The sequence below is a fragment of the Achromobacter sp. FW305-C-13 genome, from assembly GCF_058783475.1.
Genome location: NZ_JBYSYN010000001.1, coordinates 1,658,327 through 1,713,754 on the forward strand (window position 1 = coordinate 1,658,327; position 55,428 = coordinate 1,713,754).

Here is a 55,428-nt window from a genome sequence, read left to right on the forward strand (position 1 = left end):
ATTTGCCATAGGCCAGCGCAAACGCCAGGAAAATGTATGAGCCGCCGTTCTCGGCCACGCGCAGGCCCATTGCGGTCAGCACCTGGCGCGGATATCGGCGGAAGACTTCCACGGCCGGCATGCCGCGCTTGGCCGTCTTCTTGGCCTGCACGAACTCTTCGCTTTCGGGGATGTGCTTGCGGATGTACAGGCCCACGCCGAAGATCAGCACGCTCAGCAGGAATGGCAGGCGCCAGCCCCAGCTCATGAACGATTCCTGCGGCAATTGCTGGGCCAGCATGAAGACCGCCGACGACAACACGAAGCCGCCTGCCACGCCCAATTGGCTGAACGACGAGAAGTAGCCGCGCCGCTTGCCGCCGACCGCTTCGCTGATGAGCAGCACGCCGCCGCCCCACTCGCCCCCGGCGGCTGCGCCTTGCAGCATGCGCAGCACCACCATCGCCACGGGGGCCCAGAAGCCGACCTGCTCATAAGTAGGCAGCAAGCCGATCAGGAACGTGGCCGCCCCCATCAGCCCCAGCGTCCATTCCAGCGCGAGCTTGCGGCCGTAGCGGTCGCCGATGTGGCCGAAGATCACGCCGCCCAGTGGGCGCGCCAGGAAGCCCACGGCAAAACCGGCGAACGCGCCCATCGTGCCCAGCAGCGGGTCGGTGCCTTTGGGAAAAAACAGCTCGCCGAAGACCAGCGCCGCGGCCGTGCCATAGATGAAAAAGTCGTACCACTCCATCGCGTTGCCCGCGACGGAGGCCATCACTACGCGCCGGGTCCGCTTTCTTTTTGCCTCGTCGCCGGCGGACAACGCCGCCCCCTTGTATGCCATCGTCATTGCCGCCCCTTGGATTTTTGAATGTTCAATGGCGCGCAAGCGCCGGTTCACGCTATCGCGCCACGCGATAACCCGCGGCGTCCCGGTCCCAGGTGTCGCCGGTGATGCCTTCTTCCCGCAAGCGGAACTTGCGGACCTTGCCGTTTTCGGTGCGCGGCAGATCGTCCAGCACGCGCAGATAACGCGGCACCGCGAAATACGGCATGCGGGGCTGGCAGAAATCCAGCAGGGCCGCGTGCGTCAAGGACTGGCCGGGCTTGTAGACCAAGGCCGCCATCACCTCGTCCTCGGCCAGGTCGGAACGCACCGCGTAGACCGCCACGACCGCCACGGCAGGATGCGCCAGCAGCACCTGCTCCACTTCGTAGGACGAGATGTTCTCGCCGCGGCGGCGGATCGCGTCCTTCATGCGGTCCAGGAAACGAAAGTAGCCATCGGCGTCGCGGACCACGCGGTCGCCCGTGTGGAACCACAGGTTGCGCCAGGCTTCGACCGTCTTGTCGTCCATGCCGAAGTAGCCGGTCGCCACCGCAAAGGGCGGCGTCGCCCGCAGCAGCAATTCCCCGGGTTCGCCATCGGGCACGGGCGCGTCATGTTCGTCGGCCACCATCGCGTCGAATTCCGGCGCGACGCGGCCCATCGTGCCGGCCCGTTGCTCGGCCAGGGTTCCGCCGAGCGCGAAATTGGTTTCGGTCGACCCGTAGCCCTCCAGCAACGCGATGCCGGTGCGTTCGGTAAAGGCGCCGTGAAAGCGTTCAGGTACGCCGGGCGCCAAGGCGATGCGCGTGCGGTGCCGGCGTTCCGATGCGGCGGGCTCATGCGCCAGCAGCATCGGCACCATCGCGCCCAGCAGATAGGTCACGGTGGCGCCGGTGGCCTCCAGGCGGTCGAAATAGCGGCTGGCGGAAAAGCGTTCGTCGCACACGATGGATGCGCCCGTCACCAGCGCCTGGAAGCAGGCGTTCAACGCGTTGGTATGGAACAGCGGCAGGCTGGTGTAGAGCACGTCCGCATCGGTGATCTCCAGATTGCGGGCCGCGATCCTGCCCCACCAGTAGAACTGCGCATGCGGGCAGCACACGCCTTTGGACAGCCCCGAGGTGCCCGAGGTGTACAGGATGGCCAACATGTCGCCGGGCCGGATGTCGGCCGCGGTCGGCAGGGGCGCATCGGGCGGCGGTGGCGGCGCACTGGCCGGCGCATGCAGGCCATTGACCGGAGAGGCCTCGTCCAGCAGCCAGATCGCCCGCAAGCGCAACGCGTCTGCCGGCTCTGTGGCGGGCATGGCGGCCAGCGCCGACAGGGCCGGACAGGACGCCGCATCCGCCACCAGCAGCACGCAGCCGCTATTGGCCAGGATGTGCCGCAACTGCATGCCGCGGGACGCCGTATTGATGGGCACCACCACCGCGCCCAGCCAACCGCAGCCCAGGACGATGGACAGGAATTCGTGCCGGTTGCCGGCCATCAGGCCGACACGGTCGCCACGCCCGACGCCTGCCGAGGCCAGGCGGGCGGCCCAGCTTGCGGCGTGGGCCGGCGCATCGCCGAAGCGCAAGGCCCCACCCGGCGCCTGCACCCACAGGCGATCGCCCAGACGGGCGCCCTGCTCCACCAACAACGACGGCAATGTCAACGCATGCATGGCGACGCTTCCCCAGTTGTGCGGCCGCTGCCTGGCGTGGCGCGGCTCTATGGAATTAGTCTAGGAATCAACTATTTATGTGTCAAATTTATGGGTATTATTTATCTTATAAATCAGACTGATATCAAGGGCATGCGTGGACTTCGACTTGAATCTCATGCGGGTTTTCCTGACCGTGCTGCATGAACGCAGCGTGACGCGCGCGGCGCAGCGGCTGAACCTGACGCAGCCCGCGGTCAGCTATGCGCTGGCCCGGTTGCGCGAGCGTTTCGACGACCCCCTGTTCGTGCGCACCGCCACCGGCATGCAGCCCACGCCCATCGCCTTTGCGCTGGCCGGCCCGATCGAACGCGGCATGAACAGCTTTGCCGAAGCCGTCAGCCTGCGGCAGCGTTTCGACCCCGCCACCAGCACCCGGCGCTTCCGGCTGTCCATGTCGGATATCGGTGAAATGGTCTTCCTGCCGCTCTTGATGGAACGCGTGCATGCGCTGGCCCCACGCCTGCAGGTCGAGGTGCTGGAAATTCCGCTGGAGCAATTGCCCCAGGCGTTGAAGGACGGCGAGGCCGACCTGGCCATCGGCAACCTGGCGGGCCTGGGCCGCCATACTCGCCACGCCGATTTGTTCAGCGAGCGTTACGCCTGCATGGGGCGGCGCGGCCATCCGGTGCTGTCGGCCGGCCTGACCCGCGGACAGTTCAAGCGGCTGGACCATATTCTGGTGGCCTCGCGCGCCAGCGCCCATCGCCTGCTGGACGACGTGCTGGGTGAAGCCGGCCTGCACCGCCAGCCCTACCTGACGCTGCCGCACTTTTCCGCCGCCGCCGAGATCGTGCGCCGTACCGACCTGACCGTTACGCTGCCCTATCGAGCGGCCATCTGGTTCAACCGCGACAACGCGTTCGAGATCCGCCCCCTGCCGCTTACCCTGCCGCCGCTATGCGTGACGGTGCACTGGCACGCACGCTTTGAAAGCGATCCCGGCACGATGTGGCTGCGGCGTCTGGTCGAAGACACACTGGCCGACCGCAGCCCGGCATGATTTGATCGATTCATGCAACAGACCCTGGCAAGCCAGGGCGTAGATACGCGCAGTTCCTGCAACTAGACTGGCTCCATTCTTATTTCCTTCCCGGAGCCCTCCATGTCTATGCTTCCCGCCCTGCGCCGTCTGCTGCAGACCGCCGCCCTTGCCGCGCTGATCGCCCCGGCCCACGCCGCCGGCACCGACCTGACGCTGACCCATTTCAACCCCGGCAACGACGCCATCTTCCCGGTGTCTTCGGTGCTGGTCAGCGGCCAGCACGACGCCATCTTGATCGATGCGCAATTCGGCAAATCGCAAGCCGCAAAAGTGGTCGACATGGTGCGCGCCAGCGGCAAGAAGCTGACCACCATCTACATCAGCCACGGCGACCCCGACTTCTACTTCGGCCTGGACACGGTGCTGGCGGCCTTCCCCGACGCGCGCGTCGTGGCCACCGAACCGACCGTGCGCCACATCAAGGAAACCGTGGACGCCAAGATCGGGTTCTGGGGCCCGAAGCTGGGCGCCGATGCGCCGTCCAAGGCAGTCATCCCGCAAGTGCTGCAAGGCCGCACGCTGACGCTGGAAGGCCAGACGCTGGAAATCACCGGACTGGACGGCCCGCAGCCGGATCGCAGCTTCGTGTGGATCCCGTCGCTCAAGGCCGTCGTAGGTGGTGTGGTGGTGTTCGGCGACCTGCATGTGTGGATGGCCGACACGCAAACGCCGCAGTCCCATCAAGATTGGCTGGCCACGCTGGCGCGCATCGAGCAACTGGCTCCCGTCACGGTCATCCCGGGCCACTACGCGCCGGGCGCTCCGCTCAACCTGGAATCCGTCCGCTACACGCAAGGCTATATCCGCGCCTTCGACATGCAAGCCGCGAAGGCCGGCGACAGCGCCGCACTGATCGCCGCGATGAAGGCGCAGTATCCCAAAGCGGGCGCCGCCGCGTCGCTGGACATCAGCGCCAAAGTCGCCAAGGGCGAAATGAAGTGGTGACAGGCGGTGCGGGCGGCTAAGGGAGGCCTTTGCCGCCTGCGCCTGCTCTGTCAGGCGCTACCCCATTGCCGCCAGCATCAGGTCCAGGTTCTGCACCGCCGCGCCGGAGGCGCCCTTGCCCAGGTTGTCGAACACCGCGGTCAAGAGCACCTGGCCATGCTGCTCGTTGCCATAGACCGCCAGCCGCAGATCATTGGTGCCGTTGAGCGCCTGGGGATCCAGATGCGTGTGCGCCGCGGCTTCCTGGCGGTTCACAACCTGTACATGCGTCGTGCCAGCGTAGTGCCGTTGCAGGCAGTCATGCAATTGCTGGCTGGTCACGCCCGCCGGCAGCAAGCGTAGTTGCAGCGGAATCGTCAGCACGATGCCCTGGCGGAACGCGCCGTACGCGGGCACGAACACGGGACGTTGCGCCAGGCCCGCATGCGCTTCGATTTCCGGCGTGTGCTTGTGCGCCAAACCCAGTCCGTACAGCTGGAACGCCGGACCTTTCGCGCCGTCCGGCCCTTCATAGGCGTCCACGCTGGCGCGGCCACCTCCCGAATAGCCCGACACCGCATGCACCACGGCCGGGTAGTCGGCAGGCACCAGCCCGGCCTGGATCAAGGGGCGCAGCAAGGCGATGGCGCCCGTCGGGTAGCAGCCCGGATTGCTGACGCGCTTGGCATGGGCGATCAGGTCCGCCTGCCCCGCGTCCATCTCGGGAAATCCGTACACCCAGCCGGGTGTGGTGCGATGCGCCGAGCTGGCGTCGATCACCCGCACCTTCGGGTTCACGACGGACGCCGCGGCCTGGCGGGCTGGCTCGTCTGGCAGGCACAGGATGGCCACGTCGCTGGCGTTGATGGCTTCGGCGCGGCGTTGCGGGTCCTTGCGCTCGGCCTCGGGCAGCGTCAGCAGGCGCAGGTCGGTGCGGCCGTTCAGGCGTTCGTGGATCTGCAGGCCGGTCGTGCCTTGGTCGCCGTCGATAAAGACAAGAGGATGGGTCATGACGTGCTCCGTCCCGGTCGGGAGGTGGGGTTGTGGCGGGCGCCGTCGCTGGCAATCCCAGCGGGGCAAGTCCGTATCATCGATCCGCAGGCAACATAAGAAAAGTCGAATATCATGATCATTGGATTCATCTTTTCTGAACGATAAAGCCATGCGCGAAATCAGCCTGGACCGCTTGCGCACCCTGGTGGCGATTGCCGATCTGGGGTCTTTCGCGGATGCCGCCCGCGCCCTGCACCTGGCGCCCCCTACCGTCAGCCTGCACGTGGCCGACCTTGAAGCCCGCATCGGCGCGCCGCTCTTGACCCGCAAGCGCGGCCAGGTGCGGCCCACCACCATCGGCGAGACCCTGCTGGAGCGCGCGCGCCGCCTGCTGGCCGAAGCCGACCAGGCCTTGGACGACGTGCAGCGCCAGGTGCAGGGCCTGTCCGGCCGTGTACGGCTGGGCGCCTCTACCGGCGCCATCGCCCACCTGCTGCCGCAAGCCCTGGAAACACTGGGCCGCCACCACCCCGGCATCGACGTGCAGGTCGCCGTGCTGACCTCTCAGGAAACCTTGCAACGCCTGCATGACGGCACACTCGATGTGGGGCTGGTGGCGTTGCCGCAACCGCCCATCGACGGGCTGGTGCTCAAGCCCTGGCGCCGCGATCCGGTCATGGCGTTCCTGCCCGCCGGCTGGCCGGCACCGGCGCGCGTCACGCCGGCCTGGCTGGCAGACCGCCCGCTGATCCTGAACGACGCCACCACGCGGCTCTCGCGCCAGACCGGCGAATGGTTCGCCGGCGCCGGCCTGAACCCGCGTGCCCGCATCCAGCTGAACTACAACGACGCCATCAAAAGCCTGGTGGCCGCCGGCTACGGCGCCACGCTGCTGCCGCACGAGGCGACCGCGCCGCAACCCGACCCGCGCATCATCATGCGCCCGTTACGCCCCGCACTGTGGCGCCCGCTGGGCATCGCGCACCGCGCGGAAAAGGTGGAACAGGCGACCCGCCACGTACTGGACGTGCTGTGGGAACTACGCGCCGCAAACGGCGGATGAACCCCTCAAGCCGCGCGGCGGAAGTACGCCGTGCGCGCCGTTTCATCGCGCAGCCGGCGCGCACGCGAGCGAAACAGGTCCTTGCGGCCCACGATGCCCAGCAAACGGCCCGTGGCCCGGTCCACGATCGGCACGCGTCCGACGCCTGACAACGCCATGCGGTCCGCGATCCGGCTGGCCAGTTCGTCGGGATAACCGATCACCTGCTCGCGTCCGACCAGCATCTGCGCCAGGGTGCGGGAATCGTCCTGCGCATTCAGCGCCCACGCCAGCGAGTCGGCGCGCGTGACCTCGCCCACCACGACGCCTTGCGCGTCCACCACCGGATAGCTGGTGTGCACGGGTTGCAGCGTCGTGAAGTGTGCGACGGCCTGCGCCACCGTCGCGGTGTCCGGCAGCGTGGCGACGGCCTGCGTCATGATGGCCGACACCCGCACCAGGTCGAACGGGTCCACATGGTATTCGCGGCTGATGTGATGGCCGCGGCGCGCGATCTTCTCCGTCAGGATCGACCGTTTCAACAGCAAGACCGTCACGCCATACGCGAAGACGCAAGCGGCCAGCACCGGCAGCAGCGCCCCCATATCGCCGGTCAGTTCGACCGCGAACAGCGTGGCGGTCAACGGCGCGCGCATGGTGCCGCCCATCATCGCGGCCATGCCCAGCAAGGCCCAGAAACCGGCGTCCGCCTGCGGCAGCCAGGGCGTGGCCAATGCGCCCAGCGCGCCGCCGAAGATGAGCAACGGCGCCAGCACCCCGCCCGACGTGCCCGACCCCAGGGCGATAGACCAGATCGCCACTTTCACCACCAGCAGCAGCAACACCGCCTGGAACGCCAGGTCGCCCGCCAGCAGGTGGCGGATGTTGTCATAGCCCACGCCCAGCGCGGCGGGGTCGATCAAGCCGCCGATGCCGATCGCCAGGCCGCCAATGGCCGGCCACCACATCCAGTGCAGAGGCAGTTTTTCAAACAGGTCTTCGGCCGCATACACCAACGTCGTCAGCACGCCCGAGCCCAACCCCGCCAATACGCCCACCGCCGCGCAGGCCACAAGATGCCACGGGGTGAACGACAAGGCGCCCGCATAGGCGAAGACCGGTCCGGCGTCCAGCGCGAAGGCGCGCGTAGCCGCCGCCACCAAGGCCGCCATTGCCACGGGCAGGAAGCTGCGCGGCTTCCATTCGAACAGCAGCAGCTCGACAGCCAGCAACACAGCAGCCAGCGGCGTCGCGAAGATGGCCGTCATGCCCGCGGCGGCGCCGGCCACCAGCAAGGTCTTGCGTTCGGCGTCGTCCAGGTGGATGGTCTGCGCCAGCAAGGAGCCAATGGCGCCGCCCGTCATGATGATGGGCCCTTCAGCACCGAACGGCCCGCCGGTCCCGATCGACACCGCGGACGACACGGGCTTCAGGATCGCGACCTTGGGCTGGATCCGGCTCTTGCCGATCAGGATGGCCTCCATGGCTTCCGGAATGCCATGCCCGCGGATCTTCTCGGACCCGAAGCGCGCCATCAGCCCGATGATCAAGCAGCCCGCGACCGGAATGAAAACCGAGCCCCAGCCCAACGCCCCGGTCGTGATGGGCAAGTCGGCGAACGAGAAGCGGCCGTGATACGCCAGATTGGTACACAGGGAGATCAGGCGCAGCAAGGCCCAGGCGGCGGCCACGCTGGCCAGGCCGACGGGAATGGCCAACGCCATCAACAGGACGACGCGGCGGTCGGTGGTGAAATCGCCCAGGCGGGTGGACGCTTGGGCGGACGATGGCGCTGATGCGGCCGGGGCTGATGCGGGAGGGGTGTGCATAGGCGAAACGGAAGTTCTGGAAAAAAGCGGGAATACAGCGGGAATACAGGGAGGGATGCGACAAAAAAACGCCGGCGTTTGCGCCAGGTCATTTATATCGTATCACGACATATATTAGAATCGGCTCGTGAAAACGTCTCCGTCCCCCACTCCGCTGTCGCCCGCCGATTACGAATTGCTGGCCGACTTCCGTTACGCATTGCGCACCTTCGCCGCCTTCAGCGAAGGCGCCGCCGCTGAATTGGCGCTGACCCCGCAACAGCACCAGACGCTGCTGGCCATCAAGGGCACCCGCAAGAGCCCGGCCGGGCGGCGCGGCCTGTATGTGGGCGAAATCGCCGACCGCCTGCTGATCCGCCCGCACACGGCGGCCGAACTGGTGGGCCGGCTGGCCCGCCTGGATCTGGTCAGCCGCGAGGCCGATCCCGAGGACGGCCGCCGCGTCGAGGTCGTGCTGACCCCCAAAGCCGAGCGCGTGCTCGAAAGCCTGTCCGCATCGCATCTGGAAGAATTGCGTGCGATGCGGCCCCTGCTCGCCCGCTTGCTGACACGCATCGGCGACGAAGCCGCCTGATCGCGGCACGCGGGCTTGAATCGGGGGCCGTCCGCCGTCGCGTGATAAATTGTCGTCCCGCGACATATTTGAAGCACGCGAGGAGATCGTTTTGGGTGTGGCAATCAAGCGCTGGCTGAGCTCGTTCGCGCCAGCGCCCGTCGGCGTCAACCGGCGCGAGAAGCTGTATGGCGTCCTGGGCGCGCTGGTGGGACTGTTCTGCACGGAATGGGTGGGCCGCCACGCGCTGGGCAGCGCCAACCCCTGGTTCATCGCCCCGATGGGGGCATCGGCCGTGCTGCTGTTCGCCGCGCCTGCCAGCCCGCTGGCCCAACCCTGGTCCATCCTGGCGGGCAATCTGGTGTCGGCCCTGATCGGGGTGTTCTGCGCGCAGATGATTCCCGTGCCTGGCGTGGCGGCCGCCGTGGCGGTGGCCCTGGCCATCGGCGCCATGTTCAGCCTGCGGTGCCTGCATCCCCCCAGCGGCGCGGTGGCGCTGACTGCCGTGCTGGGCGGGCCGTCCGTCGCCAGCCTGGGTTATGGCTTCGCGCTGTGGCCGGTGGGGCTGAACTCCCTGATCCTGCTGTGCATCGCCGTGGCGTTCAATGGCGCGCTCAAGCGCAACTACCCCCGGCGCCACGCCGATCCGGCCCCCGGCCACCACACCCGCGACGCGGCGCCCAGCGCCAGGCTGGGCTTCAGCCGCGCCGACCTGGACGAAGCCCTGTCCCAGCGCGGCGAACTGCTGGACATCAGCAAGGAAGACCTGGAAGACATCGTGCTGGCTGCCGAACTGCGCGCCAGCCTGCGGCGCTTCGGCGACGTGTCCTGTGCGGACGTCATGTCGCGCGATGTCGTCACGGTGCAGGAACAGGATCCGCTGGACTACGCGATCCGCCTGTTCGACAAGCACCGGCTGCAAGCGCTGCCCGTGCTGGATTCCGCCGGCCGCTACGCCGGCATGCTGGCGCAGGCTGACGTGCTGGCGCGCAAGAGCCGGCTCGTGACCGCCACGGTCGACGGCGTTCCCGCCCTGGATCTGCTGGTGGCCGACTGCATGCGCAGCGAAGTCCCCTTCGCCACGCCCGGCCTGCCGGTGATCGAATTGGCGCGCCCAATGTCCGACAGCCTGCACTGCGTGCCGGTGCTGGATGCCTCGCGCACCTTGCACGGCCTGATCACGCAGTCCGACCTGGTGGCCGCGCTATACCAGATGGCGGTATCGGCCAGTTCGCAGGCCGCTGCGGGCGCAGACCCCGGCAAGCGCGTCGCCTGAGCCCTCCGTAGCCCTACGGATTCCTGTCCGCACTGGCCGCAAGGCATAATTTCAGGCGTGAATCCCCTATCGCGCACGCGCGCCCTCTTCTGCTGGCTCATCCTGTTCTGCCTGGGCGCCGCCTGGATCGCCCGCCAGGAATACGTCGACCAATACGACCGCTTCTTCCAGAGCACCAGCATCGCCCAGCGCATGTTGAGCCAGAAGACGGTCCAGCACGAAGCCGTGCTGGCTACGCTGGCGGCGCTGTCGCACCCGCCCGCGCCTGAACGACTGTACCCCAGCCTGCAACCGGCCTTGCCGCAGTTGCTGGGCCTGGGCTATCTGGCCGACGGCGCCTGGGCCGGCAGCCTGGCCGCGCCGCCGGGCCTGTCCGACGCACTGGAGCGCGCACGCCAGTTGGGGCGGCCCGTCGTCTTGCCGGAGGACCCCGCCCGGTATTGGTTGATTTCGCCATCCAGCTGGAGCCTGCTGCTGGATGCCCGCCAGTTGGTACCCGCCGCCGACTTTCCGCCGGGCCTCGCCAACCTGAGCCTGACCGTGGACCAGACGGCGCTGCCGCTGCTGGACAAGCAGCCGGACGACGCGCCGGGCTTGACGATGACGCTGCAAAAGCCGCTGGGCGCGGCCAGCCAGCCCTTCCAGATGCGCAGCACGCGCACGTTGACGCCGGATGCCTGGCCCTGGACGGCCTGGCTGGCGTGGGCCGTGGCCAGTGCCTTGCTGATGGCCGGCGCCGCGGCCTGGCAACGTTCACGCGCCGACGCGCGCCGCCAACAGGAACAGGCACGGCTGGCGGCGATGGCGCGCTTGAGCACGCTGGGCGAAATGGCCGCCGGCATCGCCCATGAATTGAACCAGCCGCTGACCGCCATCCTGGCGCACACCCGCGCCGCCGGACGCCTGCTGGACGACGAAGAAGAGCGCCCCGCTGTGCGTCACGCCTTGCTGGCCAGTTCGGAACAGGCCAAACGCGCCGCGGACATCATCAGCCGCATGCGCGCGCTGGTGCAACCCAGTTCGCCCGCGCGGCGCGAAGCGCTGGACCCGGATGCGCTGGTGGCGTCCTTGCGGTTCCTGCGTGAACCGGATCTGGCCCGCCAAGGCATCCGCATCACCTGGCACAACGCCAGCCCCGGCGCCCGGCCGCTGGGCGACCGCGTGGCGCTGGAGCAGATCCTGCACAACCTGGTCCAGAACGCGGCGGATGCGCTGGCTGACACCGACGGCCCGCGCCACATCCAGATCGAAGGCCGCGCCGAGGGCGAGGAATACCTGTTCACCGTCAGCGACACCGGCCCCGGCATCGCGGCCGATGCGTTGCCGCGGTTGTTCGCGCCGTTCTACACCACACGCCCGCAAGGCATGGGCCTCGGGCTGGCCCTGTGCGATACGCTGGCCGGCTCCATGGACGGCCGCGTCGCCGCCCGCAACCTCGCCCCCGCCGGCGCCTGTTTCACCGTCAGCCTGCCACGCTCGGGAACCCCCGCATGACCACCCCAGACGCCCACACCCACGCGCTTTCCCCCCAGGTCTATCTGGTTGACGACGACGACGCCGTGCGCGATGGGCTGGCGCTGCTGTTGCGCAGCGTCGGCCTGCGCAGCACCGGTTTCGGCGACCCGCTCGCCTTCCTCGCGCAGCTGTCCCCGAGCGCCATCGGCTGCGTGGTGCTGGACATTCGCATGCCCGGCATCAGCGGGCTGGACGTGCTGAGCCGGCTGGCCGAGCAATCGGACTTGCCCGTGGTCATGCTGACGGGTCACGCCAACGTGGACCTGTGCCGCCGCGCCTTCAAGGGCGGCGCCATGGAATTCCTGCAAAAGCCGGTGGATGACGACGTGTTCCTGGATGCGGTGCAGACCGCCGTCCGCACCCACATCGCCAGCCGCGAACGCTTGGCCGTGACCCAGGCCGCCGCCGAACGCCTGGCACGGCTGTCGGGACGCGAGCACGAGGTACTGGAACGCATCGTGCAGGGCATGAGCAACAAGGAAATCGCGCGCGAGTTCGACCTGTCGCCGCGCACCGTGGAAACCTACCGCGCCAACGTCTTCGCCAAGCTGGAAGCCGATTCGCTGGCGCAGCTGATCCGCCAATACGCCACCTTGCTGGACTAGCCGCCGCGTAGCGCCCTCCGTAGCGCTACGGAGAGGCCCGCGTATTCGGGCGTATACCGCCCGGCGCGCGTTTTGGCCACACTGACTGCTCCTACCGAATGTTCCCGAAAAGGACGCAGACCATGAACCGTTTCACGCTTGCCACCTTGATCTCCACCCTGGCTTTTGCCGGCGCCGCCAACGCCGCCGTGCTGAGCGAAAGCAATCTGTCGATGGCCGATGCGCAGAAGCTTGCCACCGCCACCGTCGCCGCCTGCCAGGCCAAGGGCTACAACGTGAGCGCCTCGGTCGTGGACCGCGCCGGCCTGCTCAAGGCCTTTGCCCGCGCCGACAACGCCGGTCCGCACACCATCGAAGCCAGCCGCGCCAAGGCCTTCACCGCCGTGTCCGCCAAGACCCCGACGTTGACCATGATGGAAAACGCGCAGAAGAACCCGGGTGCGGCCAACCTGACCGACATCCCCGGATTCCTGCTGTTGGGCGGCGGCGTGCCGGTCAAGGCCGGCACCGCGGTCATCGGCGCGATCGGCGTGGCCGGCGCCCCCGGCGGCAACCTGGATGCCCAGTGTGCCGACACCGTGCTGGAAGAAAACGCCGCGATGTTCAAATAATGCGTGGCTGGGCGGGCGCCCGGACGACCCGCAGCCCCGCCCAGATTCCCGCAAAGCAGGCCGCGCCGAAGACCCAGCCAGACAGCGCACCTGCCATCACCCCGGACAGCAGCGTGCCCACGGTGCATCCCAGCGCCGTCATGCCGCCCCAGCCCATCAGCACCCCGCCCGCAAAATTGCGGGCGATGTCTTTCACGGACGGCAATTTGGGCCGGAACGCGCCGGCCGCCAAGGCCGCCGCCCACGCCCCCGCCACCAGCGCCAGCACGAACACGCCGTTGTTCGACAGCAGCATGCGCTTGACCACAGTTGCGCAGCCGGCGAACGTGTCTAACCCTTCCAGCCGGTCCGGCAGCCAGCCCGTGCCTGCCGCAGCCGTGCGCGCCAAGCTGCCCAATTCGGCCGTCACGCCCAAGGGCGCAATGCGCAGATAGGCAATGACACCGATGAAGCCCACCAGGATGCCGCCCACCGCGGGCGGCCAGCGGTCTCGAAATACCGACTGCCAGGGCGAGACGCCCGCATCAGCCGCACGTAGCTGCGCCCCGCCGCGACGGATCACGGCCCAGCCAATCACCGCCAGCAGCGCGCCCTGCAGCAGCAGCGTGCCGCCATAGCCCAGGCGCTGCGGCAGCCACACCACCGGCGCCTCCTGGATCAACGCCAGATAGAGCGCGTTCCACGTTGCAAAGCCCAGCACGAAGCCCACACCCGCGCCCAGCAAGGCAAACGGAGAGGCCAGCGCGCCTTCGCCCAGCCGGTAGAAATGCGCGCTGATGCAAGAGCCGGATACGCGCATCCCGACGCCAAAGACAAAGGCCCCCGCCACCAGCGCCAGGCTGACCGGGCCGATGTGCGCGCCCGGCGGCAGGCGCGCAGGCGAAGGCACGGGCAGGAACGCGCCGAACACCGCGTGATAGCCCAGCGTGCCTACGCCCAGCGCAATCAGCACCGCGAACATGCCCGACGTTTCTCTTTTGTCGATGAAGTCCCGCGCGATGCAATAGAAGCAGAAGCGCGAGCGTTGCAGCACGATGCCGAACGCCGCGCCCAACAAGACGGACAAGGACAGGTTGCGCCCGCCCTCGGGCAAGGGCGCCAACAGCCACGCCGCCACGAAAACGGCCGCCATCACCGTGGCGGCCGACACCACACGTAGGGTGCTCACTCAGGTCTTACCCCACACCGTGCCCGACGGGTTGCTGATCGGTGACCCGACGCTGTTGCCGTATTCCGTCCACGAGCCGTCATAGTTGCGCACGTCATAGCCCAGCAGCTTGCGCAGCGCAAACCACGAATGGCTGGACCGTTCGCCGATGCGGCAATATGTGATGATGGGCTTGGTGCCATCCACGCCTGCGGCCTGGTAGATCGCTTTCAGTTCGTCCGCCGACTTGAACGTGCCGTCTTCGGCCACCAGCTTGCTCCACGTGACGTTCACCGCCCCCGGCACGTGGCCGGCGCGCACCGCCAGTTCCGGCACGCCGTTGGGCGCAAAGATCTTGCCGTTGTATTCGTCGGCCGAGCGGATGTCGACCAGCACGCCGTCCTTGTCCTTGCGGGCCACGGCCAAGACGTCCTGCAGGTGCGCGCGCAGCGCCGCGTTGGGCTGCTTGATCTGCGCGGTGCCGGCCGCCTGGATCTTGGCGCTATTGGACAGGGGCCGGCCTTCGGCCTCCCATTTCTTGCGTCCGCCGTCCAGGATCTTCACGTTGTCGATGCCGTAGATGTCGAAGATCCACGCGCCCCAGGCCGCGAACCAATTGTTGTTGTCGCCGTACAGGATGGTCGTCGTGTCGGGGTTGATGCCGGAGCGCGCCAGCAACGCCTGGAACTGCTTGGGCGGGGCAATGTCGCGGTTCACGGTGTCGACCAGATCCGTATGCCAGCTGACGTTCGCCGCGCCCGGGATATGGCCGCGTTCGTACAGGCCCGGGTTCACGCTCACCTCCACCACCCGCACCTTCGGATCGTTCAGGTTCTTTTCCAGCCACTCGGTCGTGACCAGGTACTTGGCATGTTGCGCCGTCGCCGGAAAGGCGATGAAAGTGGCTAGCGCGGCAAAAGTGCCGACCAGCAGCTTGCGTGGGGACATCGGATTCTCCTGAATTCGGCTACTGGGCGAGCCGTTTGAATCCGGACGATATCGGCTTGCCCGCCGCAGGCGAACGACATTGTTTTCATATTCTGATTACTTATTCAGCTTACAGTCAGGTGAAATCGACGCCATGCGACACTGCTGGACATTGCCGACCCTGAACCTCCGCCAATGCCCCTGCCACCCTCCTCTGCGTTGCTGGACGACATCCTTCGCGCCGTCCCCCGCCGCTACCGTGTTCCCGAGACGCTGGACGAGGTGGCAACGATGCTGAACGGCGGTTCATCGACCGCACTTGCTGTCACGGTGGAACAAGCCCGCCTGGCGCTGGCCGCCGGGACGGCGCCCGAAGCGGCGACCAAGCAAGGATTCATCCAGGCGCTGGCAAGGTTGATCCATGAAGCGATGCGGACAGAAGGCGGGGACCCCGCCTTCCAGGCCATCGTGCTGCGGCACGGGGCGCCGCAAGTGCGCGAATTCGCACATCTGTCCACCACGGCCGATCAGGACCGCCGCCAGATCCATGCCGCCGTCAATGGGATCGCGCACCCCGCCAAGCTGCAGCGCATGGCGCCGAGCCAGGACCGGGACGCTCTGGCGGCGCTGCAGGCCGCCTCGGCCTCGGCGTCGTGGACGGCGCTGTCCGAGGCCGCACAGCGGCTTCGCGCCATGCAGGAGAAAACCGTGGAGCCCGCCGTGCAACGCGCGCTGGCCCGCCTGCTTGACGATCCGGCCCTGGCACGCTTGCAACGCCTGGACGTCCTGGCGCCGGATGGACAGGTGCGGCAATACCAGTCCCTATGGGACCGCCACGGCCCGCGCTCCGGCAGCCAGACCGCGGCGGCCCAAGGCTGCGCCGCACAGCGTCGAGGCGCGGCCGTAGAAGCCTTGGCCACAGAGGCACTGGGCGCCCTGTCCCAACGACTGAACGAAGCCGAAGGCGCGCCGCTGCCCTACCGCGTGGTGACGTCGATGCTGGTGCCGGCATCGATACCCGCCAGCGCCGAACGCGCCAAGAGCGAGTGGGACGCCGTCCTGCTGCGCCAGACGCGCACGGACGCCGCCACGCCCGTATGGGATGTCTGTCTGTTGCTTGAAGCGAAGGCGTCCATCGACGCGGCAACAGCGGATCTGCCGCGCTTGCAGCGGGGCTTGCGCCTGCTTGCACACGCCGACGACAACGCCGTCTATCCGTTCCAGACCCGACAAGGCGTGGTGCATCTGCGCGGCGCATCGCTCAGGGCGCTGCCGGCCGATTCGCCCGATCTGGCGAACACGGTGCTTTATTGCTGCGATGCGCCCGCCGAGACCGCGCCGCGCCTGCTTAGCGCGGCCAGCCGGATGCAATTGCTCTCTGCGCCGGCCAGCGTGGCCTACGCGTGCCGGTTGGCGGACAAGCAGCAGCCCGATCCCGACGCGCTGGAATCGGTCTGGAGACAATTGCTGGAGTCGCCCCAATGGGCGCCCGTGCTTCACCAGTATCCGATGCTGCGTCAGGTCCGAGCCTTGATGGTGCATGTGGATGACCTGTTGGCAGCGGTCTAGCGGCCCCGGCCGTCCACCACCCGTCACGCCACGCCTTTTCCAATTCCGTCCAGCGCACGGATCTCCGCGTCCGGCAGCGCCAGCTTCGCTGCGGCCAGGTTCTCGCGCAGATGGGCCACCGACGACGTACCCGGGATGACCAGAATGTTGGGCGCGCGCTGCAGCAGCCATGCAATCGCCACTTGCATCGGCGTCGCCCCCACGCGTTGCGCAACGTCCGTGAGCGTGGCGGATTGGAGCGGGCTGAAACCGCCCAGCGGAAAATACGGCACATAGGCGATGCCATCCTGCGCCAGCGCGTCGATCAGCGCGTCGTCATGCCGATGCGCCAAGTTGTACTGGTTCTGCACGCAGACGATCTCGCAAAGCGCACGCCCTTCCTGGACTTGCTTGGCAGTCACGTTGCTCAGGCCGATGTGCCGGACCAGGCCGCGCTGCTGAAGCTTCACCAGCGCCGACAAGGGCCCTGCGATCGAGCCTTCCTCCGGCCCGTGCACGCCGAACATGATGCGCAGATTCACGACGTCCAGCACGTCCAGCCCCAGATTGCGCAGATTGTCCTCGACCGCGCGTTCCAACTCTGCCGCGCCATCGGCGCGTATCCACGACGCGTCTTCACCCCGGCGGGCCCCGATCTTGGTGACCAGCACCAGATCGTCCGGGTATGGCGACAGCGCCTCACGGATGATCTGATTGGTGACGTGGGGCCCGTAGAAGTCGCTGGTGTCGATATGGTTGACGCCATGGGCCACGGCCTCCCGCAGCACGGCCAGCGCCGCGTTGCGGTCGCGCGGCGGACCGAAAACACCGGGCCCGGCCAGTTGCATCGCGCCGTAACCCAGGCGCTTGACCTGCCGGGTTCCCAGCGCGTAAATGTCTTGGTCCTTGTCTTCCTGGTGTAGCGGGGCCATGTCGGATCTCCTGGGCGAAACGCACAGATTAGTCCTTTCCGCAGCCTTGGATAATCAGGCAAAAATGGCCTTGACGCACAGCGTGCGTCAAGGCCATCCCGTTCGATCCGCTCCTGCTCAGGCCGCCGCGATCAGCCGAATGCCGCCGCTGCCTTCCCGTTCCAGCTGCGCGACCAGCCCCAGCTCCCAATCCAGGTATTCGCGGAACCCCTGGTCCCGCGCCGACAGGTCGTCAAACAGATACGGGCTGATGCTTTGGTCGTCGTCGCCGGTCAGCACGCCCTGCGCGCCCTTGGCAAGTTCCAGGCCCTGCGCCTTCCAGGCCCGCGTACCGCCCAGCAGGTACTGCACCGGGCGCTTGCTGCGCCAGGCCAATTCGGCCGCCACGGCGCTGGCCAGCACGCCGTCCGACGACGCCACCACGACGGTGCGCTGGTCGTCCGGTGACAGGAATTCCGCCAGCCGGTCCGGCGCTGCGAAACGCGCGCCGGGCACATGGCCGCGTTCATAGGCCACGCGCGACTCCACGTCGAACACGATGGCCTCGTCCACGTCGAGCGCGGCACGCAGCGCCTCTGCGCGCAGGCCCGGGGCGTCCGGCCGATGACGCAGCACCCGCCGCGGCTCGGGGCCGCTTTGCACGGGCGCCAGCGCGGACGGTTGATACAGATAGACCTCGACCGCGCCCAATTGCGCCAACCAGGCGCCGGTGGTCAGCGCGCGCACGCCGTCCCAATCCGCCAGCACGACGCGTGCGCGGCGGGTCGCCAGGTACTCGTCGGTCGCCTGCACCAGTTGCCCGCCCGGCGCCCAGCGCCAGCCTTCCAGATGCCCGGTCTCGTATTCCTCGCGGGTGCGTACGTCGAACTTGTAGAGCGTGCGCGTCGCCTGCTCCGCCTCGAACGCCGCGAGCGTCGCCGCGTCGATGTACCCGATGCCGGCGCGTTGCGCCACGTCGCGGGCCTGTTCGCGCGCAGCGGCCAACGCGGCTTCGCCCGGCTCCGGCAAGGCCGCGTGGCGGCCATAAGCCAGTTCCCGGCCCGACAGCAGCCATTCCATCGTGCCGTTGCGCAAGGAGGCGACACGGTTCGGGATGCCGGCGTCGATCAGCGTCTGCGCGCCGACGATGCTGCGGGTGCGGCCGGCGCAGTTGACCACCACAAAGGTCTTGGGATCGGGCGCCAGCTCGCGGATGCGGTAGACCAGTTCCGCCCCCGGCAGGCTGTGCGAGAACGGCAGCGTGAAGTTGTGGAATTCCTCAGGCGTGCGGCTGTCGACCACGACGATATCGTCGCCGCGCGCCACGCGCTCGTGCAGTTCCTCGACGTCGATCCAGGGCGTGTGCTTCTCATGTTCGATGACCTCGCCGAACGCCTTGCTGGGCACATTCGTGCCCGAGAACAGCTCCAGGCCCGCACGCTCCCAGCCGTCCGTCCCGCCGGCCAGCACCGACACGTCGGTCCAGCCCAGGCGGGTCAGCTTGGCCGCAGCCTGATGGGCCTGGGTTTCGTCGTCGTCCACCAGCACGATGCGGGTGTCGCGGCGCGGCACCAGTCGGTCGGCCAGCAGTTCCAGTCGCCACAGGGGCGCCGGCACGGCATACAGCAGATGGCGGCGGGCATAGCGGCCGGCCTCACGCACGTCCAGCACGGCGATCTCGGCCTCGCCACGCAGTTCGTCCTGCAATTCTTGCGGCGACAGGCGCGCGTGATAGATGGCTGCGGGCGGCGAAAACGTCCGGTACGTGCCGCCCGCGGTGCTTTCGAACACCACGCGGCCGTGCAGCCGGTCCAGCGCCAGGCCATAGAAGTGCAGATGCGCGCCAGGCTCGTCGCCGACCAATTCGATGGTGTGCACGTCGCCGGGGCCCAGCACGATCGAACTGCCGGGGCCGACGTCCACGCGCCGCACATGGGTCAAGGTATCGCGCAGCGGATCCTGGCTGGAGGCGCGCGCATAGACCTCGTTGCGCTCGTTGCCGTTCACCCCGGCGATGATGGCCCACGTCGTATGGTCATGCGGCGGCTGTGCCTTGCCCGGTTCGCCCAGCGACAGGTACAGCGCATAGCCGCCGTCGATGTTCTCGGCCAGACGATAGATCGAGGTCGGGCGGCCCGGCACGACGGCAAAGGCATCGGCGGAAAACAGGTCGCGGCGTTGCCCCAGCGCTTCCAGCAGCGTCGCTACCTGAGCCAGTTGCGCGGGCGTGGCTTGCGCCGCATCGGGCGCCAGTTGCCGGACCTGGGCGATGAAGGCGCGCACGGCCTGTGCGCGTTCGGTGTGCTTGCTGAGGGCCGGCGCGGCCGTTTGGGCAGAGGTGCTCATGGGATGACCTGGACTTCCTGTAATGAAGAGAAGTCCAGGCTACGTGCGCGCCCCGGACGGGACAACGTAGAAATGCGTCTATGGATATGCGGCGCGCGGTTCGGCCCGGCGTCAGCCCTCGCCCTTCAACTCGCGGTCCACGACTTCGCGCGTCAGTGTCGGCACGAACATCTCGATGAAATGGAAGGCGTAACCGCGCAGCCAGGCGCCCCGGCGGATGGCCAGGCGCGTCAGGTTGATCTCGAACAAGTGGCGTGCATCGATGGCGGTCAGGCGGGTGTCGCGTTCGGCGTCCCAGGCCACCGCGGCCACGATGCCCACGCCCAGTTCCAGTTCCACATACGTCTTGATCACGTCCGCGTCCATCGCGGTCATCACGATGTCGGGCGTGATGCCTGCCCGGGCGAAAGCCTCGTCGATATGGGCGCGCCCGGTATAGCCGCGCCCATACGTGATGAGCGGATAGCGCGACAGCTGCGACAGGCTGACGCCGTCATGCTCGCGCTCCAGCGGGTGGCCGCGCGGCACGATGATGCTGTGGCTCCATCGGTAGCAAGGCAGGTTCACGAGCCCGGGATAGTCCGCCACGGCCTCGGTCGCCACGCCGATATCGGCCTCGCCTTCCAGCAGCATTTCAGACACCTGCTTGGGCGAGCCCTGATGCAGATGCAGCACCACGTCGGGATAGCGCTGCCGGAATTCCTTGATGACGGGCGGTAACGCGTAGCGCGCCTGCGAATGCGTGGCCGCGATCGACAGCACGCCCTTGCGGCTGTCGGCGTATTCCGCGCCCGCATGCCGGATGTTGTCGGCGCATTGCAGGATCTGCTCCACCAGCGGCAGGATCAGCTCACCGGGCGGCGTCAAACCGATCAGCCGCTTGCCCGAGCGCACGAAGATGTCGACACCCACCTCTTCTTCCAGCTCGCGTATCTGGCGGCTGACGCCGGGCTGGGACGTATGCAGGCTTTCGGAAACATCGGTCAGGTTGAAGTCCTGGCGCACGGCTTCGCGCACCGACCGCAGTTGCTGGAAATTCATCGCGCGCCTTCAGCCCAGAAAGGCCAGTTGATTGCCTGACGGATCTTTCACGTACATGACGCGCGGCTGCGCGTCGGGCAGCGAACAGACAGGGTGATGCCCCGCCTGGCGCAAGCGCGCCAGGATCTCGTCGTAGGCAGGGGTATTGATGGCCAGGTAATCGGGTTTGACGGCCCGGCTGACTTCCGCCACAGGCGACAGCGACAAGGTCGCTCCGCCCAGCGAAAAAAGCAGGCGCTGGTCGTCGGCACCCGCCACCTCTTCCAGGCCGATCACGCGGTGATAGAAATCCCGGACCGCTTCCGTCCGGCGCGACAAGAACGGAAGCTGTACCGATTCAATCGAAAGAAATGGAGTCATGCCCTGCTGCCAGCCATGGAACAAGGCAAATTCTAGTACCCGGGGGTACAACCGGACAAAGAGGTTGTAATTGCTTCTACATAGCCAGAAACCCTAAAGCGCAAGGCTTATTTGCATATGCCTCACGCGCTGCGGCGCAGTGCGTCGCGGGTGGCGGCGAAGGCGCGATCCAGATCGCCGATCAGGTCCAATGGGCTTTCCAGGCCGATGTGCAGGCGCACAACGGAGGGTTTGCCCGCGCCCTGTTGCCAGAAGCTGTGTTCGGCCAGACGCTCGGGCGAAGCCTCCAGCGCCAGGCTTTCATAGCCGCCCCAGGACGCGCCGATGGAAAAGTACTGCAACGCATCGATGAAGCGCGATGCGGCCGTCGGATCCGGGTTGCTGAAGGCGAACGACACCAGGCCGCTTGCGCCGCTGAAGTCGCGCCGCCACAGCGCATGGCCCGGGTCTTGCGCCAGTGCCGGGTAGTAGACGCGCGCCACGTCCGCGTGCCGCGCCAGGTATTCGGCCACGGCCAGCGCATTCGTTTGATGACGCGCCAGCCGCACGTCCAGCGTGCGCAGGCCCCGCAAGGTCAGATAGGCGTCGTCCGCGCCCACTGACAGGCCCAGCGCGTCGTACGTCACGCCGATCTTCTGCGCCAGTTCCGCGCTGTCGACGGTGACCACCCCCATCATCACGTCCGAATGGCCGGCCAGGTATTTGGTGGCCGCCTGGATCGAGATGTTCGCGCCCAGCGCCAGCGGCTGGTAGTACAGGCCGCCGCTCCAGGTATTGTCGGCCGCGACCAGCACGCCATGGCGCCGCGCCGTGGCGGCCAGCGCGGGCAGGTCCAGCACTTCGAACAGCAGTGAACTGGGGGACTCCAGATACAGCAGCCGCGTGTTGGCCCGGATGCGCGATTCCAGCGCATCCTGCGCGGGTGAGAAATATTCGACCTCGATGCCGTAGCGTTGCAGCAGCGACTTGTCGACCTTGCGCACGGGCGAATAGACGCTATCGGCCACCAGCGCATGGTCGCCCGGCGCCAACGTCGCCAACAGCACCAGCGCAATCGCCGACAGGCCGGACGGCGCCAGCACGGTCCGGTAGCCGCCTTCCAGCGAGGCCACCGCTTCCTCCAGCGCCTGGTGGGTATCCAGGCCGTGACGCCCGTATGTCGCCACGCGATCGCCCGCGGCGCGCTGCTTGTTCAGGGCGGCATGGGTGGCGGTATCGGCAAAGCGCACGGTGCTGGTGCGCACCACCGGCACGTTCACCGGACCCGACCCGCCCTTCAGTTCGGGCGACCCGGCATGCACCAGCCGGGTCTGCACTTGTGCGTGGTCGAGGCTCATGCGCGCACCTCTTGGCCGGGCTTCATCTGGGTGGCGTTGTAGTTCAGGATCTGACCGGTGGCCAGGTCGATGCCGATGCGCCCCGACAATGTTTCCAGCGGCTGCCCGTAAAGGTGGAAATGCAGCGTCGGCGTGTCGCCGGTGACGTGAATGCTATGGATGTCGTCGGCCAGGAACGACACGGACTGCCCGGGTTGCACCACCACCTCGCGCACCTGCTCCAGCGTGGCGCGCCCTTCCTGCGAGCCGTCGTCGCTACGGCGGTACACGCGATTCAGTTCCTGACCGGACAGCGCCACGATGGCGGCCCAGGTCGTATGGTTATGCGGCAACGTGGTCTTGCCCGGATTGATCGAATTCAGATACAGCGCCGGCACGCCCGGCGCATCGTCCGGGTTCAGCCGGTAGCGGGTGGACGCGCCCACGCCCTGCCCGGTTGCGGGTGGCGGGAAGTCGGACACGGGAAACAGTTCCTGGCGTTGCGCCAGTTGCTCCAGGCGCGCGGTCACCGCGGCCAGGCCCTCTCGGGTGACGGGGCCGTCGCCCAGCAGGTGTTGGATATCGGACAGCGCCGCTTGCACCTGCTGGCGGCGTTCTTTGGAAATTGCGGATTCAGTGCTCATGGTCAGACTCCAGTGGGGATCACACCGCCAGGCGCAGCGGATCGAATGTCAGGTAGCTTGCAATAGGGTCAGGCGACGATTGGCGGGCCACGGCGGCACCGGACGACCGTTGCAGGAAGGCCCGCGTGCGTTCGCTTTGCGGCGAACCGAAGATGCGCGACGGGGGCCCGGATTCCACGATGCGGCCCGCCTCGGTGAAGTACACGGTGTCGCTGACCTCTTCGGCAAAACGCATCTCATGCGTCACCAGCATGCAGGTCAGACCGTCCTGCACCAGGTCGCGGATCACGGTCAGCACCTCCCCCACCATCTCCGGATCCAGCGCGGACGTCACCTCGTCGAACAGGATCAGCTCGGGTTGCAGCGTCAACGCGCGCGCAATGGCCACCCGCTGCTGCTGGCCGCCCGACAGCTCGCCCGGATAGGCGCGTTCCTTGTGGTCCATGCGCACCTTGGCCAGCAGTTCGCGTGCACGCGCCTCCGCCTGGGCCCGCGGCTGCCCGCCCACCTTGATGGGCGATATCACCAGGTTTTCCAGCACGCTCAGGTGCGGGAACAGGTTGTATTGCTGGAAGACGAAACCCACGCGCTTGCGCAGCGCGATGAAGTCCGATTCCGTCTTCAGCCCGTCCACTCGCACATCGCCCACATGGATCGTGCCGCGCTGCGGACGCAGCAGTCCGGTGATGCAGCGCAAGATCGTCGATTTGCCCGATCCGGACGGCCCGATGATGGACACGGCCTGCCCCTGCTTGACCTCGACGTCGATGCCCTTGAGCACCTCGGTGTCGCCAAAAGCCAGGTGGACGTCGCGCAGGCTGACCAGCGGTGAAATATCAATAATGCTCATGGCGTCGTTCCAGATACCGCGTCCAACGCGCGATGGGATAGCAATAGGCGAAGAAAAGCGCCAATAGCGTGAAATAGACCAGGATGGTGAAGTCGCTGCGGGCGACGGTGTTGCTGGCGACAGTGGCCGTGTCGACCAGGTCGTGCACGCCCACCAGCGAGGCGAGCGACGTGCTCATGGTGATGCTGGCCATCAGGTTCATCCAGGACGGCAGCATCCGCCGCACGCACTGCGGCAACACGATCATCCGGAAGATCTGCGTGCGCTTGAACGCCAGCGACTGCGCGGCCTCCCATTGCGCGCTGGGAATCGACTGGATCGCGCCACGGAAGATCTCGGCCACGTTGGCGCTGGCAGGCAACCCCAAACCGATCACGACCTTGATCCAGTCCGGAAACGGCAGATACCACCCCGCCAGGTTCACCTCGAACGGGAACACATAGGTCGTGAAATACACCAGCACCAGGATGGGCGCGTTGCGAAACAGCAGCACGTAGGCCCGCGTCAGGCGCCGCAGCAGGCGCGACGGCGACAGGGACAGCGCACCCACCACCAGCCCGACCAGGGTGCCCAGCGCCATCGCCAGCACGCTGATCTGGATGTTCATCCCCAGCCCGCGCAGCAACGCCGGCGACCAATGCCACAGCGCCTGCACGGCGGCGGGCGTGGTGCCGGTCGCCGCCCACACGACGCCCAGCGCCACCAGCGCCAGCAACAGCCCGAACCACGGGTCGCGCAGCAAGGCGGGCAGGAAGCGTCCGGAGGCCTGCGCGCGGCCGGCCTGCAATGCAAGATCATTGGCCATAGCCGGGCATCCTCAAACGGTCTTCCAGCCAGCGCCCCGCCACGCTGACCAGCCAGGTCAGCAAGCCGAAATACAGCAGGATCAGCAGCAGCAGCTCCAGCACGTTGTCGCGGTGCGACCAGATCATGATGGACTCATAGGTCACGTCGCCCACCGCGATGGCCGAGGCGATGGCGGTCATCTTCACCAGGTCCACCAGATTGTTGACCAGTGCCGGCAAGGCAAAGCGCACCGCCAGCGGCAGCTGCACCTGCGTCAGGATCTGCCGCCGCGAGAACGCCAGCGACCGCGCGGCTTCCATCGTCACCTGCGGCACGGCCTCGATCCCTGCGCGCAGGGCTTCCGCATGGAACACGCCCTTGTGCAAGGCCACCACGATCACCACCCACGCAAACGGGGTGATCGGATTGCCGCCGCCCAGCTTCTGCGTGATCAGCATGTTCAGCACCAGGAACGCGCAGTACAGCTGCACCAGCGTGGGCGTGTTGCGGGTAACTTCCACGAAGGCCTGCAAGGGCCGCGCCAGCCACGGCCGGCCGCTGGTCAGCGCGGCCGCGATCAGCACGCCGAACAGCAGGCTGACCGGAATGGTCCAGGCGCACAGCTGCAGCGTCACCAGCAGGCCGTGCCCAAACGCCGACAGTTCGCCCGGATCCTGCACAAAGCTGTAGTTCAGGCCCAGGGGCTTGAAGAACGCCACCCAGGCATGCAACACCGAATCGATCATGCGGCGGCCTCCAGCGTCTGCGGCAGGGCCAAAGCCGCCACCGCCCGGCCGATGCGTTCCAGCGCCGCGTCGATATTGGCGTCGGACGCGGCGAACGACAGGCGCAGGTACGGCGACAAGCCGTACGCCGCGCCGCGCACCACCGCCACGCCCTCGGATTCCAGCAGCCAGTCCACCACGTCGCCATCGTCTTCGATGCGCCGGCCGTCGGGGCGCGATGCACCGATCAGCCCGCCCACGCCGACCCAGGCGAAGAACGATCCCTGCGGCGCGTGCACCTGCACGCCGGGCACGGCGGCCAGGCCGTTCACGACCCGTTGGGCACGGCGTTCATAGGCTTTGCGGGCGGTATCGACGAAGCCGTCCGCCGCGCCTTGCAAGGCCGCCAATGCGGCCGCCTGGCCCAGCGAGCTGGGGCCGGAAGACACCTGCGACTGCACCGCTTCCAGCGCATGGATCAAGGCCGCTGGGCCCGTGCCCCAGCCGATCCGCCACCCGGTCATGGCATAGGCCTTGGACACGCCGTTGACGACCAGCGTGCGGCCAGCCAGGTCGGGCGCGGCGCGCAACAGGTGCGCGGGCGGCTCGCCGAACCAGATCTCTTCGTACATCTCGTCCCACAGCACCAGCACATGCGGCGCGGCGCGCAGCACCTGCTCCAGCGCCCGCAATTCGTCGGCGGTATAGACCGCGCCGGTCGGGTTGCTGGGCGAGTTCAGGATCAGCCACTTGGTGCGTGGCGTGATCGCCTCGCGCAATGCGTCGGGCGTCAGCTTGAAACCATCTTCGGCTTGCGTGGCGACGATCACCGGCACGCCGCCGTTGATGCGCACCGCGTCGGGGAACGTCGGCCAGTACGGGGCCGGAACGATGACCTCGTCGCCGTCGTCCAGGGTGGCGTTCAAGGCCAGGTAGATCACCTGCTTGCCGCCATTGGAAATGATGACGTTGGACGCATCGACCTCCAGTCCGTGCCGCTCGCGGTAGCCGTCCGCGACGGCGCGGCGCAATGCCGCCGTGCCCGCGGTGGGGGTGTACTTGGTCTGGCCGCGCTCCAGCGCGGCGCTGGCGGCATCCTTGATCGGGGCCGGGGTATCGAAATCGGGCTCACCCGAGGTCAGCACGATGATCGAGCGGCCCTCGGCCGCCAGGCGCGCGGCGCGGGCGCCGGCCGCGGCAATGGGCGACAGCTCGGCGCTGCGGGCACGGCGGGACAACACGCCGGGAAACAGGGTTTCGGTCATGACAGTACCTTTCCGGGATTCATCAGGTTCAATGGGTCCAGCGCCTGCTTGATACGGCGCATCAGGGCCAGTTCCAGCGGGCTCTTGTAACGGGGCAGCGTGTCGCGCTTGACCTGGCCGATGCCGTGTTCGGCGCTGATCGACCCGCCCTGCGCGTGCGCCTGCGCATGCACGAGGTCGTGGATGCGGTCTTCCAGTTCGAACAGATGGCGCACGGGCCGCAAGGGGTCGTGCGACACGTTGTAGTGCAGGTTGCCGTCGCCCAGATGGCCGAACGCCATCGGCCGCAGCCCCGGGTCCAACGCGCGCAATGCGTCGGCGGCGCCGCGCAGGAATGCGGGCACGCGCGAGATCGGCACCGAGATGTCGTGCTTGACGTTGCCGCCGTCGCGCGCCTGCGCCAGCCCGATCGCCTCGTCGCGCAGGCGCCAGAAGGCCGCCGACTGCTGCAGGTTGTGCGCGATCACCGCATCCGCCAGCAGGCCGGACTCCAACGCCTCCTGCCCCAGCCGCAACAAGGCGGCGCCTGCCCCGTCGGGCGTTTCCGACGCCGCCTCCAGCAAGGCGTACCAGGGCTGGCCCAAGCCCGGCAGCGGCTGGGGCTGTTCGGGCACATGGCTGGCCACCAGGTCCAGCACGGGCTGACTGATCACTTCAAAACCCGTCAACGCCGCGCCCAGGCGCTGACGCGCCAACGAAAGAAAGGCCAATGCCGCGTCGATGGACGGAAAGCCGACAAACGCACTGCCCTGCCCGCCCGGCAATGGATACAGCTTGAGCGTGGCCGCGGTGATGACACCCAGCGTGCCCTCGCTGCCGATATACAGGTCCCGCAGCGAATAGCCGGTGTTGTCCTTGCGCAGGCCGCGCAGTCCGTTCCAGATTTCGCCTTCGGCGGTCACGACCTCCAGCCCCAACGTCAGTTCCCGGGTATTGCCGTAGCGCAGCACCTGCGTACCGCCCGCGTTGGTGGACAGGTTGCCGCCAATGGTGCAACTGCCTTCCGACCCCAGGCTCAGCGGGAACAGGCGGTTGGCCTGGCGCGCGGCCGCTTGCACGGCGGCCAGCACACAGCCAGCCTGGACCGTGATGGTGTCGTTGTCGGTATCCAGCGCCAGCACACGGTTCAGACGGCCCAGCGACAGCAGCACGGCCTGCCCGCCCGCGTCGGGCGTGGCGCCGCCCATCAAGCCGGTATTGCCGCCCTGCGGCACGACCGGCACGCCCGCCGCGCGGCACAAGCGCAACACCGCCGCCACTTCCTCGGCATCCGCCGGGCGCGCCACGGCCAGCGCCTGCCCGTGCAGGCGGCCGCGCTGGTCCGTCAGATACGGCGCGGCGTCAGCGCCTGTCCACACCCATTCCTGCCCCAGCCTGGCACGCAAGGCGGCCAGCAGGGAATCGGCGACGCCGGCCGTCATGGCTTGGCCTGCGCCTCGGGCGGCGCGCTGTCGAATTTGCCGGTTTGCGCCTGCGCGGTCGCCTGCTTCAGATAGTCCGCCGGCACGCCATAGCGGTCGGCCTCCTTGACCAGCAGGCCCGTCTTCAGCCAGTCCTGGATCACGCCGTCGACAAAGGCGCGCGTATCGGCCTCGTTGCGGCGGGTCCAGATGACCGTCGGCGACGGGATCAACTGGTCGGAAGTGGCCAGTTCAAAGTCGTTCCACTCCTTACCGTTCGGGCCGTGCAAGGTCTCATACAGCGCCGGCTGGATGTGCACCGACGCGTCGCAGCTGCCGCCCTTGAGCGCCAGCAGCGACTCGGGGATGTTGCGCAATCCCTTGACCACCGCGCCATAGGTATCCTGCAAGGGCTTGGCGAAGTTGCTGCCTTGGGACACGCAGGCCACCTTGCCCTTCAGGTCTTCCCAGCGCTTGATGCCGCTTTGCTTGGACACCATCGCTGCGCCGCCCACCAGGTTATAGGGCGTGGGCGCGTAGCTCAGGATTTCGCTGCGCTCCTGCGTCCACTGGATGTTGGCGATCAACAGGTCGACCTTGCCGGCCTGCAGGAACTGCACGCGTGTGGACGCTGTAACCGGCACGGTCTCCAGCGTCACGCCCAGGCGCTTTGCGATGTCCGCGCCCAGTTCGGTCTGAAACCCGCCGACCTTTCCGGTCGCCGGATCCAGGACGCCGAACGGCGGACTGGCCCCGTCCACGCCGATCACGATCTTGCCGCGTTGCTTGACCTTGTCCAGCGTGGCGTCCGCCTGCGCGGCACTGCTGGCCAATCCGGTCAGGGCGGCCAAGGCAACGGCGGCGGCCGTCTTCCATCCTGTTGTCTTCATGCTGATGTGCTTCATTTCTGCTTTCCGTTCGTGTCGTGGCCGCGCTCAGCTGCCTTGCTTGTATTTCGCATTCAGTTCCTGCAGCAGCGGTTGCGCCGGCTCCAGCCCCAAGCGCTTTTCCGTGGCGATCAGCCAGCCCGTGCGGTGCCAGTCCTGCACCACCTTGTCGACGGCGGCGATGGTGTCGGCCTCGCCCTTGCGCGTCCACACGACGGAATTGGCCGGCAGCACCTCGGTGGCGATGGGCGCGTGGTAGTCGGCCCATTCCGGATTGCTGCGCAGCAGGGGGTGGATCAGCGTGGAATCGTGCACGGCCGCCACGCACTGGCCGCCGCGCAATGCCAGCAGCGAATCGGATGAACTCTTGTAGCCCTTGACCACGGCGCCGTAGTCGGCCGACAAGGGCTTGGCGAAGCTGCTGCCTTGCGACACGCAGACGGGCTTGCCTCGCAGGTCTTCCCACTTGGTGATGCCGCTGGTCTTCAGGGTGGCCGCCGCGCCGCCGACCCGGAAGAACGGCGTGGGGGCATAGCCCAGTATCTCGGCGCGTTCCGGATTCAGTTCCATGGACGCGATCAGCAAGTCCACCTTGCCGGAAATCAGGAACTGCGTGCGGGTGGCGGTCTGCACCTGCACCAGGTCCGCCTTCACTCCCAGGCCGCGGGCCAGTTCGCGCGCCAGTTCCGGGTTCCAACCCACCAGCTGCTGCGTGGCGGGGTCCAGCGAACCGAACACGCCGCCATTGGCCAGCACGCCGATGGTGACGGTGCCCCGTTCCTTGATCTTGTCCAGGGTGGCGTCGGCGTGGGCGGAGCCGGCGGCCAAAGCCAGCGCCAGCGCGATTGCGGTGCGGGCTGCGCCCGGTATCTTGCGGATTGCCATGTTGTCGTCTTGTCGTATGCAGTGAACGGAGGTCCATGCTGCGTGCCGCGGGCCGGCAAGACAAAGAAGACTTTCAGATATCAATATGCGGGGCGTCGTGTCCCCTGGGGAAGACGCGTCCGCGCATATAACGATATGACACGAAGCCGCGCTACTTCAGCTTCACTTCCGCCGAAGCGATCACGCGCCGATAGGTCGCGATGTCGTCGCGCACCGTCTGGTCCACGGCTTCGGGCGACGTGGCCGCAATGGTGAACCCCAGGTTTTCCAGCAGCGCCGCAGTCTCGGGGTCACGCAGCACCGCCACCACATCGTGGTTGATGCGGTCCACGATGGCGCGCGGCGTCGAGGCCGGCACCGAGAACCCTTGCCAGCTTTCCACCACGTAGTCCGGCAGTCCGGCCTCCTGGATCGTCGGCACATCCGGCAGCGCCTTGGACCGGTACGGCGTGGTGACGGCCAGGGCCACCAGCTTGCCGTTGCGGACGTTCTCGGTGGCCGCGGCCAGCGTGATCAGCATGGCGTCCACGTGCCCGCCCAGCACGTCCAGCGTGGCAGGCCCGCCGCCCGGGTAGGGAATCTGATTGGTCTTGGCGCCGATACGCTCGTTCAGCAGTTCCACTGCCAAATGCTGCAAGCTGCCGGTGCCGCCGGGCAAGGCCAGCGAAATCTCGCCCGGCCGCTGCTTGACCAGCGCCACGAACTCCTGGAAGGTCTTCACGCCCAGCCCTGGCCGCACCACCAGCAATTGCGGATTCACGACCGCCTTGGTCACCCCCTGCAAATCCTTGCCCGGGTCATAAGGCAGCTTGCCCGGCTGCAGGGCGTTCAGCGACAAGGCATCGCCGCTCAGCAACAAGGTGTAGCCGTCGCCCCTCGCGTGCGCAACCGCCGCGTTGCCGATGGCGCTGCTGGCGCCAGGTTGGTTTTCGACCACCACGCTTTGGTGCCATTTCTCGCCCAGCTTCTGCGCCACCGTGCGCGCCAGCTTGTCCGCGCTGCCGCCGGCCGAGACCGGAACGATGATCTTGACCGGCCGGTTCGGATAGCGGTTGGCGTCTTCACCCGGCACGGGCGCCGATCCGGCGAAATTGCTCAACAGCCCTGCACCCAGCACCACGCCCGCCAGCAAGCCCACACCGGTACGCCAGGCCCGCTTGCCGGCCCATTTTTGCTTGATGCTCATGCCACCGCTCCCGTGTCCACGCCGAACGCGCTGAACGGCTTGCCCAGCACGGCACTCGAATGCCGGCCATCCACGCCTACGGGCACGTCGCCCTCAAGCGTGATGCGGTACAGCACCCGCTCCACGTCCAGATAGGCGAAATCGCCCGGCCCCTGGTGCGCCGTGGCGCGGTTGTCCCAGAAGGCGATGCTGCCAGGCTCCCAGCGAAAGCGCGCGGTGTACTCGGGGCGGGTGATTTCCTCGAAGAACAGGTTCAGCAGGTGGCGGCTTTCCTCTTCATTCACGTCCTTGATGCGGCGCGTGAAGCCCGGGTTCACGAACAGCGCGCGCTCGCCCGTTTCAGGCAGCACCCGCACCACGGGGTGCTCGGACACCAGCGGACTGGCTTGCACGCGTTGCGCGTAGACGGTCTGGTTATCGAAATCGCCGTTGTAGCCGCCGAACTGATGGCGTGCCCACAGCGTGTCTGCCAGCGCGCGCAAGGCGGGCGACAGGTGTTCATAGGCCGCCACCAGGTTGGTGAAGACCGTGTCGCCGCCGTAAGCGGGAACCTGATGGCCGGCGCGCAGAATGGATCCCGCCGGCGGATTGACCACCCCGGTCACGTCCGTGTGCCAGCGCTCGCCGCGGCGGCCGGTCTTCGATGTGGACGAGATGGTGCGGATCTGCGGATAGCCTTCAGGCGGATTGGCGTCGTACGGATGCGCCGAAGTCGGCCGCCCGAAATACTGCGCAAACGCCAGATGCTGCGCGTGGTCGATGTGCTGGTCGCGAAAGAAGACCACCTTCCAGCGCAGCAGCGCGGCCTTGATCTGGTCGACCTCGTCGTCGCTCAATGGCCGGGTCAGGTCCACGCCGTGGATCTCTGCGCCAGTGAAGACGGAAAGCGGCCGGATATCCAGCCGCGTGCTTGCTAGCGTGCTCATGTGCTGCCCCTGTCTGTTTGGTAAAAACAGGATAGGTGCGGCCCATGCGCTCAACAAATACCGATACGCAATGTAAAAATAGCGCGCGGCGCGTGCCAAGCGTCGAAGCTCATTGCCATCGCACGTTACTCGATACGGTACAGGCTGCCGAATCCCTCCCCTTGCGCGGGCGTGCTGGTGGTGCAGCCTGGCATTGGCAGGCCCTCTCCCCATCCGGCGGCCAAGACCGCCACGTCACGCACAGGATCGGACGCCTTGGCCCGCTCGTTGCGCATGCGACAAGTTTCAGGATCGATCGCGAACAGCCCGCGTGCGAAGACTCGACCTTGCTCCGCCAGCTTTGCAGTTTTGGGGCTGCGTACCTTCGCGAACGCCCGAAAGGCCTCATCCAGGCGGCCGCTCGCGCCATCCAGGCACCGGACCACATGCCACGCATCCTCCAACGCCTGGCAGGCCCCCTGCCCCGACGTCGGCAACGGCGCGTGTGCGGCGTCCCCAACCAGCAGAACATTCGCCCGACTCCATGTATGCAGCGGCTCCAGGTCGTGCACCGCTATCAGCCGGATGGCATTTGCGGGCGTGGCACGGATGATATGCGCGACCGGTTCGGGCCATCCCGTGAACAGATCTTCGACCTCCTTGCGTATATCTGCGGTCGGCATGGCTTCAGATAGGGGCCGAGCCTGGGCTGCAGCCCAGTACACCAGTTGGGGTCGAACCGCGACGCAACCAAAGCGCTCGCCCGCCCCCCAGAAATCCTGAATCGAAATATCGTCCACCAGCGCATGCTGCCCCTGCGCCACGCCAATCCAGTTCACGAAGCCCTGATAGACAGGCGTGTTGTCACCTGCGACAAACTTGCGAGCCACGGAATCCATGCGACCGTCAGCGCCAATGAGCAGGTCCGGGCGGATGCTCGCACCGTTCTCGAAATGGGCCACAGCCCTGCCATGGGCATCCAGCTCAATACCCACCGCCCGGTGTCCGAACGCCACCGGTACCCTGGCCCGGGCTGCATGATCGAGTAATACCTCCTGCAAGTGCCGGCGTAGCACCGTGTAGGTCGGGTATCCCATCGTCCGGTCCAGCAAGGCAATATCGAGGCCTCCCAATGCATTGCCCGCAGCGTCCTGGCGGTGCATGACCAGCGGTCGACCGCCAATGGCGTCGATGTCTTGCAGCAGCCCCAGTTCTTCCAGCACAAAGCTGGCATTGGGCCAAAGCGTCACGCCGGCCCCCATGGTTGCCGGCTCCGCTCGGCGCTCATAGACCCGAGGGTTGTAACCCTGCTTGCGCAAAGCCAATGCCACGCTCAGGCCTGCGATACCGCCGCCAAGTATTCCAATTTCCAAGGTGAATCCCTCCTGTCCAACCGATGCTCGATGCACGGCTCACCACTTCGCATCGAACAAAATGGCATCTTAAATTCCGCCATGACAGAGAACTAGCGTGCAAAAATGGGACGCTTTCATACCTGAATCGGGATAATCAATGCGCGATGCGCTCGATCTGAATACCGTCCGTGTCTACATAGCAGTCGTTGATGAGCAAAGCTTTGCTGGCGCATCGCGTCTTTTGGCTATCCCCTCGTCCAACGTCAGCCGCTACGTTGCCGCACTGGAACGTCAACTCGGCACACGCCTGCTGGAACGAAGCACCCGCCATCTGCGTATGACGGAAGCCGGTCGACTGCTCTATGAACGCGCCAAGCCCTTGCTTGACACCCTGCTCTCCACACAGGAAGAGCTTGGTGCGGTACAGCGCGACCTGCGTGGTCCTCTGAAAATGTGCATGCCCGGCGAAGCGCCAAGGCTGCTGGCGCCCATCCTCGCCGAATTCTGTAGCCTCCATCCAGGCATCGAGCTGGAATGCGATACCCGGATGACCGGCCTGGAAGTGCTTCGAGAGGACGTTGACCTTTCCATCGTCTTCCACCGGGGCCGTCAGGAGGACAGCGCCTTCATCACCCGCGAACTCGCCACGCTGCCCAGCATCGTGGTTGCAGCCCCCTCCTTGCTGGCCAAGACCGGCATGCCACGTCACGTGCGCGAACTGAAGTCCCTGCCCTGTATCACGACCCTCAGTGCGCTGAAGGGCCAGCCCTGGCAGTTTCAGGATGCCTCCGGCGATATCGTCAAAGTGCCGGTACGCAGCCGATACCGCGTCAACAGCGGAGAATTGGCGGTGGCAGGCGCACGCCAGGGCATCGGCTTCGCGATTGTCGCGGCCTATCCCTGCCAGGACGACCTTGCCACGGGCCGATTGCAGGAGGTATCACTGGACCTGCGTCCCGCACCCCTGCAACTGCTGGGGGCATACAGCCATCGTCATTCCGTGACTGCGCGTGTTCGGGCGCTGCTGGATTTGATACAGGTCCGGTTGGCTGGATCGGCGAGCGTGAATAAGCCAAATCCCACGAAGTCTTGATGTAAAGGGTGTCGAGTTTCCGCCTTCTATGAATATCGACATCAGGCGCGGCTCTGCGTCAGGAACGCCAGCATGCGGCGCGCCAGTTCGCGTGGCTGCTCTTCGGGCAGATAGTGGCCGCAATCCTCCAGCACGCCGCCTTGGAGGTCTTGCGCCAAGGGCTTCAAGGCCTGGTGCAGATCAGGCGCGCTGCCCCGGTCGCCACCCAGCGCCAGCACCGGCACCGTCAGCGGCGTATCGCGCAGCGCCCGGTTCTGCGCCGCGTCTTCCACCGCCGCCCGGTAGTACCCCAACATGCCCCGCAGGCCGCCCAAGGTTTGATAGACGCGTTCGTACTCGTCGATGTCTGCACGGCTGAAAACCCCGGGCTTATTGGCGGTCTTGCGCGAAAAGAACCATTCGATCAGGATGCGCTCGCGGCCGGCCAGCAAGGCTTCGGGCAGGTCCGGCACGCTGTTGAACAGGAAATGCCAGCTCTTCCAATTGTCGGGCCCAAGCTCGATGGCAGGTTTCAACGTCACCCCGGGGATATTCGCATCCAGCAGCACCACGCGCTCGACCTCGGCGGCGTAACGCGCTGCATACGGGTATGCGATCCACGCGCCGATGTCGTGGCCCGCCAGCGCATAGCGCGTCAGGCCCATGGTGTGGAACAAGGCGCGCAGCCGCTCGCCGGCGGTGCGCGTATCGTAGCCATCCAGCGGCTTGTCCGAATCCCCTTGCCCGGGCAGGTCCACCGCGAACACGCGGAAATGCGGGGCCAAAAGCGGCATGACCCGGCGCCATGCGTACCAGCTCTGCGGAAAGCCCGCCAGCAGGATCAGCGCCGGGCCTGCGCCGCCTTCCACCACGTGATAACCCAGGCCGTCCACCGATACCCGCCGATGCTGGAACGTCACGCCGTCCAACGCAAAGGCGTCCGGGCTTGCGAATGTGGTCATTGTCGATGGCTCCGTATCAGTGCAGCGCGCCGCCGCCGACCTTGATGTCCTGGGTTACGGCGAGCGAGGTCGCCACCATGATCTTCACGCCCTGCACCAGCACGTCCAGCGCCAGGCTGGGCGCACCCGGATGGCGGGTCGCCATTTCCGGCAGATACGGCACGTGCACGAAGCCGCCGCGCAGCGCGGGCCGCTCCGTGGCAATGAAATGGGCCAGTCCGTAGAAGATGGTGTTGCAGTTGTAGGTGCCCGCCGTCAGCGACACCGACGCCGGCACGCCGCCCGCGCGCAGGTCGCGCACGATGGCCTTGATGGGCAGCGACGAGAAGTACGCCGCCGGGCCGCCCTCCACCACCGGTTCGTCGATGGGTTGGCGGCCGTCGTTGTCCGGAATGCGCGCGTCCACCACGTTGATCGCTACCCGTTCGACGGTCACATCGCTACGCCCGCCCGCCTGGCCCAGGCAGATCACCAGGTCCGGCTGCACGTCTTCGATCGCCTGCCGCAGCACGCCCACCACCTTGCCGATCACGCAGGGCAGTTGGCGCGCCACCAGGCGGGCGCCGGCCACCTCCTGGCCATCCAGGCGGCGCGCCGCCTCCCAAGACGGGTTCAGCGATTCTCCATCGAAGGGTTCGATTCCGGTGATGAGCACGGTGGGCATGGCAGGTTCCTTTTCTGTATCCATGCCGGAAATGGTAGAAGCGCGCCGTGCAATTGTTGAAATCGATAATTGTTATTCGTACTATTGATGGCATGAATCTATCTGCCGTCGACCTGAACCTGCTGGTCGCCTTCGAAGCTCTGTACGAAACGCGTAACGTGACCCTGGCCGGGCAGCGCATCCACCGCGCCCAGCCTTCGGTCAGCAGCGCGCTCAACCGCCTGCGCCGTGTCTTCAATGACGAGCTTTTCGTGCGCACCGCCGACGGCATGCAGCCCACCGACCACGCTATGGCGCTGATGCCCGCCATCAGCAGCGCGTTGGACCAGATCCGCCGCGCCCTGGAGCAAGGCGCGGGCTTCGACCCGGCCGCTGCCGACGGCCGGCGCTTTACCCTGGCTGCCAGCGACTACGCCGACGTCGTGTTGGTGCCGCACATCGTTGCCCGGCTGCGGCGCGAAGCGCCCGCGGCCGATCTCCGCGTGGCCCGGCTGGACCGCGCCACCATCTATGAACAGCTGGACAACGGCAGCGTAGACATCGCCATCGGCGGCCACCTCACCGCGCCCAAGCGCATGCGCGTCACGCCCCTGTATGAAGAATCGTTCGTCTGCATCGCCGACAAACAGCACGCTGGCCTGCGCGGCCGCAAGCTAACCCTGGACCGCTACGTGGCGCTGCCCCACGCGCTGTTCGTACCCAGCGATGACGGCTCGGCCCGCGGCGTGATCGACGCCAGCCTGGCGCGGCTGGGCCGCAAGCGCCGCGTCGCCTGCACATTCGCGCATATCGTCGCCTTGCCGCACACGGTGGTCGGCACGGACTTGATCGCCACGCTGGCGCGCCGGGCGGCGTTGCGATTGGCTGGCCAAGCCCTCAGCCTGCGGCCCTTGCCGCCTGAAGTGGACCCGGGCCTGTTCGGCATCGACATGGTCAGCAGCCGCCGGGCGCCGGCGGATGCCGCCCTGGCCTGGCTGCAGGGGCTGATCCAGCGCGCGGTCAAAGACCTGACGGATTGACCGCGGCTGGCGAGCGGCCCTGTGGCCTTATTCGACGCCCGAGAAGAACGCGCACTGGCCCGGGTAGCCGGGCCGCGCATCGCAGGCCTTCAGGCATCCGGGTTTACCGCCCGGGAAGCTGGCGGCCACCGACATTCCGAAGCCATACGTCGGCGTCGTCACGTCGAAGCGGCTTTCGCACACCGTCTTCGCGCTGTAGGCGAACGTCATGCCCTCACGCCGGCCATTGATGGCGAACGCGACCTGAAAGCTGTGCATGCTGTTCCACCCCGGCCTTGGCAGCACAACGAAGCGGTAGCGGTTGGCGTCCAGGCGTTCGCCAAAGATCTTCAGCTGCGCGGACGTCGTCCGGGTCGTGGGCGACGGGTACGGCAAGGCCAACAGTGCCCGCGGGTCGCCCAGCACGCCCAGATCGAAGCCCAGGCCCTTCTGGTAGAAAGGCACGTCCAGGCTGGGATAGCCGGCATACTCCACCCGCTTGACCTTCGACCCGAACTCATTCGTCTTGGGCGCGTAGTCGGGCGCCCGCGCAAACGTCACATCAAGCGTCAGCGCCACATCCGCCGGGTTGGCGTCTTCGGACCGGACGTGCTTTTCGTACACGTCGGGCGAGCTCGCACACCCGACAAGCGCCGCGGCACCCGCAAGGGCCACGCCGCGCAGAACCTGGAACACAGGCGTTCTCATCACGTCATCGCTCCTGCCGGGATTGCTCCGGCAGGGGAACCGCCTTCAAGCCCTGCCCCACGAATTGCCAGCCGTCCTTGCCTTCCTGCCATCGAAAATTCCTGTTGATCCATTCGGCCTTCATGTTGGCGTAGAGCCGGCGCTGGTCAATGCGCTTGCCTTCGGCCAGCGCCTTGCGCGCAAGTTCCGAACTGCCGTCCGACGCGGGCCTGAAGGCGGCGATCTGCATCGCCCTGGTAAACGGCACGCTGGCATATGGGCCTTCGTCCGCTTTGCTCAATCGGATCTCGTTATCCAGCAGCAACGCGCCGTGGCGATTGTCTGGCGACACCGACACCAGAAGCGGAATGGAACGCTGATATTCCTTCGGCAAGGCGTGCTCAAACCACAGCACCTGTCCCGTGGACGTCACCAGCGCGCGCGACCCCGCGGTGAACAGCAGCAGGTCCTGCCGCCCGGGTTGCGCCAGGCCCATGTCCGGGTCGCGCATATCGACGGTCGGGCTCAGCACGCGCGCAAGCGGCGTGTCGTTCTGCACGGCGATCAGTATCGTGCCCACGCCCATGAAATCGTTGGACACCGCCATCAGCATCGGCTGGCCCTCTTGCGTCGGGCCCAACGCTTTCACGTAAATGAACTCGTAGGCGTTCAACGGCCGGTAGGCCTTGCCGCGATACTTGATCTGCCGCAGCGTGGACGCCGGATAGCCTTCCAGTTCGAAGGCACCGCCCAGCGGCTCGGTGGCCTTCAGGTAAGTGGGTGCGGCAGCGGGCGCCGCCGCCTGCGCATGCGCGGCAGCCGGCATCCACAAGGCCAATCCCAGTACGGCGACGGCGCACGCTTGGGCGCGCCGGTTAAGCGTCAGAACGGTTCTACTCGGATGAAGCAAGGCATCCTTGGCGGACAGCGCCGCATGAAAGAGGTGCCCGCATTCTAGGCCAAGCCGGCTCCCCCCCCGCTGCCTGGGCTATGCGCCTGCCAGACGCACGATGCAGTCCGCGTTGACCGCCTTTACGTCCACCACGCCCAGTAGCCCCATGTTGCGCCGGACCTCTTCCACGATCAGGCCGATGGCGTGGGCCACGCCGCGCTGCCCCGCCACCGCCGCCGCATAATTGAAAGGCCGGCCCACGAAGACGCAACGCGCGCCCAGCGCCATGGCCTTCAGCACGTCCGACCCGCGCCGCACCCCGCTGTCGAGCATCACGTCCATGCCGCCGGCGGCGTCCACCACCGCCGGCAAGGCCTGCAAGGGCGACAGGCTGCCGTCCAGCTGCCGGCCACCATGATTCGATACGATCACGCCGTCCATGCCCTGCGCGCGGGCCGTGCGCGCATCGTCGGGATGCAGAATGCCCTTGATCACCATCTGCCCCTTCCAGCGGCGGCGGATGGCCGACACATGCTGCCAGTTCAGATGGCCCCGGTCGGAAAAATCGCGCAGCACATTGGCGGACAGGATCGGCGCGCCCCGCGTCGCGTAGTTGTTCTCGAAGTGCGGCATGCCATGGCGCCACAGCGTGCGCAGGAAGGTGCCGAACAACCAGCGCGGATGCGTAAGCCCCTGCCAGGCCAGGCTCGCGCTGGGCCGCAGCGGCGTCGAAAAGCCCGCGCGTACATTGTTCTCGCGATTGGCGGCCACCGGCGTATCCACCGTCAGCACCAGCGTCGTCACCCCGGCCGCCGCCACCCGGTCGATCAAGGCCGCGATCTGCGCGTCGTCGCCCGGCAGGTAAGCCTGGAACCACGTGCCCGGGGCGGCCTGCATGACTTCCTCCAACCGGATCAGCGACGATCCGCTCATGATGCACGGCACGTCCGCGTCCGCCGCCGCGCGGGCCAGCACGATGTCGCCGCGGTAGCTGGACAGGGCCGAAATGCCCATCGGCGCCACACCGACGGGCGCCGCGTATTCGCGGCCCAACACTGTCGCCCGCGTGCTGCGTTGGGACACATCCACCAGCACTTTGGGCCGGAAACCAAACTGGGCGAACGCCTGCCGGTTGCCGCGCTCGGACTGCCCGTCTTCCACCGCCCCGGACACATAGGCGTAGATCGGCTTGGGCAATCGCCGCTTCGCGGCCGCCTCGAAATCATGCAGGCTGAGCAAATGGCGCAGAGGATCGGGCATGGGTTGGGGCTCCTCGCGGCGGTCGACCAGCCTGTGCAGGCGCCGCCGCGCTGTTGTCATGGGAATGGCGGATGACTATAGGCGCGGCGCCATTTTGAATAAAGTGACTTTATCGATATTGGTTATTACACTTTTATTCGCCCTCAACTCGATCTTCCGTTACCGCCCACCCCCGCCATGACGCTTAAGCAACTTGAAGCCTTCTACTGGGCCGCCACCTGCAAGAACTTCGCCATTGCCGCCAACCGGCTGAATATCTCGGTGTCGTCGCTGTCCAAGCGCATCGGGGAACTGGAGGCATCCATCGGCGCGGACCTGTTCAACCGCAGCGCGCGCAGCGCCACGCTGACCGCCCTGGGCGAACAACTGGTGCCCCACGCCAAGGACCTGCTGCGCAACGCCGACCAGTTCATGCAGCAAGCCAGCAACAATCTGACGTATTCCGGGCGGTGCCGGTTTGGCGCGGGAGAACTCACGTCTATCACCTGGATGCCCCGGCTGATCGAAGAAATCCAGCGCGCGCATCCCAATCTGCTGGTGGAACCGTACGTGGGCGTGGGCGAGCTGATGGAGCGCGGGCTGGAAGAAGGCGATCTGGATTTTGCCGTGATCGCCGGCCCGTCGTCGCGCGCGTCCATCGCATCGCACCTGATCGGCAGCGCGGACTTCGAATGGGTGGCGTCCTCCCGCGCGGTGCCCGACCCGGCGGCGCTGACCCCGGCCGACCTGCCGGGGCTGACCTTGATCACGCAGCCGCAAAGCTCCGGCGTGATCCGCATGCTAGACGACTGGCTGACCGAACAAGGCGTATCACCCGGCCGCACCCAATGCTGCAATAGCTGGGGCGCCATTGCCGGCATGCTGCGCCAGGGCCTGGGGCTGGGTTTCCTGCCCACCGCCTGGGCGCGCATCCTGATCCAGCGCGGCGATCTGCACCGCCTGCCGGGGCTCGCGCCCCTGCGCCCCCTGCCCTACACCTTCCAGTGGCGGCGCGACGACACGCGGCCCATGCTGGAAAGCCTGCGCGTGCTGGCGCAGGACACGCTGGATTTCGAGGCACCGGCTGGAATGGTGTGAGCGGGCCAACTGTTTACTAAAAGTCGCCCTTAACTCCGAAAATTATTCGCTTTATCTCCGGTTTTGGCACGGGTAGAGTCGCCTCAAAACACACCATGCCTATACGGAGACCACGCGCAATGCCGGATTTCGGTTCCTCTCAGCAAGAATTCCCCAAACGCCTGTGCCGGCTCGACCTGTGGCTGAACCCGGTGTTCGACCAGCTTATGGACGCCGAGCCCGGCATCGGCTTGTCGGTGTTGCCGGCGCGTGGCGACGATGCGCGCACGTTGGCCGGCCTGAAGACCGCCCACGCCTATCACGTATCCGCCGCCCGCGATGAACTGCCCCGCCAATGGTTCGTGAACGCGGAACTGATTTCGCAATGCCCGGATCTGGTTTGCGTGTCTTCGGGTGGCGCGGGCTACGACACGGTCGACGTGCCGGCTTGCACGGCCGCCGGCATCGCCGTGGTGAACCAGGCGGGCGGCAACGCCGCGTCGGTCGCCGAACACACGTATGCGCTGCTGCTGGCGGTGCAGCGCCGCGTCGTCGAATCGCATCAACGCTTGCGCCACGACACCGGTTTTTCCCGTGAAGACCTGATGGGCCACGAGATCCATGGCACGGTGATCGGCCTGGTGGGCATCGGACAAATCGGTACTCGGGTCGCCCGCATCGCGCAAGGCTTCGGCATGCGGATCATTGCGCATGACCCGCTGCTGGACGCCGACACCATCCGCAGCCGCGGCGCCGAACCGGTTGGGCTGGCCGAGTTGTTGGCGCAATCGGACGTGGTGTCGCTGCATTGCCCGTTGGACGCGTCCACGCGCGGCCTGATCGATGCGCGCGCCTTCGCCGCCATGAAACCGGGCGCCGTATTCATCTCGACCGCACGCGGCGGCATCCATGACGAAGCCGCCCTGTATGACGCCTTGCAGGGCGGGCACCTGCGCGGCGCCGGCCTGGACGTCTGGAAGCAAGAACCCCCTCCGCGCGATGCGCCGTTGCTGGGGCTGCCCAACGTGGTGGCCACCTTCCACACCGCAGGCGTCACCCACGAGGCCCGGCGCAACGTCGCGCAATCGTCCGCGACCCAACTGATCGCGATGCTGCGCGGCGAGCGCCCCCCGCAATTGCTCAACCCCGAAGTCTGGCCCGTCGCCGCGGCACGCATCGCCAAATTGAAGTAACGCAGTGCCCGCAACGCCACCACGGCGTTGCCCCCCCTTAAAAAACAGCGCGGCACCAAGCCGCCGACCCATCCCGCGAGGAGACACCATGCAACACCCCAACAAGCGCCGCATGCTGCGCGCACTGGCCGCGTCCGCCGCCCTGCTGTCGGGCGCCGCCTTCTTTGGCGGCAGCGCCCAGGCCGCCGGTTACCCGGAGCGCCCCATCAACCTGATCGTGTCCTACGGCCCCGGTGGCGGCACTGACCTGGTGGCGCGCATGATGGCGCCGTTCCTGCAGAAATACCTGGGCAACGACGCCCGCATCGTGGTGCTGAACCGCCCGGGCGCAGGCGGCGCTATCGGCTTCACCGAACTGGCGCGCGCCCAGGCCGACGGCTACACCATCGGCTTCATCAACACGCCCAACCTGCTGACGATTCCCATCGAACGCAAGTCCAACTTCACCTGGCAAAGCTATGACTTGCTGGGTAATCTGATCGACGATCCCGGCGCCTTCACCGTGCGCCGCGACAACGAACTGAAGACGCTCGCCGACCTGTCGGCGTACGCCAAGAAGAACCCCGGCAAGGTCACGGTGGGCACGACCGGCACGGGGTCGGACGACCATCTGGCGATGCTGCGGTTCGAACGGGCGTCAAGCACGAAGCTCAGCCACATTCCCTACAAGGGCGCCGGCGAAGTGCGCGGCGCGCTGGCGGGCGGCGAGATCATGATCGGCGCAATCAACGTCGGCGAGGCGCTGCAGTACCAGAAAGGCGGCACGCCGTTGCGTTTCCTTGGACAGATGGGCAAGACGCGCTCGGCGGCGCTGCCCGACGTGCCCACCTTCAAGGAACAGGGTTATGACTTTGAACTGGCGTCCTTGCGCGGCCTGGCCGCCCCCAAGGGACTGCCGGCGGAGGTGCGCGGCAAGCTCGTCGACGCGGTCAAGCGCACGGTGGACGATCCGGAGTTCCAGGCGAAAGCCAAAGAGATGTTTGCCCCGCTGCGCTACCTGGCCCCCGCCGATTACGCCCATGAATTGGCGGCCGGCGAGGCAGATTTCCAGACGCTGTGGAAGGAAGCCCCCTGGCTGGACAAATAAGCCGGGTGCGGCCAGACCGGGCCTGGGCCTGGGCCGCCAGCGCTTACTGCGCCTTGACGTCTTCGCCCGGGTAACCGTCGATATAGGCGCGGCCCGAGCAGCGCACCATGGCCACGCAAGCCGGCGCGCCCGTCTTGGCCGTGCAAGTGGTGCGCGACGTCTCGCGCGCCGACACCGCATCGGTGTTCACCGCCGTGAATCGCGTGCCGCGGCCTTCGCTGCCCTTGACCCAGGCCATGCCCACGCAGCTGTCCTTGTAGGTCAGCAGCTTGCGGCAGTCCTTGCAATCTTCCCACTTCAACAGCATGGTGACGGCCTCGTCTTCGGTGGGATAGCCGTCCGCATAGAGCATGCCCCCATCGCCGTTTTCAGCCACGGCGCCCCAGTAGCCGCGGCTGTCCATCTTGGCCGACAGCGCTTCCACGTCGGCGGGCTTGGCCCGCTTCGGGGCCGCAAGGTCTTCGGCGCTATAGGCCGGTCCCGCGCACAACGGCATCGTGGTCAACCGGCACTTTCCGTCCGGGCTGCCTGCCGTGCAGCGGCGCATGGCCTTCTTGGCCGCCATTTCTGGCGACACGCTGTTGCCCGGGAACAGGTCCTGGCGCGAATTGCGCGCATAGACCATGCAGCTGTCCCAGAACGTGGTCAGCACCTTGCATTCCTTGCCGCCCGCCCGCTTGCACTCGGCGATCGCCCCCATATCGGCCCACTGCTTCGTCTTTTCCGGCATCACCCAATAAATCTTGTCGTGCTTGCCGTCGGTGGCAACGCCGCCATAGACCGTATCAGCCTGCGCCGCAGGAGAGGCCAGGCCCGCCACCAAAGCAAGAGCGGCGAACGCGGCACGGATCAGGAGAAGGAATCGGGCAGACATCATCGTCGGAGTCAGGGGTCGAGTGGAGAGCGGGGACGATCTTAGCAAGAAGCTCCTCTGGTCCGTCCCCCTGTGAATATCGCCTGCCGGCATATTACGTAACAAATTTCACAGACCGCGAAGGGCTACTGGCCCCGTTTTCCGGTAAAAATGTCAAACTTTTCTGAAAGCAGACCGACAGCGGCAGGCGCATGCGCCACCAGACGGTGTCTGCGGCTCAGACAGCCCTCGGTCACGAAAAGAAACAAAACGCGTTGAGCCACCTTGATCCGCCACGGAGCATCGACAGCACGCCATGAAGTCGCCCCAGCCCTCCCCGATTCGCCGCAAGCCGCTCTGGCGAGCAGCCAGCCTGATTGCCGCCGCCGCCAGCCTTGCCGGCTGCGCGCCGATGCCGACGGGCGGCAGTTCCGCGCTGCCCTCGTTGGGCAATGTGTTCAAGTCGGGCCTGTCCTTCTCGCCCAGCGTGAACGTGGCCAAGAACATGGAAGGCCGCTCGATCAATGACGCCATCGCGGCCCTGGGCGAACCGTCCAGGACGCGCACGGTAGGCAACACCGTCGAGCTGGAGTGGTCCGACTATCAGACCGCGCCCTACACGGAATGGGTCACCACCGGCTCCAGCCAGCAGGTTGTCGGCATGATCGCCGCCACCAACACCACCGCCGCCACCCCCGTCTTCCAGACCAACACGACCGGCCACTACCAGAACCGGTCGCGCGTCTATGAATGCAAGGTGCTGATGCAGATGCAGAACAGCGTCATCGTCAGCTCCAGCGTCGACGGCAACGTGTGCCCGGAGTTCATTGCCGCGTTGCGCAAGTGGGCAGGTGAAAACGAGGCGAACAACTACGTCGTGAAGTAAGCGGCGGGATCAGCCCTTGGCGGCTTCCGGCAGTTTCGCGATCACCTTGATCTCGAAGTCAAAGCCGTACAGCCACGTCACGCCCACGGCGGTCAGGGTCGGATGCGGCGCCTCGCCCCAGTATTCCGGCACCACCTGCCAGATGGCTTCGAACTGAGACGCGGGATTGACCATGAAGACCGTCACGTCGACGATGTCGTCGAACGTGCTACCGGCCGCTTTCAAGATGACGTTCAGATTGTCGAACGCCCGCCGGACCTGCGTTTGAAGGTCCGGCTCCGGCGAGCCGTCCTCGCGGCTGCCCACCTGCCCCGACACGAACAGAAAACCATTGGACCGGATCGCCGGGGAATACCGGTTGCGTTCGTAAAGCGCCTGGCGGCCCGGGGGAAAAACGACGTCGCGCGTAGTCATCAGTAAGCTCCATCAATGGGCCGGAACCGGCCCGTCATTAACCATGGCTTCACTGTAAAGACCGGGCCGGGCCCGATAAACGGGCAACGTTGTCCATCACTGTTTGTAGAATCCAAACAATCTGCACACCCCCTGGAGCCGGGCATGGACCGATTCGATGCGATGCAGGCGTTCGTCCGCGTGGTGGAAGCCGGCAGCTTCACCAAGGCGGCGGAAACGCTGCACGTGAGCAAGACCAGCGTCACGCAACTGGTGCAGCAACTGGAGGCGCGCCTGCGCGTCAAGCTGCTGAACCGGACCACGCGCCGGGTCGCCGTCACCGCCGACGGCGCCGCCTACTACGAACGCGTCGTCAAATTGCTGGCCGACATGGACGATGCCGAAACCGGCTTATCCGCCGCCTCGGCCGCGCCCCGTGGACGCTTGCGCGTGGACGTGCCCAGCCCGCTTGCCCGCATGATCCTGATCCCCGCACTACCGGCTTTCCACGCCCGATATCCCGACATCCAGCTGGACATGGGCGTCAGCGACCGCATCGTGGATGTCATCGGCGAGAACGTCGATTGCGTCGTGCGCGGCGGTGAAATCACCAACCAGTCTCTGATGGCCCGCCGGGTGGCCGACCTGCAACTGGGCGTTTATGCCGCGCCCAGCTATCTGGAACGCGCCGGCCTGCCATCCCACCCGAAGGAATTGGAAGACACGCATCACCGGATCGTCGGCTACCTGTGGTCGCGCATCGGCCGCGCCTTTCCCTACGCCATGCACCGCGGCGACGAAAGCGTCAACGTGCACGGGCGCTACGTGCTGGCGGTGGACGACGGCAATGCCTACCTGGCCGCCGGCTTGGCCGGCATGGGCGTGCTGTGGCTGCCGCAATACATGGTCCGGCCCTACCTGGCGCGCGGCGAACTGGTGCCGATTTTCGAAGACTGGCGCCTGGACCCCATGCCGCTATACATCGCCTTCCCGCCGAACCGGCACGTCAGCGCCAAGCTGCGCCTGTTCATCGATTGGGTGGTGGAATTGATGGGACACTATGTGCCAGCGCCTGCTGGGTCCATCACGTCGTGAGGTCCCCCACCTACCCAGTCCCTCTGGCCTACCTTACAGAGGCTGTGAGCTAGACGCGGCTGATGAACGACTGCCATCGGCCAGGAGCGGACATGCTCAGTTCGGACAGCCTGCTGAACAAAACTGGCATCAACAAACTGCTTCGCAGACTCTTGGTCTCACCTCACTCTTCCGGGGGAGACCAATCATGGACGGCGAGGAACCGCTCGGATTCTGGAGGCTTCTCATAGACGCTACCCACTGGGGCATCAAGGAGCGGAACGATACTCGAGTCGAAATTAGCAATCGTATTGACGTCATGGACTCCATGATTCTTGGGATCGTCCATGTAAGCGTTATCCTCAAAACCGCTCAAGAATCGCCAACCGCTATCAACACTGTTGTCTGGTGCCTCTCGGTACATGAACCGAACCGGAAAACCCTCTACTGTTATCCGGTCGGTGGCAATGCATCCACCTCGGCCGATAACCAAGGGTTTGATTTCTTCCGCGGTCAGCTTGAATTTCTTTTCCATCTGTCTCTCCGAGTTGAGAGTTGGCAATTAACCAAATTTTGGCACACTGACCCTACATGCCGTGACCGGCGAAACAGCCAGCGTCGCGTTTGCCTACCAATGCTATACGGGGCAACACCCGACCAAGGCCGCGCGAGCCCAAAGCATTGATCTACACGTGGTCAAACTACCTGAGGCTAAAAAGGGGTTTATCCTGCTGCCCCGCCGTTGGATGGTCGAACGCCCCTTCGGCTGGCTCAACCGCTTCCGACGGCTGACCCGAGATTATGAGCGACTGCCAGAAACTCTCGCCGCTCTTCGACCTCGGATGCGACTTGCTGCAATACCTGCCGGTTATGCTTGTTGTTCAGTTCATAAAATGCCGCCCTGTCGAGGATCGTGGCTGGATTAGTGCGATTATTAGCATCATCAATGTTCAAGACATGCTTGGCCTTGCCGACGTTCGGATTGACATCCAATGCCGGGGCCGGTTACTCCCCCGCCGTGCCGTCCATCACTCCTTTCACGCCGATTCTCGACAGGCAATCCGAATCATGAAAATCTTTGCCGCAGCGTTGCTAAGCCTTTCGTTCCTGGTGATGGCTCCCTCCGTCGCGGAAACTGACGGGGATCAAGCGGAGCTCCTGGGGACGCTGACTGGCGGAAGTTGGCATTCCCGCGACGGGCAGGGCTCCTACCGGGTGATCTTGGAGAACGTGGGCTTCGAGCATGTGAGCTGCCATGTCTGGATCGAGTGGTTGACCACTACGACATCCGGAAATAAGCAACCCGGGCAACCGCCGCGCCTCGTCGCCAGGACGTCATACAAGGAAATCTCGAGCGGCTTCTGGTCTTGCAATTCAGAGAAGGTCGGGTTGGCCGGTGCCACGCTGACCATCCACGCCAACCACACCTATTCCGGCGAAAACCGCAAGTTTTGCGCCGTGCTGGGGGCACCGGGTGAGTACCGCGATCAGGGCTTATGCTGAGCCTGCTTCCATATCGCGCGGGTTAGTGCCTGCGGCACGCCACGAACATTCCGATCTGTCTGTATATCTCGGCCCAGTAAGGGGCGCGAACGGGGCAATTACCGGGTTTTCGTGCGTTGCTTCAACACGGCCCACGACAACGGCGCTCTAACACAGGTCAAACGCTCTAAGACCTCCTGCGGACATTGGTGAACGGCAGCTATAGGCAAGGCACAAGGACCGCACTGAGCGGTCCACGGCACTCGTGAAGGAGCCGTGATGTGCAGCCGGCTTTATCGGATCTTCCCGAGCAGAATCGGCTGACGTGAGCGGTCTCTCCCCGGCTCTGTCAACGATCACCACCATGGGCAGTTATCATCGGGGCGCGGCATGACAATGGAGACGGCGACGCGAGTATGAGTGCAATCCTGCAAGTCACGGAAGAACCCCTGGCTGAGGAGGACATCCTGCTGCTGCGCCGTAACCGCAGCGGCAGATCGCTGACGGCCGTGTTCGCCAGCCTGACGTTCCTGCTGCTGTCGAGCAGCGCGATCCTGTGCGTCGCCCTGTTCGTGTCCGACCGCAGTCTGCACCGCGGTGCCGAAGGCATGGTGGTGCTGTCGTGTGCGGTGGCGATGGCGGGCTTCGCGGTCTTTCTTGGACGCAGGTTGTTGCGCATGCCGCGCGCTTGGCGACGCTTCAACCAGGCGTTGACGGGGCGACTATCCAAACAGATCGTTTCCGGACACCTGACCGGCTTCGGCCCGTCCGAAGGGCCGGGCATCTGCTACACCTTCGGCGAGCAGCGCGTGGACGTGGCGCTGCCGTTCTGGAACGAGATCACGAGGGACACCCGTAACGGCTCGCGGCCCCTGACGGCCGCGGCGCTGACAGATTTGCCGGTGCGCCTGCATCTGCTGACGCTGCGGCCCGGCGAGCCGCCGGTGCTGCTGCGGGCCGAATACCCGATGAGCGCACAGGCCTGGAATTCGGTCGAGGAAGTCAGCGATGCCGACCGCGAGACTGTGCGCAAGGAAGAACTGGGCGCGCGCAAGCTCTTCTACGCGCTCGCCCTGGTAGCCCTGGCCGGCAGCCTGTTCCTGGGGCCCTTGATCCTGCTGGCCCCATTCTTCGTACTCATGGGACTCGTCCTGGGCATGCGTAGCCCCAGGCTGAAGCGCGCCCGCTACAAGCACGGAGTGCGCGGCCTGGTCGAAGAGATCGTGACCTACCGCATGCGCACGACCAACCCGGGCGTATTCACGCTGGTCCACAACTATCGCATCGGCGGCGTGATGTACCGGGTGGAGCACTTCGGTCAGGAGGCCGCACCGGGCCAGGGCGTCGCGTTCGAGTATCTGGACGGATCGGACTTCCTGGGGCCGCGTGCCTTGTTCTTCCAGATCGAAGACCAGCCCACCATGACGCTATAAGCGCACTGTCGCGCATCCCGCCCATGCCCAGTTGGTCTCCAGTACCGGAGATAGTGCCTGGGGCGATCTGATCGTAAGCGACTCCCTCAGCGGCGGTTCGCTACCTCGGAATCGGGGTCTCTGATGTCCTTGAGATGGCAGAGCAAACCGAGGATTGATGCATCCCGGATCCCACCCGACCGACATGAGGAGTGTGCTTCAGGTCTCTTGAAGATTGTGATGGAGCCGCCGCTTTAGTTGGTAAAGGCACAGGCGTCAGCTTAGATCTGGTAAAAACTGAGCCGGGTATTGGAATAAGAATGCCTCTGATGCTCCAGCGACAAGATCACAAGACCAGAGATGTGCACTAGCTCGGTTAAGCTGATTTGACGTGTCACGAGGGGGATGTGTTGTGCTGTAAGCAAGACATCATCCACATACAACTTGAGAAGATAGGATCATGACCCAGCCGCATTCAACACGCCCACCCGCTTACGCACTGAAAACACGGTATGCACCTGCGATGAAGCTTCTCTTTACGTTAGGCCTTGCAATTCTATGGACGGGTGCCCAAGCCGCTAGTTTTGATTGCAACAAGGCCGTGGGCACTACGGAAAGGTTGATCTGTAGCGATGCCGAGACATCCGCGCTGGATGGAAAATTGCAAGGGGCCTATGAAGCAGCACTAGCCGCAACCGATGCCTATGGCAAGAAAGAGTTGACTAAAGAACAGCGCAATTGGATCAAATACGCTCGTGACATTTGTCAAGACAGCGCCTGCCTGCAGCAGGCATACACAACCCGCATCGCGATGCTAGCGCGTAATGAGGAACATATTGCGGATGGCGAGGTGTACTCAGACTGCAAGCTGCCAGGCAACCAAACCGTTAGCGGCGAATGCGTTAATGTTGTGTCGATTCGTGATCCCAACTCCCGTGTTGAATCGTTCAACCAATCGTTGGCGTATCAGAAGCACAACGGCCGAATCATCGGTTGTAGCCGGCTAATTGATCTACCGGTTGGCGTCGCTGGGGGTAATCACAGTTTTGGCGGCTCCTGCGTATTGCAGGAAGGTACGCAGCGCAAGAACGTGAGGATCTGCAACGACGATATGTTCGGGCATTTCCAAGTAGAGCCGACCACGCCCCAGGATGCCTCAGACAAGCGCTTGGTCGACTTTACTTACGCGCAATGCTATGGCGGTTGATGGCAAGCGCCCGGGCCTGTCCGTGATTTTGTGTGCGAGGCCTCGTTCCAACAGGCGGGGCTAAGCCCGAGGGCCAGACCAACGAGCGCAACGGCGCCAGCGGCAAGACGGTGCAGACCGAGCATGGTCCGGCGCGCGTGGAGCGTCCGCACGACCGTGACGGCTCGTTCACCCCGACCCTGATCCCCAAGCACGAAAGGCGCTTTACCGGGTACGAAAAAGAGTCACAGGAGATCAGACCCAATGCCGGAGGAGCTGCGCTTGAGCGTCTGAATCCACAATCGCCAAAAATGGGGGGATCACCATTCATTCCCCGTACTGGTCCGTGCTGACCTTTTCCATCCAATCCACCGCCTTCCCATCTAGGGATTCAGCGATTGCAATGTGGCTCATACCCACCGTCGGACCGGCTCCATGCCAGTGCTTGACGCCAGGAGGAATCCACACGACGTCGCCGGGGCGGATCTCCTGCACGGGATCGCCCCATTTCTGTACTCGCCCCACACCTGACGTGACGACGAGCGTCTGGCCCAATGGATGCGTATGCCAGGCTGTGCGTGCGCCTGGCGCAAAGGTAACAACGCCTCCCCCCACGCGCGCGGGCGCAGCGGCTTGAAAGCGCGAATCCACAAACACGGATCCGGTGAAGTTTTGCTCCGCACCCGCGCTGCTTGGGTTGGAACCGACCCGTGTAACGTTGATCGGCTCCTGTTCGGCGGCATAGACGGCCGACGCGCCGAGGGACAAGGCAAGGGCTGCTGCGGGAAGTCTCATGTTCATCCTTTCTGTAATCGCTTTGATTGGTTCATGGTGTTCGCTTGATTTCCTTGTTCATTTCATTGTCTTCAGAACAGGGCTGACCACGGCCCGTCAAATGTCGAGCTGACGCTCGCTCATCCACTTCACCATGGCCGGATCCCTATGCGAGAAGAAGCTGCTTTCGCCGGTCTCGAGCTGGGCGATGCGGGCCATGTCGGCCTCATCCAGGGTGAAGTCGAGCACTCTCAGGTTCTCTTCCATCCGTTTCTTGCGCACCGACTTGGCCAGCGCCACAATCTCGCGCTGCGTCCCCCAGCGCAGCACGACCTGCCCCACCGATTTGCCGTGCTTGCGGCCGATGTCCACCAGCGCTTCGTTCTGGAACAGGTTGTTGCGACCTTCGGCGAACGGCGCCCAGGCCTCGGCCTGCACACCGTTCTCGCGCATGAAGGCCACGCTTCCTTCCTGCTGAAGGAACGGATTGACCTCCACCTGGTTCACCGCCGGCACGACATCGTTGAAGCCGATGATGTCCATCAACCGGTCGGGATGAAAGTTGCTGACGCCGATAGCTCGAACCTTGCCGGCCTTCAGGGCGTCTTCCATTGCGCGCCACGATCCATGCACGTCACCAAATGGCTGGTGGATGAGGTAGAGGTCCAGATAGTCCAGCTGCAAACGACGCAGCGATTTGTCTATAGCTTGCTGGGTGCGCTCATACCCAGTGTCTTGCACCCAGAGTTTCGTCGTCACGAAGAGGTCGGCGCGCGGGACGCTGGCATTCTTGATGCCCCGGCCAACCGCCTCCTCGTTCAGGTAGGACGCCGCCGTGTCGATCAGCCGATAGCCCGTGCCGATGGCCTCCACCACGCAGCGCTCGCATTCCTGCGGGTCAGGAATCTGGAAAACGCCATAGCCGAGGATGGGCATCACGACGCCATTGTTCAAAGTCACTTGTTGCATGGTTAGCTCCTATGTTTGCGAGACGCCGCTAAGCCAGCTCGTCACGCGTTCCATCGTCCGCCGCTCCTGGTCCATTTCAATGATGAAACCATCGAGGAGCCGCGCCTTCGGCGCATCGTTTGCCAGCACTGACTTGCTGTTCCCTGGCCCGTAGCCGCCGTGTCGTAGCCCGCGATGGCGGGCGCCGTCGCCTCCAGAGGCGGCCTGTATCCGCTCTCGGTCTGCTTGCGAGCTTGCTCGACCGTTTGCTCGTAGTCTTCTGGATAGGCACTGGCCGGCCGGATCTCGAACAGATCGGTGCCACGGGCACGATGAATCAGGCCGGCGACGACGCGCGTATTGCCCGATCGCGAAAAATAGACCACCAGTGTCCGCGAGCCCAGCTGTCGCATCTCACCGCCCTGAGCGTTCGATGCCGTGGTCGCGGCTCCCAGCGGAAGCGCCACAAGCGCAGCCATCACCGTACGTCGAGTCGAATCATGGGCGACAGTCATCCAAGCCTCCTTGATGTCATCGACCCACGCGGGCCTGCAACGCGGCCGGATAGCGGTCCCCTTGAATTTTCACGTCCGCCAAGGCCTGCGCGATCCTGTTTAGATCGGTGGCGGACAGTTCAACGGAGGCGGCGCCCAGGTTCTCTTCCAGGCGATGCAGCTTGGTGGTTCCAGGGATAGGCACGATCCAGGGCTTTTGCGCCAGCAGCCAGGCGAGTGCGATCTGCGCGGCGGTTACGCCCTTGTCCCTGGCAATCTGGCCCAGCAGGTCCACCAAGACCTGGTTCGCCCGGATCGCCTCCGGCGAGAAGCGCGGTACTTTGCTGCGAAAATCGTCGCTGCCGAAAGTTGCGCCGTCCTTGATGGCGCCCGTCAGGAAACCCTTGCCCAATGGACTGAAGGGGACGAAACCGATGCCGAGCGCTTCCAAGGTCGGCAAGACTTCCTGCTCCGGCTCGCGCCACCACAGCGAATACTCGCTCTGCAAGGCGGTGACCGGCTGCACAGCGTGCGCGCGGCGGATCGTCTGTACGCCCGCTTCCGACAGGCCGAAGTGCTTGACCTTGCCTTCGGCGATCAAGTCCTTGACTGTGCCGGCGACTTCCTCGATGGGCACGTCGGGATCAACCCGGTGCTGGTAGAGCAAATCGATCACGTCGGTCTTCAGGCGCTTGAGAGAACCTTCGACGGCCCAACGGATGTGCTCGGGGCGACTGTTTAGGATCTGCTGCTTGTTGTCGTCGCCAAAGGTAAAACCGAACTTGGTGGCGATTACGACTTGGTTGCGCACAGGGGCCAGCGCTTCGCCCACGACCTCCTCGTTGAGGTAGGGGCCGTACACCTCCGCCGTATCGAAGAAGGTCACCCCGCGATCGACTGCGGCGCGAATCAGCGATACCGCTTGCCGGGTGTCCGTGGCCGGCCCATAACCGTGACTCAGGCCCATGCACCCTAACCCGAGGGCTGAAACTTCCAACGTGCTATTTCCAAGTGTCCGCTGTTGCATATGTCTTACTCCTTCAAACGCGCCCGTCCAATATGACCCACCAGAGTTCGCCATACGGGCCGGACACCTGGCGGCATCTCTATATCAGCCAATGTAGCCATCATGAGTAGCCAGCACTAGAGAGTAAAATCCGCAAATACTTATGAGGTGAACTCATAGATGGCGAAAAACAGCTATAACGACCTGTTGGCATTCATTGCGGTCGCTCGTGAACAGAGCTTCACGCGTGCCGCGGCGCAACTCGGCGTCTCCCAATCGGCATTGAGTCATCTGATTCGAGCCCTTGAGGCCAAGATGGGCGTTCGCCTGTTGACGCGCACCACCCGAAGCGTTTCGCCGACAGAGGCCGGGGAACGATTGATGCACAACATCGCTCCCCGTTTCCAGGAAATCGAGGCCGAGCTGTTGGCCGTCGGAGAACTGCGGGACAAGCCGGCCGGCACGATCCGCATCACTGCCAGCGAGAACGCTGCCGACACCGTGCTCTGGCCCAGGCTTGCGAAAGTGCTTCCAGAGTACCCCCTGATCAAGGTCGAGATCAACGCGGAATCACGCTTCGTCGATCTCGTCGCGGAGCGCTACGACATGGGCGTGCGCCTCGGCGGCGATCTGGCCCGGGACATGACCACGGTGCGTATCAGCCCCGACTTGCGTTTTGTGATCGTCGGCTCACCCGCCTACTTCGCCAGGCGCTCCCTTCCCTTGAAACCGCAAGACCTGGCCGACCACGACTGCATCAATCTGCGGCTGATGAGCCACGGGGAACTCTACGCGTGGGAGTTCAAGAAGGGCAAACAGCAGATCAGCGTTCGAGTCGATGGGCCGCTTGTCTTCAACCGGACCCCGCCCATCCTTCAGGCGGCGCTGGCCGGCTTTGGCCTTGGATATCTGCCCGAGGAGATGGCTGCCCCCTATATCGCGAAGGGCCGCCTGCGGACGGTCCTAGCGGATTGGTGTCCGACGCTTCCTGGATACCATCTCTATTACCCCAGCCGCCGGCATCTGTCCCGAGCAATGACCGTGCTGATCGACGCATTGCGTCACCCCGAGAAAGAGGTGTGACTGATATGGCCCTGGAGACTTTCAGCGATGTTCTCGCCTTTGTTCATGTCGTGCGAGAAGGCAGTTTCACTCGGGCGTCCGCCCTGCTTGGCGTATCGCCCTCTGCCTTGAGCCATGCCGTTCGCGGCCTCGAAACCCGGCTGGGCGTCCGACTGCTGACGCGCACCACTCGCAATATTGCGACCACCGAAGCGGGCGAACGCCTGTTCAACAGTGTGGCGCCTCGTTTCGACGACATCGATGCCGAGGTGGCGGCCGTCAAGGATCTGCGCGACAAGCCGGTGGGAACCATCCGCATCACGTCCGCCGAACATGCAGCAACCAGCGTTCTCTGGCCCAAGCTGTCCAAGGTCATGCGCGACTATCCCGACATCAACGTCGAGATCAGCATCGACTACACGATGGCGGACATCGTCTCCCAACGCTTTGACGCCGGCGTTCGAGTGGGAGACCAAGTCGCCAAGGACATGATCGCTGTACGCATCAGCCCGGACCTGCGCATGGCGGTGGTGGGCTCGCCCGAGTACTTCGCCGCACGGTCCACACCCCGCTCGCCCCAGGACCTGACTCGACACG

55 protein-coding genes and 2 pseudogenes (2 of these 57 only partly in view) are annotated in these 55,428 nt (G+C 65.7%); 23 read left to right on the plus strand and 34 right to left on the minus strand.

Annotated elements, in window-relative coordinates; genetic code table 11:
• Together AC3WMU_RS07365 and AC3WMU_RS07370 are read right to left on the minus strand one after the other, a co-directional pair.
• Window positions 1-829, minus strand: the 5' portion of a protein-coding gene (locus AC3WMU_RS07365; protein ID WP_006223052.1) for an MFS transporter. It extends 485 nt beyond the left edge of the window; 829 of the gene's 1,314 nt are visible here — the first part of the coding sequence; the start codon lies at window positions 827-829; its stop codon lies off the left edge, out of view.
• Window positions 830-881: 52 nt separating this feature from the next.
• On the minus strand, window positions 882-2,525 hold the full coding sequence (locus AC3WMU_RS07370; RefSeq protein WP_492282359.1) for an ATP-dependent acyl-CoA ligase: 1,644 nt from the start codon (window positions 2,523-2,525) through the stop codon (window positions 882-884).
• A 106-nt stretch (window positions 2,526-2,631) separates the two neighbouring features.
• Between AC3WMU_RS07370 and AC3WMU_RS07375 the strand changes: the two genes are divergently transcribed.
• Together AC3WMU_RS07375 and AC3WMU_RS07380 are read left to right on the plus strand one after the other, a co-directional pair.
• Window positions 2,632-3,516, plus strand: a complete 885-nt coding sequence (locus tag AC3WMU_RS07375) for a LysR family transcriptional regulator (protein ID WP_006223054.1) — start codon at window positions 2,632-2,634, stop codon at window positions 3,514-3,516.
• Window positions 3,517-3,618: 102 nt separating this feature from the next.
• Window positions 3,619-4,503 carry an MBL fold metallo-hydrolase gene (locus tag AC3WMU_RS07380; protein WP_492282097.1) on the plus strand — a complete coding sequence of 295 codons (885 nt, stop codon included), beginning with the start codon at window positions 3,619-3,621 and terminating at the stop codon, window positions 4,501-4,503.
• A 57-nt stretch (window positions 4,504-4,560) separates the two neighbouring features.
• On the opposite strand, the gene argC is transcribed toward AC3WMU_RS07380, so the two are convergent.
• Window positions 4,561-5,493: an N-acetyl-gamma-glutamyl-phosphate reductase gene (gene argC, locus AC3WMU_RS07385; protein ID WP_492282098.1), complete on the minus strand. Its 933-nt coding sequence runs from the start codon at window positions 5,491-5,493 to the stop codon at window positions 4,561-4,563.
• Between the two features lie 151 nt (window positions 5,494-5,644).
• On the opposite strand from argC, the gene AC3WMU_RS07390 reads away from it, so the two are divergent.
• A complete protein-coding gene (locus AC3WMU_RS07390) occupies window positions 5,645-6,538 on the plus strand; it encodes a LysR family transcriptional regulator (protein WP_088588100.1) in 894 nt (297 codons plus the stop codon).
• Window positions 6,539-6,543: 5 nt separating this feature from the next.
• Here AC3WMU_RS07390 and AC3WMU_RS07395 read toward each other — a convergent pair whose 3' ends face one another.
• Window positions 6,544-8,346, minus strand: coding sequence for a chloride channel protein (locus AC3WMU_RS07395; protein WP_492282099.1), 1,803 nt, complete (start codon window positions 8,344-8,346; stop codon window positions 6,544-6,546).
• Window positions 8,347-8,473: 127 nt separating this feature from the next.
• Here AC3WMU_RS07395 and AC3WMU_RS07400 point away from each other — a divergent pair, with 127 nt between their 5' ends.
• The 5 genes from AC3WMU_RS07400 (at window position 8,474) to AC3WMU_RS07420 (ending at window position 12,906) form a co-directional block, all read left to right on the plus strand.
• The gene (locus tag AC3WMU_RS07400) at window positions 8,474-8,920 is read left to right on the plus strand and encodes a MarR family winged helix-turn-helix transcriptional regulator (protein ID WP_006223059.1); all 447 of its coding nucleotides are present in this window, start codon (window positions 8,474-8,476) and stop codon (window positions 8,918-8,920) included.
• Window positions 8,921-9,011: 91 nt separating this feature from the next.
• Entirely contained in the window at window positions 9,012-10,175 is a 1,164-nt protein-coding gene (locus AC3WMU_RS07405) for an HPP family protein (RefSeq protein ID WP_454676892.1), read from the plus strand.
• 57 nt (window positions 10,176-10,232) lie between these two features.
• Window positions 10,233-11,669 (plus strand): sensor histidine kinase, encoded by a 1,437-nt coding sequence (locus tag AC3WMU_RS07410; RefSeq protein WP_492282100.1) that lies wholly within the window; start codon window positions 10,233-10,235, stop codon window positions 11,667-11,669.
• Window positions 11,666-12,295, plus strand: coding sequence for a response regulator transcription factor (locus AC3WMU_RS07415; RefSeq protein WP_006223062.1), 630 nt, complete (start codon window positions 11,666-11,668; stop codon window positions 12,293-12,295). Before AC3WMU_RS07410 ends, AC3WMU_RS07415 begins: the two co-directional genes overlap by 4 nt.
• A 122-nt stretch (window positions 12,296-12,417) precedes the next feature.
• Window positions 12,418-12,906, plus strand: a complete 489-nt coding sequence (locus AC3WMU_RS07420) for a GlcG/HbpS family heme-binding protein (protein WP_006223063.1) — start codon at window positions 12,418-12,420, stop codon at window positions 12,904-12,906.
• On the opposite strand, the gene AC3WMU_RS07425 is transcribed toward AC3WMU_RS07420, so the two are convergent.
• Window positions 12,899-14,038 (minus strand): YeeE/YedE family protein, encoded by a 1,140-nt coding sequence (locus AC3WMU_RS07425; RefSeq protein WP_492282360.1) that lies wholly within the window; start codon window positions 14,036-14,038, stop codon window positions 12,899-12,901. The two genes, AC3WMU_RS07420 and AC3WMU_RS07425, sit on opposite strands and share 8 nt — an antisense overlap.
• Window positions 14,039-14,074: 36 nt before the next feature.
• A complete protein-coding gene (locus tag AC3WMU_RS07430; protein ID WP_280027634.1) occupies window positions 14,075-15,001 on the minus strand; it encodes a sulfurtransferase in 927 nt (308 codons plus the stop codon).
• 174 nt (window positions 15,002-15,175) lie between these two features.
• Between AC3WMU_RS07430 and AC3WMU_RS07435 the strand changes: the two genes are divergently transcribed.
• Window positions 15,176-16,549: a 3-deoxy-D-arabino-heptulosonate 7-phosphate synthase gene (locus AC3WMU_RS07435; RefSeq protein WP_492282101.1), complete on the plus strand. Its 1,374-nt coding sequence runs from the start codon at window positions 15,176-15,178 to the stop codon at window positions 16,547-16,549.
• Window positions 16,550-16,572: 23 nt separating this feature from the next.
• Here AC3WMU_RS07435 and AC3WMU_RS07440 read toward each other — a convergent pair whose 3' ends face one another.
• The 16 genes from AC3WMU_RS07440 to AC3WMU_RS07515 all read right to left on the minus strand — a co-directional run bounded on the left by AC3WMU_RS07440 (window position 16,573) and on the right by AC3WMU_RS07515 (window position 33,408).
• Window positions 16,573-17,460 (minus strand): aldo/keto reductase family oxidoreductase, encoded by an 888-nt coding sequence (locus AC3WMU_RS07440; protein WP_006223067.1) that lies wholly within the window; start codon window positions 17,458-17,460, stop codon window positions 16,573-16,575.
• Between the two features lie 117 nt (window positions 17,461-17,577).
• A complete protein-coding gene (locus tag AC3WMU_RS07445) occupies window positions 17,578-19,785 on the minus strand; it encodes a rhodanese-like domain-containing protein (protein ID WP_492282102.1) in 2,208 nt (735 codons plus the stop codon).
• A 111-nt stretch (window positions 19,786-19,896) separates the two neighbouring features.
• Window positions 19,897-20,826 (minus strand): CysB family HTH-type transcriptional regulator, encoded by a 930-nt coding sequence (locus AC3WMU_RS07450; protein ID WP_492282103.1) that lies wholly within the window; start codon window positions 20,824-20,826, stop codon window positions 19,897-19,899.
• A gap of 9 nt (window positions 20,827-20,835) precedes the next feature.
• On the minus strand, window positions 20,836-21,186 hold the full coding sequence (locus AC3WMU_RS07455) for a VOC family protein (RefSeq protein ID WP_035212627.1): 351 nt from the start codon (window positions 21,184-21,186) through the stop codon (window positions 20,836-20,838).
• Between the two features lie 122 nt (window positions 21,187-21,308).
• Window positions 21,309-22,523: a cystathionine beta-lyase gene (gene metC / locus AC3WMU_RS07460; RefSeq protein WP_492282104.1), complete on the minus strand. Its 1,215-nt coding sequence runs from the start codon at window positions 22,521-22,523 to the stop codon at window positions 21,309-21,311.
• A complete protein-coding gene (locus AC3WMU_RS07465) occupies window positions 22,520-23,146 on the minus strand; it encodes a cysteine dioxygenase family protein (protein ID WP_492282105.1) in 627 nt (208 codons plus the stop codon). Before AC3WMU_RS07465 ends, metC begins: the two co-directional genes overlap by 4 nt.
• Window positions 23,147-23,165: 19 nt before the next feature.
• On the minus strand, window positions 23,166-23,996 hold the full coding sequence (locus AC3WMU_RS07470) for an amino acid ABC transporter ATP-binding protein (protein WP_492282106.1): 831 nt from the start codon (window positions 23,994-23,996) through the stop codon (window positions 23,166-23,168).
• Entirely contained in the window at window positions 23,983-24,801 is an 819-nt protein-coding gene (locus tag AC3WMU_RS07475; RefSeq protein WP_424626250.1) for an amino acid ABC transporter permease, read from the minus strand. Before AC3WMU_RS07475 ends, AC3WMU_RS07470 begins: the two co-directional genes overlap by 14 nt.
• Window positions 24,791-25,528: an amino acid ABC transporter permease gene (locus tag AC3WMU_RS07480; protein WP_088588113.1), complete on the minus strand. Its 738-nt coding sequence runs from the start codon at window positions 25,526-25,528 to the stop codon at window positions 24,791-24,793. Before AC3WMU_RS07480 ends, AC3WMU_RS07475 begins: the two co-directional genes overlap by 11 nt.
• Complete coding sequence (locus AC3WMU_RS07485; RefSeq protein ID WP_492282107.1) at window positions 25,525-26,772, minus strand: aminotransferase class I/II-fold pyridoxal phosphate-dependent enzyme; 1,248 nt, start codon at window positions 26,770-26,772, stop codon at window positions 25,525-25,527. The genes AC3WMU_RS07480 and AC3WMU_RS07485 overlap by 4 nt, the downstream gene beginning before the upstream one ends.
• Window positions 26,769-28,193: an FAD-binding oxidoreductase gene (locus tag AC3WMU_RS07490; protein ID WP_492282108.1), complete on the minus strand. Its 1,425-nt coding sequence runs from the start codon at window positions 28,191-28,193 to the stop codon at window positions 26,769-26,771. Before AC3WMU_RS07490 ends, AC3WMU_RS07485 begins: the two co-directional genes overlap by 4 nt.
• Window positions 28,190-29,077: a transporter substrate-binding domain-containing protein gene (locus AC3WMU_RS07495; protein ID WP_006223078.1), complete on the minus strand. Its 888-nt coding sequence runs from the start codon at window positions 29,075-29,077 to the stop codon at window positions 28,190-28,192. The genes AC3WMU_RS07490 and AC3WMU_RS07495 overlap by 4 nt, the downstream gene beginning before the upstream one ends.
• A 30-nt stretch (window positions 29,078-29,107) precedes the next feature.
• Window positions 29,108-29,944 (minus strand): transporter substrate-binding domain-containing protein, encoded by an 837-nt coding sequence (locus tag AC3WMU_RS07500; protein WP_454676881.1) that lies wholly within the window; start codon window positions 29,942-29,944, stop codon window positions 29,108-29,110.
• A gap of 151 nt (window positions 29,945-30,095) precedes the next feature.
• Window positions 30,096-31,130, minus strand: coding sequence for a Bug family tripartite tricarboxylate transporter substrate binding protein (locus tag AC3WMU_RS07505; protein WP_280027615.1), 1,035 nt, complete (start codon window positions 31,128-31,130; stop codon window positions 30,096-30,098).
• Window positions 31,127-32,056 (minus strand): TauD/TfdA dioxygenase family protein, encoded by a 930-nt coding sequence (locus tag AC3WMU_RS07510; RefSeq protein ID WP_492282109.1) that lies wholly within the window; start codon window positions 32,054-32,056, stop codon window positions 31,127-31,129. The genes AC3WMU_RS07505 and AC3WMU_RS07510 overlap by 4 nt, the downstream gene beginning before the upstream one ends.
• Before the next feature lie 125 nt (window positions 32,057-32,181).
• The gene (locus tag AC3WMU_RS07515; protein WP_454676879.1) at window positions 32,182-33,408 is read right to left on the minus strand and encodes an FAD-dependent monooxygenase; all 1,227 of its coding nucleotides are present in this window, start codon (window positions 33,406-33,408) and stop codon (window positions 32,182-32,184) included.
• A gap of 139 nt (window positions 33,409-33,547) precedes the next feature.
• Between AC3WMU_RS07515 and AC3WMU_RS07520 the strand changes: the two genes are divergently transcribed.
• Complete coding sequence (locus AC3WMU_RS07520; protein ID WP_492282110.1) at window positions 33,548-34,483, plus strand: LysR family transcriptional regulator; 936 nt, start codon at window positions 33,548-33,550, stop codon at window positions 34,481-34,483.
• Window positions 34,484-34,524: 41 nt separating this feature from the next.
• On the opposite strand, the gene AC3WMU_RS07525 is transcribed toward AC3WMU_RS07520, so the two are convergent.
• Window positions 34,525-35,424, minus strand: coding sequence for an alpha/beta fold hydrolase (locus AC3WMU_RS07525; RefSeq protein ID WP_424625856.1), 900 nt, complete (start codon window positions 35,422-35,424; stop codon window positions 34,525-34,527).
• 16 nt (window positions 35,425-35,440) lie between these two features.
• Complete coding sequence (pcp, locus tag AC3WMU_RS07530; protein WP_315130488.1) at window positions 35,441-36,088, minus strand: pyroglutamyl-peptidase I; 648 nt, start codon at window positions 36,086-36,088, stop codon at window positions 35,441-35,443.
• A 92-nt stretch (window positions 36,089-36,180) separates the two neighbouring features.
• Here pcp and AC3WMU_RS07535 point away from each other — a divergent pair, with 92 nt between their 5' ends.
• Complete coding sequence (locus AC3WMU_RS07535; RefSeq protein ID WP_492282111.1) at window positions 36,181-37,107, plus strand: LysR family transcriptional regulator; 927 nt, start codon at window positions 36,181-36,183, stop codon at window positions 37,105-37,107.
• 27 nt (window positions 37,108-37,134) lie between these two features.
• Here AC3WMU_RS07535 and AC3WMU_RS07540 read toward each other — a convergent pair whose 3' ends face one another.
• From AC3WMU_RS07540 to AC3WMU_RS07550, 3 genes are all read right to left on the minus strand, one after another.
• A complete protein-coding gene (locus AC3WMU_RS07540; RefSeq protein WP_280027700.1) occupies window positions 37,135-37,794 on the minus strand; it encodes a hypothetical protein in 660 nt (219 codons plus the stop codon).
• Between the two features lie 4 nt (window positions 37,795-37,798).
• A complete protein-coding gene (locus AC3WMU_RS07545; RefSeq protein ID WP_492282112.1) occupies window positions 37,799-38,599 on the minus strand; it encodes a hypothetical protein in 801 nt (266 codons plus the stop codon).
• Between the two features lie 162 nt (window positions 38,600-38,761).
• A complete protein-coding gene (locus AC3WMU_RS07550) occupies window positions 38,762-39,925 on the minus strand; it encodes an alpha-hydroxy acid oxidase (protein WP_424625860.1) in 1,164 nt (387 codons plus the stop codon).
• 177 nt (window positions 39,926-40,102) lie between these two features.
• Between AC3WMU_RS07550 and AC3WMU_RS07555 the strand changes: the two genes are divergently transcribed.
• The 3 genes from AC3WMU_RS07555 to AC3WMU_RS07565 all read left to right on the plus strand — a co-directional run bounded on the left by AC3WMU_RS07555 (window position 40,103) and on the right by AC3WMU_RS07565 (window position 43,261).
• A complete protein-coding gene (locus AC3WMU_RS07555; protein ID WP_492282113.1) occupies window positions 40,103-41,002 on the plus strand; it encodes a LysR family transcriptional regulator in 900 nt (299 codons plus the stop codon).
• Between the two features lie 119 nt (window positions 41,003-41,121).
• Window positions 41,122-42,174, plus strand: a complete 1,053-nt coding sequence (locus AC3WMU_RS07560; protein WP_492282114.1) for a hydroxyacid dehydrogenase — start codon at window positions 41,122-41,124, stop codon at window positions 42,172-42,174.
• A gap of 88 nt (window positions 42,175-42,262) precedes the next feature.
• Complete coding sequence (locus tag AC3WMU_RS07565; RefSeq protein WP_492282115.1) at window positions 42,263-43,261, plus strand: tripartite tricarboxylate transporter substrate binding protein; 999 nt, start codon at window positions 42,263-42,265, stop codon at window positions 43,259-43,261.
• Between the two features lie 43 nt (window positions 43,262-43,304).
• Here the strand turns inward: AC3WMU_RS07565 and AC3WMU_RS07570 are convergent, their stop codons facing one another.
• Window positions 43,305-44,138: a DUF4189 domain-containing protein gene (locus AC3WMU_RS07570; RefSeq protein ID WP_492282116.1), complete on the minus strand. Its 834-nt coding sequence runs from the start codon at window positions 44,136-44,138 to the stop codon at window positions 43,305-43,307.
• Window positions 44,139-44,430: 292 nt separating this feature from the next.
• On the opposite strand from AC3WMU_RS07570, the gene AC3WMU_RS07575 reads away from it, so the two are divergent.
• Window positions 44,431-45,000 carry a hypothetical protein gene (locus tag AC3WMU_RS07575; RefSeq protein ID WP_492282117.1) on the plus strand — a complete coding sequence of 190 codons (570 nt, stop codon included), beginning with the start codon at window positions 44,431-44,433 and terminating at the stop codon, window positions 44,998-45,000.
• A 9-nt stretch (window positions 45,001-45,009) separates the two neighbouring features.
• Here the strand turns inward: AC3WMU_RS07575 and AC3WMU_RS07580 are convergent, their stop codons facing one another.
• Window positions 45,010-45,414: a RidA family protein gene (locus AC3WMU_RS07580; protein WP_492282118.1), complete on the minus strand. Its 405-nt coding sequence runs from the start codon at window positions 45,412-45,414 to the stop codon at window positions 45,010-45,012.
• 144 nt (window positions 45,415-45,558) lie between these two features.
• Here AC3WMU_RS07580 and AC3WMU_RS07585 point away from each other — a divergent pair, with 144 nt between their 5' ends.
• Complete coding sequence (locus AC3WMU_RS07585) at window positions 45,559-46,488, plus strand: LysR family transcriptional regulator (protein ID WP_492282119.1); 930 nt, start codon at window positions 45,559-45,561, stop codon at window positions 46,486-46,488.
• Between the two features lie 163 nt (window positions 46,489-46,651).
• On the opposite strand, the gene AC3WMU_RS07590 is transcribed toward AC3WMU_RS07585, so the two are convergent.
• Window positions 46,652-47,002, minus strand: coding sequence for a DUF2185 domain-containing protein (locus AC3WMU_RS07590; RefSeq protein ID WP_492282120.1), 351 nt, complete (start codon window positions 47,000-47,002; stop codon window positions 46,652-46,654).
• Between the two features lie 64 nt (window positions 47,003-47,066).
• Between AC3WMU_RS07590 and AC3WMU_RS07595 the strand changes: the two are divergent.
• From AC3WMU_RS07595 to AC3WMU_RS07615, 5 genes and pseudogenes are all read left to right on the plus strand, one after another.
• Window positions 47,067-47,393: pseudogene (locus AC3WMU_RS07595) on the plus strand (transposase); the annotation flags it as partial.
• 142 nt (window positions 47,394-47,535) lie between these two features.
• Window positions 47,536-47,970, plus strand: a complete 435-nt coding sequence (locus tag AC3WMU_RS07600) for a hypothetical protein (RefSeq protein WP_492282121.1) — start codon at window positions 47,536-47,538, stop codon at window positions 47,968-47,970.
• Window positions 47,971-48,365: 395 nt separating this feature from the next.
• Entirely contained in the window at window positions 48,366-49,382 is a 1,017-nt protein-coding gene (locus AC3WMU_RS07605; protein ID WP_006223098.1) for a hypothetical protein, read from the plus strand.
• A 439-nt stretch (window positions 49,383-49,821) separates the two neighbouring features.
• Window positions 49,822-50,568, plus strand: coding sequence for a lysozyme inhibitor LprI family protein (locus AC3WMU_RS07610; RefSeq protein ID WP_492282122.1), 747 nt, complete (start codon window positions 49,822-49,824; stop codon window positions 50,566-50,568).
• A 47-nt stretch (window positions 50,569-50,615) separates the two neighbouring features.
• Window positions 50,616-50,786 (plus strand): annotated as a pseudogene (locus tag AC3WMU_RS07615) (transposase); the annotation flags it as partial.
• A gap of 88 nt (window positions 50,787-50,874) precedes the next feature.
• Here AC3WMU_RS07615 and AC3WMU_RS07620 read toward each other — a convergent pair.
• From AC3WMU_RS07620 to AC3WMU_RS07635, 4 genes are all read right to left on the minus strand, one after another.
• A complete protein-coding gene (locus tag AC3WMU_RS07620; RefSeq protein WP_492282123.1) occupies window positions 50,875-51,348 on the minus strand; it encodes a (R)-mandelonitrile lyase in 474 nt (157 codons plus the stop codon).
• Between the two features lie 90 nt (window positions 51,349-51,438).
• Complete coding sequence (locus tag AC3WMU_RS07625; RefSeq protein WP_492282124.1) at window positions 51,439-52,290, minus strand: aldo/keto reductase; 852 nt, start codon at window positions 52,288-52,290, stop codon at window positions 51,439-51,441.
• Between the two features lie 41 nt (window positions 52,291-52,331).
• Window positions 52,332-52,784: a flavodoxin gene (locus AC3WMU_RS07630; protein ID WP_280027576.1), complete on the minus strand. Its 453-nt coding sequence runs from the start codon at window positions 52,782-52,784 to the stop codon at window positions 52,332-52,334.
• 16 nt (window positions 52,785-52,800) lie between these two features.
• On the minus strand, window positions 52,801-53,790 hold the full coding sequence (locus AC3WMU_RS07635) for an aldo/keto reductase (protein ID WP_492282125.1): 990 nt from the start codon (window positions 53,788-53,790) through the stop codon (window positions 52,801-52,803).
• Between the two features lie 159 nt (window positions 53,791-53,949).
• Here AC3WMU_RS07635 and AC3WMU_RS07640 point away from each other — a divergent pair, with 159 nt between their 5' ends.
• Window positions 53,950-54,852 carry a LysR family transcriptional regulator gene (locus AC3WMU_RS07640; RefSeq protein ID WP_006223136.1) on the plus strand — a complete coding sequence of 301 codons (903 nt, stop codon included), beginning with the start codon at window positions 53,950-53,952 and terminating at the stop codon, window positions 54,850-54,852.
• A gap of 5 nt (window positions 54,853-54,857) precedes the next feature.
• Window positions 54,858-55,428: the 5' portion of a LysR family transcriptional regulator gene (locus tag AC3WMU_RS07645; RefSeq protein ID WP_006223137.1), read on the plus strand. Its footprint extends 323 nt past the window's final position; the window shows 571 of its 894 coding nt (coding positions 1-571); the start codon lies at window positions 54,858-54,860; the stop codon falls past the right edge of the window.

Coding starts and splice junctions, on each gene's coding strand:
- AC3WMU_RS07375 (WP_006223054.1), top strand. CDS start 2,632: ATGCGGGTTTTCCTGACCGTGCTGCATGAACGCAGCGTGACGCGCGCG.
- AC3WMU_RS07535 (WP_492282111.1), top strand. CDS start 36,181: ATGAATCTATCTGCCGTCGACCTGAACCTGCTGGTCGCCTTCGAAGCT.
- AC3WMU_RS07580 (WP_492282118.1), bottom strand. CDS start 45,414: ATGACTACGCGCGACGTCGTTTTTCCCCCGGGCCGCCAGGCGCTTTAC.
- AC3WMU_RS07620 (WP_492282123.1), bottom strand. CDS start 51,348: ATGAACATGAGACTTCCCGCAGCAGCCCTTGCCTTGTCCCTCGGCGCG.
- AC3WMU_RS07465 (WP_492282105.1), bottom strand. CDS start 23,146: ATGAGCACTGAATCCGCAATTTCCAAAGAACGCCGCCAGCAGGTGCAA.
- AC3WMU_RS07390 (WP_088588100.1), top strand. CDS start 5,645: ATGCGCGAAATCAGCCTGGACCGCTTGCGCACCCTGGTGGCGATTGCC.
- AC3WMU_RS07570 (WP_492282116.1), bottom strand. CDS start 44,138: ATGATGTCTGCCCGATTCCTTCTCCTGATCCGTGCCGCGTTCGCCGCT.
- AC3WMU_RS07630 (WP_280027576.1), bottom strand. CDS start 52,784: ATGACTGTCGCCCATGATTCGACTCGACGTACGGTGATGGCTGCGCTT.
- AC3WMU_RS07550 (WP_424625860.1), bottom strand. CDS start 39,925: ATGCCCGATCCTCTGCGCCATTTGCTCAGCCTGCATGATTTCGAGGCG.
- AC3WMU_RS07500 (WP_454676881.1), bottom strand. CDS start 29,944: ATGGCAATCCGCAAGATACCGGGCGCAGCCCGCACCGCAATCGCGCTG.
- metC (WP_492282104.1), bottom strand. CDS start 22,523: ATGAGCCTCGACCACGCACAAGTGCAGACCCGGCTGGTGCATGCCGGG.
- AC3WMU_RS07430 (WP_280027634.1), bottom strand. CDS start 15,001: ATGTCCCCACGCAAGCTGCTGGTCGGCACTTTTGCCGCGCTAGCCACT.
- AC3WMU_RS07395 (WP_492282099.1), bottom strand. CDS start 8,346: ATGCACACCCCTCCCGCATCAGCCCCGGCCGCATCAGCGCCATCGTCC.
- AC3WMU_RS07560 (WP_492282114.1), top strand. CDS start 41,122: ATGCCGGATTTCGGTTCCTCTCAGCAAGAATTCCCCAAACGCCTGTGC.
- AC3WMU_RS07445 (WP_492282102.1), bottom strand. CDS start 19,785: ATGAGCACCTCTGCCCAAACGGCCGCGCCGGCCCTCAGCAAGCACACC.
- AC3WMU_RS07450 (WP_492282103.1), bottom strand. CDS start 20,826: ATGAATTTCCAGCAACTGCGGTCGGTGCGCGAAGCCGTGCGCCAGGAC.
- AC3WMU_RS07480 (WP_088588113.1), bottom strand. CDS start 25,528: ATGATCGATTCGGTGTTGCATGCCTGGGTGGCGTTCTTCAAGCCCCTG.
- AC3WMU_RS07490 (WP_492282108.1), bottom strand. CDS start 28,193: ATGACGGCCGGCGTCGCCGATTCCCTGCTGGCCGCCTTGCGTGCCAGG.
- argC (WP_492282098.1), bottom strand. CDS start 5,493: ATGACCCATCCTCTTGTCTTTATCGACGGCGACCAAGGCACGACCGGC.
- AC3WMU_RS07485 (WP_492282107.1), bottom strand. CDS start 26,772: ATGACCGAAACCCTGTTTCCCGGCGTGTTGTCCCGCCGTGCCCGCAGC.
- AC3WMU_RS07635 (WP_492282125.1), bottom strand. CDS start 53,790: ATGCAACAGCGGACACTTGGAAATAGCACGTTGGAAGTTTCAGCCCTC.
- AC3WMU_RS07425 (WP_492282360.1), bottom strand. CDS start 14,038: ATGGCGGCCGTTTTCGTGGCGGCGTGGCTGTTGGCGCCCTTGCCCGAG.
- AC3WMU_RS07640 (WP_006223136.1), top strand. CDS start 53,950: ATGGCGAAAAACAGCTATAACGACCTGTTGGCATTCATTGCGGTCGCT.
- AC3WMU_RS07495 (WP_006223078.1), bottom strand. CDS start 29,077: ATGAAGCACATCAGCATGAAGACAACAGGATGGAAGACGGCCGCCGCC.
- AC3WMU_RS07380 (WP_492282097.1), top strand. CDS start 3,619: ATGTCTATGCTTCCCGCCCTGCGCCGTCTGCTGCAGACCGCCGCCCTT.
- AC3WMU_RS07505 (WP_280027615.1), bottom strand. CDS start 31,130: ATGAGCATCAAGCAAAAATGGGCCGGCAAGCGGGCCTGGCGTACCGGT.
- AC3WMU_RS07555 (WP_492282113.1), top strand. CDS start 40,103: ATGACGCTTAAGCAACTTGAAGCCTTCTACTGGGCCGCCACCTGCAAG.
- AC3WMU_RS07520 (WP_492282110.1), top strand. CDS start 33,548: ATGCGCGATGCGCTCGATCTGAATACCGTCCGTGTCTACATAGCAGTC.
- AC3WMU_RS07470 (WP_492282106.1), bottom strand. CDS start 23,996: ATGAGCATTATTGATATTTCACCGCTGGTCAGCCTGCGCGACGTCCAC.
- AC3WMU_RS07600 (WP_492282121.1), top strand. CDS start 47,536: ATGAAAATCTTTGCCGCAGCGTTGCTAAGCCTTTCGTTCCTGGTGATG.
- pcp (WP_315130488.1), bottom strand. CDS start 36,088: ATGCCCACCGTGCTCATCACCGGAATCGAACCCTTCGATGGAGAATCG.
- AC3WMU_RS07625 (WP_492282124.1), bottom strand. CDS start 52,290: ATGCAACAAGTGACTTTGAACAATGGCGTCGTGATGCCCATCCTCGGC.
- AC3WMU_RS07455 (WP_035212627.1), bottom strand. CDS start 21,186: ATGACTCCATTTCTTTCGATTGAATCGGTACAGCTTCCGTTCTTGTCG.
- AC3WMU_RS07435 (WP_492282101.1), top strand. CDS start 15,176: ATGCCCCTGCCACCCTCCTCTGCGTTGCTGGACGACATCCTTCGCGCC.
- AC3WMU_RS07565 (WP_492282115.1), top strand. CDS start 42,263: ATGCAACACCCCAACAAGCGCCGCATGCTGCGCGCACTGGCCGCGTCC.
- AC3WMU_RS07545 (WP_492282112.1), bottom strand. CDS start 38,599: ATGCCGGCTGCCGCGCATGCGCAGGCGGCGGCGCCCGCTGCCGCACCC.
- AC3WMU_RS07605 (WP_006223098.1), top strand. CDS start 48,366: ATGAGTGCAATCCTGCAAGTCACGGAAGAACCCCTGGCTGAGGAGGAC.
- AC3WMU_RS07420 (WP_006223063.1), top strand. CDS start 12,418: ATGAACCGTTTCACGCTTGCCACCTTGATCTCCACCCTGGCTTTTGCC.
- AC3WMU_RS07525 (WP_424625856.1), bottom strand. CDS start 35,424: ATGACCACATTCGCAAGCCCGGACGCCTTTGCGTTGGACGGCGTGACG.
- AC3WMU_RS07415 (WP_006223062.1), top strand. CDS start 11,666: ATGACCACCCCAGACGCCCACACCCACGCGCTTTCCCCCCAGGTCTAT.
- AC3WMU_RS07585 (WP_492282119.1), top strand. CDS start 45,559: ATGGACCGATTCGATGCGATGCAGGCGTTCGTCCGCGTGGTGGAAGCC.
- AC3WMU_RS07610 (WP_492282122.1), top strand. CDS start 49,822: ATGACCCAGCCGCATTCAACACGCCCACCCGCTTACGCACTGAAAACA.
- AC3WMU_RS07440 (WP_006223067.1), bottom strand. CDS start 17,460: ATGGCCCCGCTACACCAGGAAGACAAGGACCAAGACATTTACGCGCTG.
- AC3WMU_RS07475 (WP_424626250.1), bottom strand. CDS start 24,801: ATGGCCAATGATCTTGCATTGCAGGCCGGCCGCGCGCAGGCCTCCGGA.
- AC3WMU_RS07510 (WP_492282109.1), bottom strand. CDS start 32,056: ATGAGCACGCTAGCAAGCACGCGGCTGGATATCCGGCCGCTTTCCGTC.
- AC3WMU_RS07540 (WP_280027700.1), bottom strand. CDS start 37,794: ATGAGAACGCCTGTGTTCCAGGTTCTGCGCGGCGTGGCCCTTGCGGGT.
- AC3WMU_RS07575 (WP_492282117.1), top strand. CDS start 44,431: ATGAAGTCGCCCCAGCCCTCCCCGATTCGCCGCAAGCCGCTCTGGCGA.
- AC3WMU_RS07590 (WP_492282120.1), bottom strand. CDS start 47,002: ATGGAAAAGAAATTCAAGCTGACCGCGGAAGAAATCAAACCCTTGGTT.